Here is a 56243-nt window from a genome sequence, read left to right on the forward strand (position 1 = left end):
ATCGGGTGGATCGGGGGCAGGTAGAGCACGTCGAAGCCCATCGCGGCGACCGCGGGCAGGCGTTCGGCGGCGGTGCGGAAGGTGCCGGAGACCGGCGGCAGGTTGCCGTCCGGGTCGATCACCGCACCCTCCGACCTCGGGAAGAACTCGTACCAGGAGCCGAACAACGCCCGTTCCCGATGGACCGTCAGCTCCAGCGGCTCGACGGTGGAGAGCAGCTCCCGGAGCGGATGGTCGGCCAACCGGGCGGTGACCACCGGGTCGTGGGCCGCGGCCAGCCGTCGGACGGCCGGCAGGTCCGGGTCCAGCAGGGCGGCGGAGGCGGCCAGCACTGCGGTCCGGCCCGCTCCCCTGGGCCCGGCCAGGGCCGCCCGGCGCAGCAGCTCCGCGCCCTCCTCCAGGGTGACCTCGACGTCCTGACCGGCCGGGATCTTGATGTCGGCGCGGTGCAGCCAGCTGCTGACCGGGTCGCTCCAGGCTTCCACGGTGTACGTCCAGCGGCCGGGCGCGGTGGGCGTGACGTACGCGCCCCAGCGGTCGGTGCCCGGCGCCAGCTCGTGCATCGGGGTCCACGGGCCGCTGCGGCCGCGCGGGCCGCGCAGCACCACGTTGGCGCCGAGCGCCTCGTGGCCCTCCCGGAAGACCGTGGCGCTGACCAGGAAGCGTTCACCGGTCACCGCCCGGGCCGGGCGGCTGCCCGCGTCCACCGCCGGCGCGACGTCCAGCACGGGTATCCGGCCGATCGGGGTGGGCCGGCCGGGCGCCCCTGCCTTGATGGTGCTCATCTCGCCGATGTCCTCTCATGGTTGGGCGGTCGTGGTCGGGCGGTCACCCGCCGCCGGTCAGACCACGTCTCCGAGCCGGCGCCTGGTCCGGGCGGTGAGCTGGTCGATGATGGTGCGGGCGAAGACGTGGCAGTGGTTGCCGGTCCGGGCGGTGACCAGGTCCTCGTCGACGACGACGTCCTGGTCCACGTAGACGCCGCCCATGTTGCGCAGGTCGCCGAGCAGGTTGTTGTGCACGACCGCCCGGCGGCCCGCGATCACCGACGGGATCGGCGCGGCCAGCCACATGCCGTGGCAGATGATGCCCTTGACGATCGCGGGGTCCGCGAAGGCCCGGCGCAGGAAGGACACCGCCGGGGGGAGCGCCTGCACGTCCTCGGTGTACCTGAGCCGGTCGGCGACGATGCCGGAGGGCACGATGACGGCGGCGAACTCCCGGAGCCCGTACTCGTCCAGGTCCTCGAAGGACTCGGTCACCTCGAACGGCATCCGGTGCTCGTGCCCCCGGAAGACCAGCCGGTCGTTGCCCCAGAGCCGGGTCAGGAAGTGCACCTCGGCCCCCTCCTCGGCGAACCGGCGCTGGTAGTAGAGGATTTCGGGCTCGTAGAAGTCGCTCTCCATCAGGACCGCGATCTTCTGTCCGGTCAGCCGCACGGCGGCCCCGCCCTCCCGGTCAGTCACGGCCGATCACCAGGTCGATCAGGAACGGCCCCGGGTGCGCCAGCGCCCGGGCGATCGCCGGGGCGACCTCCTCCGGCTTCTCCACCCGCACCGCCGGGACGCCGAGCGACTCGGAGAGCGCCGCGAAGTCGATCTCGGGCCGGGAGAGGTCGAACAGGTCGGGGAAGTCGTGGTGCGCGATGTCCTGGCTGCGCCAGTACTGCTCGATGTTGTCGTCGAGCAGCTTGTAGCGGCCGTTGTTGCAGATCACGAACTTGGCCGCGATGTCGTACCGGGCCGCCGTCCAGAGGCCCTGGATGGTGTACATGCTGCCGCCGTCACCGGTGAAGCCGACCACGGTCCGCTCGGGGTGGGCGAGCTTGGCGCCGATCGCCCCGGGGATGCCGACCCCGAGCGAGCCGCCCCGGGTCTGGTGCCAGTGGCCGGGCTGGTTCGGCGGGTTGTACCGGAAGAGGCCGGGCGAGGAGGTCAGCGCCTCGTCGAACAGCACGGCGTCGGAGGGGAGTTGACGGGACAGCTCGCGGCCGAAGTACGCGGCGGTGAGCGGGCCGCCGTCGTCCGCCGCCAGGTCGTGGGCGACCGCTTCGGCGTACGCGGCGGCCTTCCGGTCGGCGAACCGCTGGATCCGGCCGGCCACCGCCGCCCGCCGCTCGGCGGACTGACGCTGCGTCAGCGCGTCGGCCAGCCTGCCCAGGGAGAGCTTGGGGTCGGCCACCAGCCCCAGGTCGACCGGGAAGTTCTTGGCGATCGCCCCGCTGTCCAGGTCGATGTGGACCACCGGAGCGCCTTCGGCGAAGACGCCGCCGAGCAGCGGGTAGACCTCCGGCAGGGCGTAGGTGCCGACGATCAGCACCGCGTCCGCCGCTGCGGTCACCCGGCTGCTGTTCTCGCCGAACATGTGGCCCAACTGGCCCTGGTAGAGCGGGTGGTCGGCGGGCAGGTTGACCTCGGCCCAGTCCGCTCCCCAGACCTCGGCGCCCCACACCTCGGCGAACCGGGCGAGCTCCGCCTGGGCTCCGGCGAAGTGCACCCCGTCCCCCGCGATGATCAGCGGCCGCTCGGCGTCCGCGAGCAGGGTGGCAGCCAGGCCGACCGTCCCGTCGTCCGGGGCCACGGCGGTGTGCAGGTAGGAGGTGGGCACGGCCGGCTCGCTGGTCGGCAGGTCCAGCACGTCGGCGGGCAGCACCACCAGCACCGGTCCGTACGGCGGGGTGGCGGCGACCTTGAAGGCCCGCCGCAGCACCCGCAGGGTGGACTCCGGATCGACCACCCTGGTGGCCCACTTGGTGACCGGCTTGGCCATCCCGACCAGGTCGGCGGCCATCTGGGCGTCCATGCTGTCGTACGCCAGGCCGGACTCCCCCACCACCACGACCAGCGGCGCGTGGCCCCGCATCGCCTGGTAGAGCATGCCGATCCCGTTGCCCAGCCCGACCCCGGAGTGCAACTGCAGCAGGGTGGGGGTCCGGGTGGCCCGGGCGTAGCCGTCGGCGATGCCGACCACCACGGCCTCCTGGAGGGCGAGCACGTACTCGATCTCGGGGAAACCCCGCAGCTCGTCCAGGAAGCCCTGCTCCACGGTGCCGGGATTGCCGAACATGTACTTCACGCCGTCGGCTTTGAACTGCTCGAGCATCGCCACCCGGGCGGGCCTGCTGGCCATGGCTTGCGTACCTCTCGATCGGTGGACTGTACGGAGGGGCCGGGCACGGGCGGCCGGCCGGTGTGCGCCGAGGCGCGGCCGCCCGTCGCCGCGGGTCAGGCCTTGAAGCCCCACTGGCGCAGGCCCTGCTCCAGCACCTCGACGACCTTCTGGCCGGTGAGGTAGGAGTCGGGGGTCGAACGCCCGGTGATGAACGGGTAGTCGACGATCACCGAGGTCTCCTTGCCGAAGTTGCCGTGGTAGGCACCGTTCGGAGCTGTGGCGTCGCGCAGGATGTACTCCAGCGGGTACGGCGGCGGGCCGATCACGAAGTCGGTACCCATGAAGCCGGTGCCGTCCTTGTAGTCGTACTCGATGCAGTGCCCGGTGACGTGCTTGTTCCGGAGGATGCTGACCCGGTCGTCCTGCTCGCGGGCGAAGGCCAGCGCGGCCACGCCGTAGCACTCGGCGGCGATCGGCAGACCGAGGTTGTAGAAGGCCAGCACCAGGTCGTGCACCCGCCAGTTGTTGGCCAGGTCGACGATCGGACCACTGCCGCCGACGATCAGCAGCGCGTCGTACCGGTCGGCGATCTGCTCCTGGACGTGCTCGCGGCGGTGGTTGTAGCCCTCCCACGCGCGCAGGAAGTCGTTGCGGCTGCGGTACGGCCGGTCCGGCAGCCAGGACGACAGGTCGAGCGGGTTGTCCAGCCGGTCCGAGCCGTCGAAGGCACGGACCTTCTCCGCCATGTCGGTGCTGGTCACCGAGCGGCCGAGCGGCGGGTCGATGTACTCCGGGTCGTAGCTCGGCGGCAGGGCCACCGCGCGCTTGCCGGTCGGGGTCGCGAAGGTGATCTCGTAGCCGGCCTTGTCGAAGGTCTCCAGCGGGCCGATCAGCTCCTCTCCCCAATAGCCGTACTCGGAGAGGACGATGAGAATGCGCTTCTTCGCCATGGGCGATGGTCTCCTTCGGATGGAGGTGCGATGGGGGTCGGCGGCCGGCCGGGAAGGCGAAGCTGTCCGGCCGGCGCCGACCGCCCTGCGGCGGTCACCGCTGCGACTGCCGCAGGCGTGGGCCCGGTGGGGGCGGCCGGTCCGGCCACCCGAGCGCGTCCCGGGAGGGGGCTCCGGAGCGGTGCTCCACGGGCCCTGGTCCTGTCTATCAAGTGCCCGGCACCGGACGTCGTCGCGGTGCGCGGCCACTGGCGCCGCGTCAGGTCAGCGGTCGCACTTCGCCAGGTCAGCGGGGATCGGGACCGATGATCCAGGACTCGGTGGCAGCCAGCGAGAACACGTACTTCGGGTCGACCAGGCCGTCCTGAGCCGCCTTCAGCTCGGCGAACCAGGGGGAGGAGAGGGCGGCCCGCAGCGACTGCTCGTCGTCGAACCAGAGCTGCTCGACGCTGTCGAAACTCGCCTCGCCGAACACGTAGTAGCCGTCCCGGGTGTGGGCGTGCAGGTAACGGCGCAGGCCGGGGGCCTCGGCGACCACCCCGGCGTAGGCGCCGAGGGTCCGCTCGCGGTAGTCGGCCAGCTCGACCCCGGGCGCCCGCTTGAGCAGGACGGTGAGCTTCACCCGGCCCGGGTTCTGCTCGTCCAGGGCGGGGCCGGGGACGATCTCGTACGCGGTGGTGTCGATCACCATGCTCTGCCAGAAGGCGGCCCAGTTGGGCTCGTCGAGCCGGGCGCCCTGGAGGAACTCCTCGGTCTGCAGCGAGGCGAGCTGCTCCTCCTCGTTCTCCAGCCAGATCTCGGCGATGCCCTGGTGCGGCAGGGCCGGCGAGCCGAGGTCGGCGTCGAACGGTATCCGGCTGTCGATCAGGTACTTCCGGATCTGCGGGATCCGCCCGGCGAACTTCACCGCGTGGACGTTCACCCAGTAGTCCTGGAACTCGAGCGCGGTCATGCCGGGCTTCGGTGCGGCCAGGATGAACTGATGGATCATCATGTCTCCTTGGTAACGGGTGGGGCGGGGGTGGCGTCAGCGCCAGAACGCGTCGCTGCCGGTGGCGCCGTCGCCGAAGAAGGCCTCCTGGCCGGAGACGACCTTGCCGTTCTCCCAGTGCAGCAACTGGACGACGTCCGCCGCGAGGGCGCAGGAGCACTCCGTGTCGGAGCGGATGGCCGACTCCCGGCAGAGGTAGGCGGTGAGGTGACCGTCGATCATGATCTGCTCCTCCTCCGACCGGAAGGAGCCGCCGGACAGCTCCCGGCGGGCCGCCACGTACTTGAGGAAGGCTTCGAGCCCCTGGTAGCGGCCGGACAGCGCGTTGCTGCCGGGGACGGACCAGGTCAGGTCCTTGTCCCAGTACTGCACGATGGTGGCGAGGTCACCGCTGTCGAGGGCCGCGTAGGCGTCCTTGACCCGGCGCGGAGTGACCTTGACGGCGAGCTCCTGCTCGGAGCTGACGATGCCGCCACGCATCATCTCCTCGGTCAGCAGGTTGCCGCCGACCGAGGTGGCCCCGGGCTTCATGTCGTCCACCGTGACGTAGACGAAGGGCCTGGCCACCTCGCCCATGACCGCGACCAGCGCGTCGGTCATCTCGATGGTGATCTGCGCCTTCTCCGCCATGCTGGCGAAGCCTTCGATGAGACTGACCCTGATGATGGGCATGGATGGTTCCTCATTCCTGACGGGATGTGCGCTCCTCCGGGAGCGGGCGGCGGTCAGACGACCTGCAGGACGACCTTGCCCCTGGCCTGGCCGGTCTCGATCAACTCATGGGCCTTGTCGGCACGTTCGAGCGGCAGCACGTCGCCGATCACCGGGCGCAGGGCGCCCGCGTCGATCAGCGCGGTGATGTCCTCCAGGTCCTTCCGGTCGCCCTCGACGGTCAGCGACACGGCACGCAGCCCGCGCCGGGCGGCCTCGGCGACCGTCTCGGGGTCCGGCGGCACCGGGAGCGACACCAGCACGCCGCCGGTCCGCATCACCTTCAGCGAGCGCAGCCCGTTCTCCCCGGCCACCGTGTCGACCACGACGTCGATGTCGTGCGCGAGTTCCTCGAAGCGCACCTTGGTGTAGTCGTACGCCTCGTCGATGCCCAGGCTCTTCACCAGCTCCAACTGCTGGGTGCCGGCCGTGCCGCAGACGTAGGCCCCCCGGGCGCGGGCGATCTGCACCGCGAGGTGGCCCAGGCCGCCGGCCGCGCCGTGCACCAGGACCCGGGTGCCCGGGCCGGTCCGGCCGACGCTGACCAGGCTCTGCCAGGCGGTCAGCGCGACCAGCGGCACACCGGCCGCCTCCACATGGGTCAGCGCGGCCGGCTTGAAGGCCAGCTGACGGGAGTCGACCGTCACGTACTCCGCGTACGTGCCGCCGATCCGGGGGAAGTTGACCATCCCGTACACCTCGTCGCCCGGCACGAACCGGGTGACGCCCGAGCCGACCGACTCGACCACACCGGAGACGTCCCAGCCGATGGTGATCGGAAGCTCACCCTGGGACGGCGAAATGCCGCTGCCCGCACGGGTCTTGCAGTCGACCGGGTTGACGCCGGCCGCGTGCACCCGGACCAGCACCTCGGTCCAGAGCGGCTCGGGGCGCGGGATCCCCTCGTCGAGCCGCAACACCTCGGGGCCGCCGAAACTGTGCTGGCGGACGGCGCGCATGGTCTCCGGCATGTCAGGACTCCTTGTTCGCGATGGTGGTGAACGCGCCCGGCCCGGGCGGCCCGACGGGCTGCGGTGCCTCGGCGGACTGCGCCACCTCGGCGGGCTTCGGGCTGACGTCGATGAAGTAGGACAGCAGCAGGACGACGTAGAAGCAGATGCTGACCGTCGCGCTGACCCAGGAGAGCAGCACCGCGACCAGGTAGAGGAACGGCCCGACCCCGAACCTGGCCCGGATCCGCCGGGCCTGGGTCGGGGAGATGTGCTCCCCCAGGTGCTGGTGGCTGCGCGAGGCGTAGATCCAGATGGCGTTGAAGAAGACCCCGCCCATGATCAGCACGATGCCGTAGAACGCCGCCGCGACCTTCTCGCCCTCGCCCTCGGTGACCGCGTCCGCCAGGACCGCGGTCGGGAACGGCAGGAAGGAGACCGAGAGCAGCAGCAGCAGGTTCAGGATCATCAGGGTGCGGTTGATCCTGATGATGTAGTGGAACATCAGGTGGTGGTTGAGCCAGATCATCCCGATCAGCAGGAAGGTGATCGAGTACGCCAGGTAGGACGGCCACAGGTGCGCCAGCGCCAGCCCGAGGCCGTCCCGGAAGGTCGCCGGGTCCGGTACGTGGATCTCCAGGATCAGCAGCGTGATGGCGATCGCGAACACGCCGTCGCTGAACGCCTCCAGGCGTGCGGTGGACATCACCGGGGCGGCGAGGATGCTCTCGTCGTCCTCCGGTGGAACGGTCTCCGTCACCATGCGATCACTCTCCGGTCCTGGAAGAACTTGCCGGTGGGCCCGTGCTCGGTCAGGGTGGCCAACCACACTGCGGTGTCGGCCCCCTGATCGGGCGTCAGCGGCGCCCCGCGGCCGCCCATGTCGGTGCGCACCCACCCGGGGCACATGGCGTTGACCTTGACGTGGTCCGGCACGGAGTTCGCGACCACCAGCGTCAGCGCGTTCAGGGCCGCCTTGGCGATGCCGTACGCCGGCGGGTTGGGTCCGCCCCGGGTCAGCTGGCCGCCGGTGGACGAGACGTTGACGACCCGTCCGTACCCGCGTTCGACCATCCCCGGCACGAAGGCCTGGCAGGTGCGGAACGCGCCGAGCAGGTTGACCTGGAGCGAATCGGCCAGGACCTGCTCGGAGACCGCGAAGAACGGCTCGGTCGGGTAGATCCCGGCGTTGTTGACCAGGACGTCGACCACGGTCCCGGCCTCGGTCAGCCGGTCGGCACAGGCCCGGACGCTGTCCGGGTCCGCGACGTCCAGCTGCTCGGCCCGGACCGGGCCTCCGATGCCCGCGGCCGCCCGGCGCCCTCGTTCGAGGTCGCGCGAGCCGAGGACCACGTCCAGCCCGGAGTCCGCGAGCAGGCGGCAGACCGCCAGCCCGATCCCCCGGTTGGCTCCGGTGACGAGTGCGGTGTGCGTTGACGACACCAGTGCCTCCCTTCTCCAGGACCCGAGGGGTCAGCGCCCGCCGGTGACCTGGACGAACTCGAGCAGGTTGTCCTCCAGGTCCCGGACGAAGGCCACGCTGATGCCCAGCGGGGCGACCTCGACCGGTCCGACCGTGACGGGGACGGCGCGCAGCTCCAGCAGGGCCAGCACCGCGGTCAGGTCGTCGACGTAGAAGGCGACGTGGCTGGGCCCCTGGACGTAACCGTGCTCGGGCGGGTCGGCCCGCCGCAGCCCGGCCGAACCGGCCCGCTCGGCCAGTTCCAGGCGCAGCCCGTCGGCGCCGAGGAACGCGACCCGTTCGCCGCGTTCGGGCAGGTCGAGCCGGTTGACCAGCTCCAGTCCGAGCACCCTGCGATACCAGTCGACGGCGCGGTCGATGTCGGCCACCACCAGGCAGCTCGACACTCCCGTGACGTGCTGGGTGACCCGACTCGCCGGGACGGTGGTCATAGATCCTCCGTGGTGCGTCCGATGCTTCCAGTGACAGCCGCAGCCTAGGCGATTGACTGTGCGATTGACAAGAATTGACTAAGGGAGTTTTCTGTTGGAGCGCAGATTTTCCCGGCGCCTCCCCCGTCCCGACCGACCGACACATCCGAGGAGTCAGACACGTCATGACGACCATCGATCGCCCATCGACCGACGCGGGGGAAATCTCCGCGCGCAGGAAGCAGCTCTCCCTGCTGATCCTGTGCGGCGCCGTCTTCCTGGACGCGCTCGACATCTCCCTGCTCGGCGTCTCGCTGCCGAGCATCAAGACCGGCCTCGGCCTGTCGGACGGGGCCCTGCAGTGGCTGGTCTCCGGCTACACCGTGGGCTACGGCGGCTTCCTGCTGCTCGGCGGCCGGGTCGCGGACGTCTGGGGCCGGCGGCGCACCTTCATCGCCGCGACGGTGCTGTTCATCATCGCCAGCCTGCTGGGCGGGATCCTGACCTCCGGCGCGCTGCTGATCGCCACCCGGGTGCTCAAGGGCCTGGCGGCAGGCTTCACCGCACCCGCCGCGATGTCGCTGATCACCACCACCTTCCGGGAGGGCGAGGAGCGCAACCGCGCGCTCGGCGTCTTCGCGATGACCGGAGCCGGCGGCTACAGCTTCGGCCTGGTGCTCTCCGGCGTGCTGACCGAGATCGACTGGCGCCTGGTGTTCTTCGCGCCCGGCGCGATCGCGATCGCGGTCCTGCTCGCCGCCCCGCTGATCAAGGCCGACGCGCCGCGCACCGACGGGCCGCGGCAGAGCTTCGACCTGGGCGGCGCGATCACCGCGACGCTGGGCATCATGGCGCTGGTCTACGGCCTGGTGCAGGCGCCCGGCTGGGGCTGGGGCTCGATCGAGACCATCGGCGTGCTAGGCGGCGCGGTGCTGCTGCTGGTCGCCTTCGTCGCCATCGAGCGTCGGCACAGCTCGCCGCTGGTGCCGCTGTCGCTGTTCCGTTCCCGCTCCCTGAGCAGCGCCAACCTGGTCAGCGTGGTGTGGGCCGGCTCCACCATCGGCTGGCAGTTCATCGCCACCCTGTACCTCCAGGAGGCGCTGCACTGGAGCGCCCTGAAGACCGCCTTCGCGTTCCTGCCGCTGGGCATCGTGATCGTCGGCGTGGCCAAGTTCGCGGCGGGTCCGCTGGTCAGCCGCTGGGGCGTCCGCGCGGTCGTCACGATCGGCATGCTGATCCAGGCCGCAGGCGTCCTGCTCTACCTGGGCGTCGGCAGCGACAGCAGCTACGCGCTGGCCATCCTGCCCGGCATCATCCTGCACGGCATCGGCAACGGCCTGGTCTACCCGACCGTCAACATCGCCGGGGTGAGCGGCGTCGCGGACGAGCGCCAGGGCGTCGCGGCGGGCCTGATCACCGCCTCGTACCAGGTCGGCGCCGGCGTCGGCGTCGCGGTGCTGGCCGCCGTGCTGACCGCCACCGCCGGTGGCGGCGCGGGCGACGTGAGCAGCTACCGGTGGGCGTTCCTGGTCGCCGGCCTGTTCTCGCTGACCGGTCTGGCGATCGGCTTCCAGGGCCTGCGGCAGCCGCGCCCGGCGGCGGCCGCACCGGCCGCGACCGGCGCGGGCGCCGAGCGCGCCAAGGTCACCGCCGAGCACTGAACGCATCACCTCCTGGCGGCCGCTCCACCCCCCACGACCGGGCGGCCGTCAGGGCTGTATTTACTTGCTGATTGACAAATAATGACAGAGTTGATTGACTATGCTCCGAGCCGGGAGGGCACCCATGGCGCACCAGGACGAGCTCAGCACGGTCCGCGCGTTCGTCGCGGCCGCGAACCGGGGTGACCTGGCCGGCCTCACGGCGGCGCTCGCCCCCGACGTCCGGATCGACATGGCCGGAGCGGTCCAGTACGGCCGCGACCAGGTGCTCCGCTCGTTCTTCCTGCCCTGGGTGGTCCGGGTCTCCGGGCAGTACCGGGAGACCGGGATCGCCCACGGCGAGGACGGGCCGACAGTCTTCTACCGGTTCGAGACCCCCGCCGGGCTGGTCGAGGACCTCGCCTACACCTACCGCGTCCGGGCCGGTGCGGTCGTGGAGATCGTCGGCCGGTTCGCGTGACCCCGGCGGGCCGGCATCGGACCGGCCCGCCCCCATGACATCCACCGGAGCCAGCGGCCCGGTGACACGTCGAAGGAGAAGTCTGTGGACAACCCGGTAGCGGTGATCGGTGGCGCCGGCTCGGTCGGACGCCTGGTGGTGGCCGGCCTGGTGAGCCGCGGCGAGCAGGTCCGGGTGGTGAGCCGACGGGCCCACCCGGGCGGCTCGGTGACGGCCTTCCGGGCCGACGTCCGGGACCGGGCGTCGCTCGGCGCCCCGCTGGCCGGCTGCTCCGCCGTGGTCGTCAGCGTGGAGCCCGGCACCTCCGACAGCGGGCCCAACAGCCCGAAGGCGACCATGTACGACGGCGTGCTCAACGTGCTGGACGCCGCCACCGCCGGCGGCGAGAAGCCGCACATCGTACTGGTCAGCCAGATCTACGTGACCCGCAGCAACCACCCGATCAACTCCACCGGGCGGATGCTCGACTGGCGGCTGGCCGGCGAGGACGCCGTCCGCTCCTCGGGCCTGCCCTACACCGTGGTCCGCCCCAGCTGGCTGACCGGCGGCGGCACCGGCGGCGTCCGGCTGGAGCAGGGCGACACCGGGGACGGCCAGATCTCCCGTCAGGCCGTCGCCGACGCCTGTGTGCAGGCGCTCTACCTGCCGTCCGCCCGCTCGCTGACCTTCGAGATGTACGGCGCGCCCGGCAGCGCCCCGGCCGACTGGGACGACCTGTTCCAGGCCCTGGCGCCGGACTCCGCGACCGCCCGCTGACGCCGGTTCAGCTCATCCACCGACTCGTCTGATTGGAACCGTTCCCGATGGACAGCACCCGTACGCACGAGGTCATCTCCCAGTGGTTCGACGCACTCGGCCGGGGAGACCTGGACACCGTCATCGCCACCCTGGCCGAGGACATCGAGTTCGAACTGCCGATGGACACCTGGAACCGGGTCATCCCCTACCTGGGCAAGCACATCGGCCCGGCGGCGGTCGCGGTGGCCTTCGGCATCCGCGCGGAGACCACCGAGGTGCTCGAGTACGAGGTCAGGGACCTGCGGGCGGAGGGCGACACCGCCTTCGCCGTGGTGTACACCAAGGGCCGGCACACCCGGACCCTGCAGGAGTTCGAGATCGAGGACGCCCACCGCTTCGTGGTCGGCGAGGACGGCACCATCGTCCGTTGGAAGGTCTACTTCGACCCGAACGGCGAGGTCGCGGCGTTCACGGCGGACCGTCAGGAGCGGCTGTTCCAGGCCGTCCGCGCCGGTGACGCCGAGACCGCGGGCCACCTGATCGAGGTCGAGCGGGCCGACGTCAACCAGGCCGACCCTGACAGCGGCCTGACCCCGCTGCTGGTCGCGGCCGGCCGCGGCGACGAGGCACTGGTCCGGCTGCTGCTGGCGGCCGGCGCCGACCCCCGGACGGCGGACGCCCGGGCCGGGGCCACCGCCCTGCACAAGGCGTGCCAGAGCGGCAGCGTGCCGGTGGCCCGGCTGCTGGTCGAGGCCGGGGCGTTCGTCGACGCGGTGGTCCCCACCACCGGGCACACCCCGCTGATGGACGCGCTCTGGTTCAAGTACCCGGACCTGGTGGAGTACCTGCTGGAGCAGGGCGCCGGGCTGGAGCTGTACACCCACTACGGCTTCTCGCTGCGCCAGCACTTCGAGTACGAGCTCAACGTCAACACCCGGGGCAAGGACCTGCTGCTGCGGGCCGAGCAGCTGCTGGCGGACCGCCGCAACCAGGACGCCGAGCGCGTCGCCGAACAGCGGCTGATGGCCGCCGTGGTGGCCGACGACGTCGAGCAGGTCCGGGCGCTGCTGGCGGCCGGTGCCGAGGTCGACACCAGGGCCCCCCGGCTGAACGGCTTCAACGACGGCCACACCCCGCTGCACGTCGCCACCCGGGACGGCCACCGGGAGATCGCCCGGCTGCTGCTGGCCGCCGGGGCCGACGTGAACGCGGTGGAGCCGTGCTTCGGCGCGGTCCCGCTGCACAAGGCGGTCTACAACGGCCACGCCCCGATCACCGCCGACCTGGTCCGCCAGGACGGCATCGACCTGGACTTCCAGGGCGCGACCAACGGCTACACCCCGCTGCACGACGCGCTCTGGCACGGCTGGGAGGAGTGCGCCGCCATCCTCGTCGAGGCCGGCGCCCGCACCGATCTGACCGGCCACGACGGCAAGACCCCGTACGACCTGGCGGCCGAGGTCCTCGGCGCCGAGCACGAACTGACGGTCCGTCTGAACTCGGCGGCCTGATCCCGTCCATCCCCCCAGGAGAACTCATGCTGTTCTACGTCCAGATGAAGTGGAAGCACGAAGGCCGGATCACGCTCGAGGAGCTGTGGGAGGTCGAGCAGGAGGAGGCCGAGCACGCCAAGGAGACCATGGACTCCGGCTTCTGCGTCGGGATCTGGAAGGTCGCGGCGCAGAAGCGGGTGATCGCGATCATCGAGTCCCCCGACGCCGAGGAGCTCGACCGCACCGCCCTCGGCCGGCTGCCGATGCGCGAGTACCTGGAGTTCGAGCAGGTCTGGCCGCTGCGCGACTACCTCGGCTTCGCCGAGGACGTGAAGCTCCGCTACAAGGTCTGACCCCCCAGAAGGCCCCGGGCACCCGCCCGGGGCCTTCTCGCGTCCGTCGCCCACCACCTCCAGGAGGAGGCCCCACCATGCGTTACGCAGTCATCGGCACCGGAACCGTCGGCCGGACCCTCGCGGCCCGGCTGGCCGATCTCGGGCACGAGGTCAGGATCGGTACCAGGGACGTCGAACGGACCCTGGCCGGCACCGAGCCCGACGGGTACGGCAACCCGCCCTTCGCCCACTGGCTCGTCGACCACCCCGAGCTCCGCCTCACCACCTTCGCGGCGGCCGCGGAGTTCGCCGAGGTGGTGGTCAACGCCTCGATGGGAACGGCCAGTCTGGCCGCACTGACCGCCGCCGGGGCGGAGAACCTGGCCGGCAAGCTGCTGATCGACGTCGCCAACCCGCTGGACTTCTCCCGGGGCCTGCCGCCCACCCTGGACCCGGTCAACACCGACAGCCTCGGCGAACAGATCCAGCGGGCCTTCCCCGCCGCCCGGGTGGTGAAGACCCTGAACACCATGAACGCCGGGGTGATGGTCGACCCGCAGCGGGTGCCTGGTCCGCACGACGTCTTCCTCTGCGGCGAGGACGAGATCGCCAAGAAAGAGACGGTCGGGCTGCTGACCGCCTTCGGCTGGCCACCGGACCGGGTGATCGACCTGGGCGGGATCGGCAGCGCCCGGGGCCTGGAGCAGGTGCTGCCGCTCTGGCTCAGCCTCTGGGGCACGCTCGGCCACTGGGACTTCAACTTCCATGTGCGGAGCGCCCGGTGAACGCCCGCCGGGCAGCCGCCGCGCTGCTGACCGTCGCCGCCCTCGCCACCGCCTGCGGCAGCACCGGGCGAACCGCCGCCGGACCGGCACCGGTGGCCTCGGCCTCCGCCACCGCGGGCACCACCGCGGCGGGTACCGGCACCGAGCCGACCGCCACCGGCACCCCGGCCCGCCCGCAGGACCTGACGGTGATCCGGGCGTTCACCGATGCCGCCAACCGGGGCGACCTGGCCCGGGTCAGCTCCAGCTACGCCCCCGACGCGCACTTCGACCGGGCCGGCGCGCAGTTCGCCGGCCGGGACCGGATCGTCAACTCCTTCCTCCGCCCCGACGTGCTGGAGGACGGCGGCCACTACCGGGAGATCTCGGTGACGGCGGCGGGCGACCGCACCGTCGTGGAGTACGTCTTCACCGCCAGGGGCGGTGCCGTCACCGAGCACTTCACCTACGCGTACCTGATCCGGGACGGCGTGATCACCCACGTGATCGGACGCTACGTCTGACGCCCCGTCCGGACACGACGGAGCCCGGGTGCCGGACCAGTGGTCCGGCACCCGGGCTCCGTGCTGCGCGGCCCAGCTCAGCCCACCTCGGACCGGAGTTCCGGCCGCCGGGCGAACTCCAGCTCCCGGAGGGTGTGGAAGCCCAGCGCGGCGGAGGCCAGGGTGACGTGGTGGTGCCAGCCCCGGAACGACCGGCCCTCGAAGTCGGCCAGCCCGTAGTGCCGTTGCAGCCGTTCGCAGCCGGTGCCCGAGCTGTGCCGCAGGGCGGCGAGCGCGGCCACCTCGGGCAGCCGGTCCGAGGTCAGGTTGGTGACCCACTGGGTCCGCGGCTGCGGCCGGCCGAACGGCCACTCCACCACCAGGTTGCGGGGCGCCCGGCCCCGGATGCCGGACAGCCGGGTGGGCGGCACGACCGGGCCGCCGACCAGCGCCGTCGCCATGAACCGGGAGTGCCTGACCCGGCCGGTGCCCTCCTGCCAGCCGAGCACCGTCCCCGGGCTGCGGTTGCCGAGCGCCCGGGCCAGCTCACCGGCCGGCATCCGGCCGACCGGGGTCCGGCCGGGCGGGGTGGGCACGGTCAGCTGCGTGCCGACGCCCACCGCGATCAGGTAGGACAGGCCGCGCTGCTCCAGGCCGGCCAGCAGCGGTTCGATGTCCTGCCCGTGCGACCAGTCGGCGAGCACCGGCGCCCGGGGCACGTCCCATTCCAGGATCTGGTCCAACGACTCCAGCAGGTAGTCGTCGCGGGACTGGTGGCGCTGCTCCTCCGGCAGGTGCGCCTGGGCCCGCAGGTCCTGGTCGGTGTCCCACTCCCGGGGCAGCAGCAACCGCCAGTTCACCGGCAGGCTGCCCTCCGCGTGGACCAGTGAAGTGGCCAGCGCCAGCTGGCAGTTCATCGTGCGGCCGGCCGACGGGACGAACTGCCGGGCCACCCCGACCGAGCGGGTGCCGTTCTTCTGGAAGGCGACCTCGTCGAACGCCCAGGCCTGCGGCGCCGACAGCGCGCTGACCCGCTCGGCCAGGTGCCTGCGCACCCCGTCGCAGTCCCAGGTGGACTGGCTGACGAACTGTTGGATCGGCTGCACCACCCGTCGGCCGAGCACCTGCTCGGTGATGTTGGCCGGGGTCCGGCGGCCGGAGGCGTGGAGCAGTCCGCGCAGGTAGACCTCGCCCCAGCGCCGCTGGTCGGTCCTGGCGAAACAGGCGAACAGCTCCCGGCAGTAGTCGGAGAGCCCGTCGTGCCGCTCCCTGGCGGGTGCTTCGCGGAGGTGTGCGATCGTGGCCACAACAGTCCTTAGGAGTCTCGGAAAAGGGGCCGGTCCTCCCCCGCGCCGTGGTCAGCAGGGGAGGACCGGGGCTACGGGGTCACGCGTGCTGCGGGCAGCTGTGCTCCGGGTCGAGCACGAAGGCGTCGGTGGCGACCAGGGCCTGGGTGACCTCGTCCAGCGCCGAACCGACGATCACGAAGTCCACGTCCAGGCCGACCTTGGTGCGCTGGAACAGCAGCTCGTTGATGGCCGGACGGGCGATCGCGGTCACCTTGCACAGGTGGAACTCCACCCGCTCGGGCCCGACCGACAGGGCCTCGGTCATCCCCCGGCGGAACTTCTCCAGCTCCTCCAGGTCGACCACGCCCTCCAGGAAGATGTGCGTGGTCCGGCCGTCGAAGTCGCTCCTGATCCGCAACCGCATGTCGGCCGGCTCGACCACCACCCGGACCCGCAGCGGCTGGTCGGAGGCCGGCAGGTTGACCGTCAGCTGCTTCGGGTCGAAGTCCTTGTACGGCCGGTCGTCGATCCACACCCGGTCGATCTGCACCGACCCCTCCGGCAGCAGGTCCGGCGAGACCCGCAGCACCCGGCCGGGGAACGAGTCCGGCAGCGGCCGGAAGTGCAGGGTCAGCGGCGAGGAGGTGATCAGCAGGTTGGTGTACGCGGCGGCCAGGTAGCACAGCTCCAGCGCGTGGTAACCGGCCATCGAGTGGCTGCCCTTGAGCCGCTCGGTGCCGAGCAGGTACGGGATGCCGTTGGCCAGCACGTTGAAGTAGACGCCGCCGTCGTCGTAGTCCAGGAAGAAGGCGTTGTAGAACGCGGCCGCCTCCCGGCCCAGCCGCTTGTGCTCCGGGTCGCCGGAGACCCCGGCCAGGATCAGGTACGCCAGGATCGACTGCTCCTGCTGCCACCAGGCCTTGCGGTCGTGCCAGACCAACCGGTGCGCACCGCTGTCCGGGTCCGCCCGGCGCTCGACCACGTCGTACCAGCCGCCGCGCTGCTGGTCGCTGCCGACCGGCGGCATGATCTCGGCGATCCGCTCCGCGAGGGCGGTGTACTCGGGCTTGTCGCGCAGCGACCGGATCCGGGTCAGGTTCCAGGCGATCTTCAGGTTGTGGCCGACCACGGCCCGGTCCTGCTGCCAGCCCCAGGTCCGGTCCGGGGTCCAGTCCTCGTGGAACCGCTCCTGGACGAACGGGCTGGCCGGCTCGTCCGGGAAGTGCCGGGCGATGTCGTCGGCGGTCTGCTCCAGCAGTGCGGCGAAGTCCTCCCGGCCGGTGGCCAGGTAGGCGTTGATCAGGTACGCCGGGGCGTGGTCGCCGACCGAGTTCCAGTTCTTCCGGGCCCGGTTGCGGCCGAGCGCGTCGGAGCGCGGGTCCATCGTGATCGGGTCGAGGTGGGAGAAGAAGCCACCGCGCTCGTCGTCCTTGAAGTACCGGTGGAACAGCTCGACGGTGCGGTCGATGTCGTTCAGGATCCGCGGGTCACCGGTGATCCGGTAGGTCTGGGTCGGCCCGGCCAGCGCGTAGATCTGCTCGTACATCGGGATCGCGTCGAAGTCGTCGCCGAACTCGGAGGCGAACACCTTGCGCTGGCCGGCCGGCGTGATGTCGATGCCGTGGTACCAGTAGGCGATGCCCTCCCGGTCGTCGCTCACCCGCATGTGCTCGCGCAGGTAGTCGGTGCCGGACTCGGCCGCGTCCAGGAAGCGCTGCTCCCCGGTGAGCATGAAGGCGGTGGCCAGCCCGTAGACCAGCCGGGAGATGGTGTCGGTCTCCTGGCGCACGTCCTGGCCCGCCGAGTCCGGCAGGTGGGTGCCGCTCAGCGTCAGCTTGGTCCGGAAGTTGCGCCAGTCGTACACCCCGTCGGGGAAGTGCCCGCGCAGGTAGAAGTCCGCTATCTCGGAAGCCTGTTGGACCCACCAGTCGGGCTTCTCGAAGACGTAGGCGCCCCGGGTCTCCTCCGGGAAGGTGATCTGCCGGGCCTCGATCCGCTCGCCTCCGTCCCACTGGTGGAACAGGCCGTGGACGAAGACGTAGCGGCCCTCCGCGAGCATGTCGCGGGTGGCGCCGGAGGTGTCGCGCGACTCGTCGCCCAGGTTGCGGACGATCTGCGAGCCGAGGAAGCCCTCCAGGTGGATGGTGAACTCGCCTCCGTCGGAGGTGCGCAGGCCGAAGCGGTCGCGGGTGGGATCGTACGACGTCACGTAGCCGGCGATGCTGTCGGAGTACGTGCGGCGGGTCTCGGGTGCGCTCATCGGTGGAAGCCTCCGTCGTGGGGCAGCGAGGTCAGGACGACCACGCTGCGACCGTGGGCGTGGTAGGTGTGGCCGGCCACCGGCTCCTCCGAGCCGGCTGTCAGGACGTCCGCGGGTGCCTCCAGCGCCGTGTCGACGGTGCGGGCCCAGCGGTGGCCGCCGATCCGCGGCAGCTCGAAGTCGAGGCCGAGGTGGAACATGTTGAGGATCACGTGCAGGTCCGGCTCCCCGCCGAAGCCGGCCAGCGTGAACGCCAGCACCCGGGCGTCGGTGTCCTCCCAGCCCGGCTGCTCCAACTTGGTGCCGTGCCAGGTGACGTCCGGCAGGTCCCGGTCGTTGCGGCGGCCGGAGAAGAAGTGCGGCTCGCGGACCGCGGCGGTGCGCTTGCGGAAGGCGATCATCTCCTGGAAGAACCGCCGGGTCTCGGTGTTCTTCTCGGCCTGTTCCCAGTCCAGCCAGGCGATCGGATTGCCCTGGCAGTAGGCGTTGTTGTTGCCGTCCTGCGAGTTCCGGAACTCGTCGCCGGCCAGGATCATCGGCACCCCGCGGCTCAGCATCAGCAGCGCGACGTGGTTCTTGATCTGACGGACCCTCAGCCGCTCGATGTCCTGGGCGTCGGTCGGGCCCTCGACCCCGCCGTTCCAGCTGAAGTTCTCGTGCGAGCCGTCCGCGTTGGACTCGCCGTTGGCGTGGTTGTGCTTCTCGTTGTAGCTGACCAGGTCGTTCAGCGTGAAACCGTCGTGGCAGGTGATGAAGTTGACGCTGTTGGTGGGCAGTTCCCCGCTCTTGCTGAACAGGTCGCGGGAGCCGCCGATCCGGGTGGCGACCGCGCCGACCAGGCCGCCGTCGCCCCGCACGAACCGCCGGATGTCGTCCCGGTAGGGCCCGTTCCACTGCGACCAGCGCTTCCCCGGGAAGCGGCCGACCTGGTAGAGGCCGCCGCCGTCCCAGGGCTCCGCGATGATCTTCGTCTCGGAGAGGATGCCGGACAGCTCGATGCCCCAGAGCACCGGCGGCACGTCCATCTCGTACCCCTCGGCGCCGCGCGACAGCTCGGAGGCGAGGTCGAAGCGGAAACCGTCCACGTGGTGCTCGGTCACCCAGTACTCGAGGCACTCGATGATGAACTTGGCCACCGCCGGGTGGTTGGCGTTGATCGCGTTGCCGCAGCCGGTGAAGTCCATGTAGTGCCGGCGGTCCTGCGGCCACAGGTGGTAGTAGGTCTCGTTCGCCTGGCCACGGAAGCTGATGGTCGGGCCGTGCTCGTTGCCCTCGGAGGTGTGGTTGAAGACCACGTCGAGGATGACCTCGATCCCCGCCCGGTGCAGCGCCTTGACCATGTCCCGGAACTCGGTGATGTGCGTGCACTCGCAGGCGTCCGAGCAGTACCCGGTGTGCGGGGCGAAGAACCCGAACGGGTCGTAGCCCCAGTAGTTGTGCAGCGGCGTCCCGTTCGGGCCGGTCCGCAGCACCTGGCGCTCGTCGAAGTCGAAGACCGGCAGCAACTCCACGGCGGTGACGCCGAGTTCCTTCAGGTACGGGATCTTCTCCACCACACCGGCGAAGGTGCCGGGGTGGGTGACGCCCGCCGTCGGGGAGGCGGTCAGGCCGCCGACGTGCACCTCGTAGATGACCGATTCGGCCAGCGGCGTGCGCAGCGGCTCGTCGCCCTCCCAGTCGTAGCCGTCCAGGTCCACGACCATGCTGCGCATCGAGTACGCGCAGTTGTCCTCCGGGCCGATCGCCCTGACCCGCTCCCAGAGGGAGTTGACGTTGGCCCGGGCGTACGGGTCGAGCAGTACCTTGCGCGGGTTGAAGCGGCTGCCGGAGTCCTTCGTGTGGTGCGGGCCGTCCATCCGGTAGGCGTAGGTCTGACCGACCGTCAGGCCCTCGACCCGGCAGTGCCAGAAGTGGTAGCTGCGGTGCCGGTCCGGGTCGAGTTCGATCACCCGGCTGGGCGCCAGCGCGTCGTACCGGTCGAAGAGCAGGAGCTCGACCTTGGTGGCGTGCTCGGAGTACACCGAGAAGTTGACCCCGGTGGCATCGAGGGTGGCGCCCAGCGGCTGGGCGCGACCGGGGCCGATCACGGCCTCGGTCAACCCCGGGGGCGCACCCATGGGCGTGTGACTCTTTGTCATTTCCTCTGTCATTTCTGTCGCTGCGACGGGGGAAGATCGAGCGGCGGAGCGGGCCGGCCGAGCTCGCCGGCCGGCCCGTTTCAGGCCGGGTTCGGACCCGGTACAGGTCCGGTTCAGGCCACGGGGGCGCGGTCCAGTTCGAGCGAGGCGAACGCCCGCTCCCAGTCCGTGAGCCGCGCGCCGGGCTCATTGAAGAGCTCGAAGGTGAGGCCGCGCGCCGGGGTGGAGTAGAGGGCGTGCACGACCGCGTCCGCGACGTCCTGCCGGTCGACCTGACCGAAGCCCCGGTCGCCCTGCTCCAGCCGGACCCGCTCGCCCACCGCGTGATCGTCGATCAGCCAGCCGGGCCGGACCACCGTGTACGGCAGCCCCGACTCGCGCAGCAGCTCCTCACCGGCCCGACGCCACTCCAGCAGCCGCCCGTACGCGTTCAACGGGTGCCCCTGGTGGGTCGCGTGCAACTGGCTCACCAGCACCACGTGCGGGCGGGCCCCGGCGGCGGTGGCCGCCTCCAGCACGTTCCGCACGCCCAGGTACATGGTCGCCTCGGGCCGGTTCGGCCCCTGGTCGTCGGTGCCCGGCTCGACCGAGATCACCACCGCCGACGACCAGGCCAGCGGCCCGGCCAGGGTCTCCGGCAGGCGGACGTCGCCCTGGACGAACACCGCGCCGGGCGGCAGGTGACGTCTCGCCAGTTGCACCGTGCGGCCGATGGCACGCACGCTCTCACCTCGGTCCAGCAGGCGCTGCACGATCAGTCGGCCGAGTCGGCCGGCACCGCCGACCACCACTACCGGGCTGTCCATCGGTTCCTCCTCGTTGCGCTCGAAGGCTTGCCCCGTCCGTTCACCGGCCGCAGGAGGTGCCTGCGGCCGGACCTGTCGCACCGGTCGGGCCTTCGGTGTCGCGCCGCCCGGATGTCGGGTGGTCGCTCCGCCGGGCTCGTCGGGTGGTCGTTCTCCCGGGCTCGTCGGGTGGCTGCCCGCCCGGGCTCGTCGGGTGATTGCCCGCCCGGGCTTCCGGGCGGTGGTTCGCCCGGCCCTGTTCAGACCCAGCGCAGGATGTCGTCCGAGCTGGTCAGCGCCGTCCCGGAGGGCAGGTTGGCCATCGCCGGGACCTTCAGCCGGGGGTAGACGCTCACCCCCGACAGCCGCGTCCCCGGCCACAGGAACGCGCCGTCGCCCACAGCCGAGAAACCGTCCAGCCGCACCGGCTGCGCGCGCTCCGAGCGGATCTCCACCATCGGTCCGACATAGCTGTCCTTGATCTCCGCGTACGGGCCGATCACCGCCGAGTCGCCGCAGGACGCGCCGACCAGGCTGGCGCCCTCGCGGACCTCCGCGCCGTCCCCGATGTCCGAGTACTCGAGCCGGACGTCGGCGCCGATGGTGACGTGGCGGCCGATCCGGACACCCGCGCCGATCTGCACCGTGCCGTTGGCGAGCTTGTCGGCCAGCGTGGTGCCGGTGACGTCGTCCCGGGTGTCGAGCGAACTCTTGTGCACCCAGAACCGCGGGCGCTCGCTGTGCGGCGTCGTCATCAGCTGGTTCATCTGCGGGTAGTCGCCGGCCAGCACGTTCCGCAGCGTGACCAGGTAGTCCTCGACGTTGCCGAGGTCGCCGAGCCGGGCGATGTGATGCGCCGCCACCGGGTGGCCGTTGCGGACCAGCCAGGGCAGCAACTCACCGCCCCAGTCAAGCCGTTGCTGCGCCTGCCGCATCAGCTTCGGCTCCCGGGCGGCGGCCCGCAGCCGCCCGCAGTCGATCAGGTACATCCCGGCGTTGGTCGGGATGAGCCCGCAGCTGTCACCGCTGATGCCGGGGAAGAACTCGTGCACCTGGGCCAGGTTCGGCTTCTCCACGAAACCGGAGACCCGGCCGTCCGAGTCGGTCTGCACGGCCCCGTACTTGCCGGCCACCTCGAGCGGGCTGCGGGCGACGGCCGCCACCGTCACCAGCGCGTTGTTGGCGTGATGGGTGGCCCGCAGCTCGGCCAGCGAGAAGTCGAAGATCGAGTCGACCGGCAGGACCAGCGCCTCACCCGTGAGGTCCCACTGCTCCAGGTTGTGCAGGGTCGCCGCACCGGAGCCGACGTTGTACCGGTCGAAGCTGGAGCGCGAGTACCGGACCTCGACGCCGTACCGCTCGCCGTGCCCGAGCAGGAGCTTGACCTGGCTGCGGTTCTCCAGCCCCTGCGCGACCACGTAGAACCGGCGGATGCCCTGCTCACGGCAGGCGTCGATCACCCACTCGATGAGTCGGCGCCCGGCGAACGGGATCAGCGCCTTACTGCGGATGTAGTCAGTGGCTTCCAAGGTGATCGGTTTGGCCCGCTCACCCCTGCCTCCGGCCAGGATGATCCCGACCGTGTCACTGTCTCCCCCGGCCATCGCGTTCCTTCGCCTCGCATCGGCAACGTTGTCCTTCGAGATTCAACAGGCGTTGTCAAATCTTGTCAATCCCCGAGTTGATAGAGGCGCCGAGGGTACCGTCCCGGTCGGCCGAGGAGTCCCGCCAGTGTCGGATCAGGGCCCGTTTCGACCGTCGCGCCCCCATTTGATCCGGCCTCCGGTGAATGCTCCCAATGGTCGTGATCACGACCCGCTGGGAGCATTTCCAGGCAATCGGACGTGTTTCTCCTCCCGGCGGGCCCGGCAAATATTGGTCATCCACCGTGGCTGACCGATCACCCAATGCGCTATTTTCGGGAGAGACCATTGGCCGTCAGCCAATGGAACGAGCGGCGGGGGCCACGGCGTGACAGGCGGGACCGGCAAAGGAACATTGGCAGTGCCGCCAAGTCGAAGGGCTGCATTCTTCGATCTCAGAGGCGGCGCGGGCGATTCGGTCGATCCGGCCAGGGCAGCCATGCAGAGACACCGGGCCGAGGGCGACCTGGTCGTGCTTCTACTACCCATTTTTGACGGAGCGTCGCAGGACGGCTACAGAGGGGCAGCGGCCGACGTCGTCCTCTATTACTCCCCCACGGCCAATGCCTCGAACAGCCGACTTGCCATTGTTGTCGGGCTCATGGCAACAATGGAACTCTCGGCCTCCCGCTGCTTCGGCTACGGTGATCACCCGGAGAGCGCGGGAATGCTCTGCGCGGTCGGCAATCCACGGGTACTGGGTGACGATCCGGAAATTCGCCGGGTCGCCAAGGAGCGCGGCTGGCCCACAATCGAAGCCCCGTCTTCCGCGAATTCTTGACGGAGCACGTCAGATAGCGACATTTGTCGGCCCGGGGGTCGGATCCGGTCGGCCCGTTGACCGGCGGCGTCCTGCTGGAGTGACTCCTCGCGTGACCTCCGCGAGCGCGTCCTGGCCCGGCGGGTCCGACAGGTCCGACGGGTCCGGCCTGCTCCGCCGCGGAGCGCATCGACCGGCTCTCCCCTCGCCTCCCTGACATCCCTGACATCCGAACGCCGGCGAGCTGAGATCATGGACCGATGCGACCTCTGTACTCCGTCCCGCTCGGAATCGCCGCCGCCGGCGCCGCCTGCCTCGCCTACTCCGCCGGGTACGAGGTCCGCTCGTTCCGGCTCCGCCGGGTCGAGGTACCGATCCTGCCGAAGGGTGCCCGACCGGTACGAGTGCTCCAGGTCTCCGACATCCACATGGTCAACGGCCAGACCAAGAAGCAGCGCTGGCTGCAGAGCCTGGCCGGCCTCCGCCCCGACCTGGTGGTGAACACCGGCGACAACCTGTCCGACCCGCTCGGCATCCCGGCCACCCTCGACGCGCTCGGCCCGCTGCTCGACTTCCCCGGCGTGTACGTCTTCGGCTCGAACGACTACTACGGCCCGAGCCCGAAGAGCCCCACCCGCTACCTCAAGGCCCTGAAGAGCGGCGTGCACGGCCTGAACAACCCCGACGGCTCCGGCCGGCGCGGCATCACCGGCGCCGTCCACAACCCGTGGGAGGACCTCCGCGACGGCTTCGACGCGGCCGGCTGGCTCGACCTCACCAACACCCGCGGCCGCCTCAAGCTGGCCGGCCTGGACGTCGAGTTCACCGGGCTGGACGATCCGCACATCCGCCGTGACCGCTACAGCGCCGTCACCGGCGGCCCGTCCCCCGAGGCCGACCTCTCCATCGCCGTGGTGCACGCCCCCTACCTTCGGGTGCTGGACGCCTTCACCGCCGACCGCTACCCCCTGATCCTGGCCGGGCACACCCACGGCGGCCAGCTCTGCGTCCCCTTCTACGGCGCCCTGGTCACCAACTGCGACCTCGACGCCCGCCGGGTCAAGGGCCTCTCCGCCCACCGGGCCGGCGGCCACCAGTCCTACCTGCACGTCTCGGCCGGCTGCGGCACCAACCGCTACACCCCCGTCCGCTTCGCCTGCCCCCCGGAAGCCACCCTGCTCACCCTCACCCCCCGCCGCTGACCCCCAGCTCAGCGCCCCGGCAAACCGGATTTCGCGTCTCGGCACCCGTCCGGTAGAGTTCTTCTCGTTGCACCGGGAACGGAGAGCAACGAAGCAGGACCGGGGTGTGGCGCAGCTTGGTAGCGCGCTTCGTTCGGGACGAAGAGGCCGTGGGTTCAAATCCCGCCACCCCGACCCAGTAGTACGAGGTCAGGGCCCTATCGGAGAGATTCGGTAGGGCCCTGCTTCGTTGTGCGTGTCTAACTGAGTGACTGAGCCTCAGAACAGGTCGTCCATCACCACGGCGCCGGTCCGGATCAGCGACCGGTACACCCCTCGGTGACAGCGGAGCTGGAGTGTCTGACCTGGCGTGAGATCTCCTCCAGCGACACGCCGATGGAGCTGTGCCGCGGCCGTGTGGCATCCACCCTGCGGGGGCCTGGCCCTTCAGCCGAGGCTGAAGGGCCAGGCCCCCCCCGGGACATGCACGGGAGGGGTGCCCCCCCCCGCGGGCCCAGCGCCCGACCCCCCGCGGGCGGGGGGGCCGGCCGGCCCTCCCCCCCCCCCCCCCCCCCCCCCGTGCTCGCGCCGCCGGCGGGGCCCGCACCCCCCCCCGGGGGCCCCGCCCCCCCCCCCCGCCGGGCGGGCCCCCCCCCCCCGCAGGGACTTCCAGGTCTGCGGTCCCCGCCGACGCGGACCGAGCGCCGGACCCGCAGCGTGCGGCGGGACAGGCGGGTACGCACCCGGGCCCACCCCACTGTCCGCGGCAGCTTCAGAGGTGGAAGCGATGGCGGGCGCGGAGCACACGGGCGCACTCAAGTACCGGCAGGTCGCTCAGCAGCAGTTCGACGGACGAAACGAGGGACCGGACGAAGGTCTGGGCGTGCTGTGCGGACCATGCTTCGGCCTCGTACTGGAGCAGGACGGAGGTTGCGGCGGGTTCGACCGTGACGCCGATCGCCACGCCCGGGCGGAGGGCCGGGGTGAGGTCGGCCTCCGTCGCGGACACCCGCGCGCCGGCCAGGCTGAGCGACGAGCCGCCCGGATGCTCCGAGACGTCGAGGTAGAGCCAGGGGCGCCAGAGCTGCTCGGTGTCGCGGCCCGGCTGCAGTTCGTTGACCAGCAGCGGCAGTGGCATGGCATGGGCCATACCGCTGAGCACCGAGGTACGGGCCGAGCGGAGCACCGCGGAGGTGGGCAGCTCGGAGTTGACCCGGAAGCGGAAGATCGACGAGGTGGAGAACCAGGCCACCTCGCCGTCCCATCCTGCCGGGCGGACCGAGGTGGGGCTGACCACGCCGATCACGCTGCGCCCCGAGTGCGCGAGCGAGCTGAGCGCGAGGGCGCTCAGAAACCCGCCGTACAGTGTGCAGCCGTGTGCGGCGCACCATTCCCGCAGGCGTTCGACGAGGTCACTGCTGATCACCTCACGTGCCTGCTCAGCCGTGGTCGGGTGTGCGGTGGGCTCGTGCATGCCCGGCAGTCGCATCTCGGGAAGGGCCTCCAGCGGGTCGAGGTTGCCCCGCCAGTAAGCCAGGTTCGTGGCCAGGCGCTCGGTGTGGATGTGGTGTTCGGTCTCGCCCCAACTGAGGCTGCCGGTGGGGGCGGCGCCGAGATCCGGGGCCCGACCGTCGAGGCGTGCGCGATAGGCGTCGGCCAGCGAGGCCAGCAGGATGCTGAACGACTCGCCATCGGACACCAGGTGCTCGACGGTGACGACGAGGCGCATGGTCGAGTCCGGCAGTCGGAGCACGGTCACCCTCAGCTTGACCTCCCGGTCGAGCTGGAACAGGCGGGTCGCGTCCTCGTTGACGACCCGGTCGGCGGCGTCGGCGCTGTCCACGGCCACGACCCGGAAGAGCCGGTCCGTGTCCAGTTCGTCCGGCCGACCGAGGCTCGCGTGGTGCCCGGCGTGGTCGGAGGCGAAGAGGGTGCGCAGCGAGGGGTGGCGGTCCACCACGTCGTGGCAGGCCAGACCCAGGGCATCGGCGTCCAGCTCGCCGGACACCTCGAACACCTCGGTGATGTGGTGCGGTATGCGGGCACCGGTGGACGTGGCGTCCCGTTCCCGGCGGCGCTCCTGACTGTACGTCAGGGGGATGGGCTGCCCTGCGAGCACCGGACCGGCCACCCGCTCGCCGGCGAGGTCACCGCTCGCTGTCCGCCCGGCCGCTCCGACGGCGCCGGCCTGGGGAACGGCGTTTCCCCCTGCATCAGGTACGGGGGCGGTCGGCGCCGCGGACGCGACCCGCTCCCGCAGTCGCTCGGCCAGGTCCCCGAGGACCGGGGCCTCGAAGATGTCGTCGAGCGAGACCTCCACACCGCCCAGGCCGCTGCCGAGCTGGGTCGCCAGCCGGGCGGCCATCAGTGATGACCCGCCCTGCGCGAAGAAATTGTCGGTGAGGAGGACGGGTGCTCCCAGCAACGCGGCTGCGGAGTCCAGCACGATGGCGCCGACCGCGGCAGCTGTGGGCGCTTGGGCCGGCTCGGTCAACGTGCTCTCGGTCATCGTCGTGTCCTTGTCGTTCGTTCGGTTGCGGGCGGCTGGGTGATGGCAGGGGTGACGGGTGCTGTCACTCGGCGGGCCAGACCGCCTCGCGCAGGCCGCGCTGTGCCGAGGCCACGAGCAGTGGCGCGGTGAGCAGTGCGCAGACGATAAGGACGGCGGTCTGCGGGGAGAAGGCGTCCAGCAGGAGGCCGGCGATCAGACTGCCCAGCGGGGTGCCCACCGAGAAGGCCATGAAAGTACCGGCGATGACCCGTCCGCGCACCTCGTCCGGCACTGCTCGGAAGACCAGGATGTCGATCATGACCATGAGGGCGGGCATCCCCGTGGCCACGGCGAGGAGCAACGCGAAGACCCAGACCGGGCCGGCCGGCACCGCCAGCCCGGCGAGCAGCGGCACGCACAGCCAGCAGGCGGTCAGCAGGAGCTTCCCCGGCTGCATCAGGTTGTGGAGCCGACTGATCAGGGTGGCGCCGATGATCCCGCCGACGGCCTCACCCGCGAGCGCGAAGCCGACCGCAGTGCTGGAGTGGTGCTGCTGGAGCGTCACCACGGTGATCAAGATGGTGGCGGCGCCCGCGAGGTTCACCGCAGCGGCGACCGCGGTGACGGCCCGCAGGGTGCGGTTCTGCCACAGCACCCGTAGCCCGAGGAAGGCGCCACCGCGAGACTTGCCCGTCCCAGCGGCCGGGCGGTCGTCGAACCGGACCGCAGAAGCGGTGCAGAGCGAGACCAGGAAGCCCATCAGTGCCACCACGAAGGGGGCGGTCCTGGCCACGGCGAACAGCGCGCCCGCGAGCAGCGGACCGAGCAGTCCGGCGACGCTCACCCGTGCCTCGTCCTGGCTGAGGGCCTGGGTCAGATGTTCCTTGGGGACGATGGAGCGTAGGACCAGCGCTCGGGAGGGCGCGCCGAGGGCCTGTGCGGCACCCAGGCCGACGGCCACCGCGAACAGGTGCGCCATGGTGGGCGTGCCCAGGCTCAGCGCGACGGCGACGGTCGCGATCATGCCGAAGCGGAGGGCCTCGGCCGTGATCAGCAGCGTCCGGCGGTTGAACCGGTCGGCCAGCGCGCCGGAGGGCATGCCGAGCGCCATCTGGGTCCCGACCTGGAGCGCGCTGAAGACGGCCGCCTGGCCCGGGGACCCGGTCATCGCCAGGATCAGCAGCGGGAACGCGAGGTTGCTGATGCCCATTCCGACGGCGCCGGCCGTGGCGCCCGCCCAGTAGGCCTGGAACTTCAGGTTTCGACGCAGCGGCGGGAGGGCCACGGCGGGACCGTCCGGGTCGGATAGCGGTGTTTCGGTCGTCATGGCTGCACCTTGTGGGGGGTCCTGGGTGAGGGCGGGTGTGGGATCAGCCACGGGAGAGCTCGGTGAGGTGCTGGGCCAGCGCCTCCAGGCGCGGGTGGGCGAAGACCGCGTCGATCGGCACCACCAGTTGGTGCTGCCGGAAGAGCGCGGCCACCAGCCGGGCTGCCGCGAGCGAGGTGCCGCCGGCCTCGAAGAAGTCCGCCGTGCCGTCGAGTTCGGGACGGCCGAGCAGGTCGCGGCAGATGCCGAGCAGGGCTTCGAGGCCCAAGGTGGGCTCGTCGGCGGAGGTCGGCGCAGCCGCTTCGGCCTGCCTGGTTGCTTCCGCCCGTGCCCGCAGCGCCGCTTCGGCCTGCGCACGGAGGGCGGTCTGGTCGACCTTCCCACTGGTGGTCATCGGGAAGCTCTCCAACGCGAGGAAGGCGGTGGGCAGCATGTAGGAGGGCAGGCGCTCGGCGAGCGCGTCGCAGAGTGCGCCCTGCAGCAGGCCGGTCGGCCCCAGCGTGCAGGCGGTCAGTTCGCCGTCGATCCGGAGCACCCGGGCGTCCTGGGCGGCGGACACCTCGACGATCGCGGCGGCGATCTCGCCGGGCTCGATCCGGTGGCCACCGATCTTCAGCTGCTCGTCCTTCCGGCCGACGAAGACCAGGGCGCCGTCCCGGTACCGGACGAGATCGCCCGTCCGGTACCAGGGTGTCCCGTCCTCGGTGGTGGAGAACCGCGCACCGGTCAGCGCGGGGTCACCCTGGTAGCCGTCGGCGACACCGGGCCCACCGATCAGCAACTCACCGACCTCCCCGGCCCCGGCGTCTGCGCCGTTCTCGGCGAGGACGCGGATGGTGACCTCCGGCAGCGGCACGCCGATCGGTGCGGTGCCACCCTCACCGAGGACGTCCTCGGTGAGCCGTCCGGCGATCGAGGTGACGGTCGCCTCGGAGACCCCGTAGGCGTTGAACAGGTCGATGTGCCGTGTCGAACCCTGCAGCCACGTGCGCGCGGTCTCCAGCTGCACGGCCTCGCTGCCGGCCACCACGAGCCGCAGTCCCGGCGGTGGTGCGGGCCGGGCGGCCAACTGGCGGGCCCAGCCCGCGACATAGGAGGCCGGGAGGTTGGCGACCGTCACCTCCGTCTCGGCCAGGAAGCGGGTGAACCGGTCGTAGTCGTACTCGCCGAGGGCGCTCGCCAGGACCACCACGGTCGCGCCGCGGGCGAGCGTCGGCCACAGCTCCTCGGCCGCGACGTCGAAGGTCAGCGAGGTCGAGTGGAGCACGCGGTCCTCGGGGTCCAGGGCATAGCCGGTGCCGACCGCGCGGGAGTGCCAGGCCAGTGAGTCGTGCGAGACGCGGACGCCCTTCGGCTCGCCGGTACTCCCCGAGGTGAACACCAGGTACGCCGCCGGGCGCGGGGTGACCCCGTCGGCCGCGGTCGGCCCGGGGGCGAAGGCGCCGGGGGTCGAGGTCCACTGCGCGCAGCCGTCCGACGGGTGCAGCTCCAGCACGGGGCGGGCGGTGCGCAGGATCCGCTCGCGGCGGACCTGCGGCAGGTTCGGGTCGACGATCACGTAGCCGGCCTCGACGGACAGCACCGCCAACATGGCGACCACGGCCCCGTAGCCGCGCCGGGCGTGGAGGGCGATCAGGTCGCCGCGTCCGGATCCTGCCGCGATGAGCCGGGCGGACAGCGCCTGGGCGTCGGCGCGCAGCCGCCCATAGCTGTACGAGTGGGCCCCGTCGACGACGGCGATCCGCTCCGCCTCCACTTGGTTGATCAGGGTGACCGGGTGACCGGTGGCGTACACGTTTCCTCCAGTACTGACATGCATGTTCGGCACCTGTCTCAGCCCGCCGCCGCGGCCAGCCAGGCCGCGGGCTTGGGCTCTTCGTCCAGCCGCAGCGGCTGGTCCACCGCGCCGAGAGCGGCCAGGTAGTCGTCCCGGTCGACCGGCCGGGCCCCCAGGCCCTCGGCCAGCGGGCCCGGCATCTGCGCGTCCAGGAGCGCCACCCCGCTCCCCGCGAGCCGGCCCTGCAAATCGGCGATGGCCACCTTGCTGCCCTCGGGGCGGCGGTGGAACGTCGAGTCCATGCTGAACACTCCGCCGAAGCCGATCCCGAAAACGCCGGCGATCAGTTCCTCGCCCTCCCAGACCTCGACGCTGTGCGCCCAGCCCTGGCGGTGCAGGTCCGCCAGCGACTGCGCGAACGTCGCCGAGAGCCACTGGCGTTCGTGCGCCCGGTTCTCGGCGCACTCGGCGACCACCCGCTCGAAGGCCGTGTTGCAGGTGGTGGTCCAGCCCAGGCGATTGCGGAGCCTGCGGCGGAGATTGGTGGACAGGTGCACGTCGCCGGGGCGGAAGACGGGGCGGCGGGCAGGGTTCCACCACACGGTGGCGAACCGGCCGAGCGGGTTCCGGGTGGGCAACTCCTGCACGGTGCCCAGCTCGACATGGACGGCGAACATGATCTCGTTGATCTCCACACCGTCCGCGTGCTCGGTGGGGAGCGGGAAGAAGCCGTGCCGGAACGCCGCCAGCAGGGTGTCAGGGGCAAGGTCGGCGCCCACGGCGCACGGCAGTCCGTCGGGTACCCGGCTGGTGTCGATCGACTGCCAGGCGACATCGGCCTCGGTCTTCGGCATCAGGCCACCGCCTCCGGCAGCGCTCCGAGGTGAGCAGCCGTCAGGACCGCTACGGCCTCCTCGGCTGCCGTCCGGACCGCGTCGGCGGTGAACAGCTCCGCCTGCGGCAGTGGAAGCATCTCGACCCTGGCACCCGCCCAGGGCGGCGAGCAGGCGATGCCCTCGCTGAGGAAGACCCGAGTGGGTTGCCGTACCCGGGTTTCGTGCGCCGAAGCCGCCAACCCGTAAGAGAACCACGCGAGTTGCTTTCCGACGAGGCTCTCCGCGATCGGCGCCGGCAGGTCCGGGGCCACGGCCGTCAGGACCTCGACCAGAAAGCTCCGCGCCGCGTCGAAGGCAGCAGCCTCGGTCCGACCGCGCAGCTCGGGCAGGTTCGCGAGGTCGACTCCACCGTCCAGCTTCCGGGCCAGTTCGACGAGGAGGGCCTGCGGGTCGTCGGGCCCGAGGTCCGCCGGATCCAGGAGCAGCACGGAGGACTGGCCGGGCCACGCCTCGGCGAGAGCCTGAGCGAGCACCGCACCGGAGCAGTAGGCGACCACCAGGAGCGGTCCCTCCGACAGCGCCGACTCCCCGAGCCAGTGGGCGGCTTGCTCGGCCACGGGGTGCGGCCCGACGAGCAGTGCCGGGTTGGCAAGCGGGTCGATCCGATGCCGGACGACGGACGGGCCCTCGGGGAGCACCGCCTCCAGCGACCGGCGCGGGATCTCGTTGGCGAACTCCAGCACGAGCACGGCGCACCCGGCCTCGTGCCGCTCGCCCGACGGAGCCTCGGGGGTGGGAAGGGTCGTGTTCACGGTGCCACCAGGTGAGAGGGGGTAGGTTCGCGATCGGAGGAGGCGGGGCAGGGCGCCGCCCCGGTGCCCAGGGGCTCGGTCAGCGGCTCGTAGAGGCACCAGACCATGGTCGGCTTGAAGATCTCGTGGACCAGCAGGTTCGGCGCCTTCGAGACCACGTCCAGTGACCCGACGCAGGCGTCCACCACGCCTTCGTTCGCCTGGTCCACCGCGATGGGCTTGGCGTTGACGTAGTGGATCTCGGCCTGCGGGGTGTACTTCCGCGCGAAGAAGGCTGTGGCCGGGTGGATCGCGATCCGGCGGACGCCCTCCAGGGTCCGCGAGCGCTGCGCGTTGGTGGCGATGCACATGTCCTTGGTCTGCCGCTCCCAGACGGCCGCGAGGGACATCCGCCCGTACGCCCTGAAATGCAGATCGACCCAGCTGTCCACGACCTCCGTGCCACCGCGTTCGATGAAGCCCGCAGCCACCAGGGCGTAGGTGCCGTGCTCCTCCCCGTACGCGACCGCATCGGCGAAGGAGTCCGCCAGCACCACCTCGGGGAAGAGCCGGGTGGCCTCCGCGTGCGCATCCGTCCCGGCCGGGCCGAGTGTTGCGACCCTCATCCCCGGTTTGCTCGTCCACGTGCCGGTGTGCCCCGGCAGTACCTCGGTCACGACAAGTCCCCCTCATGTGTTCCAACGGGCGCGTGACGGTGTCGGTCGGCGCCCGCCTGTCGGCCAGGACCCGGGGGTGTCCCGGGGGCTGGCCTCTGTGCTTCGGGCTACGCCAGCGGGATCGTGCCCCGGATGACGAAGGTGTCCCGGATCTCGTACAGCCGACGCACCGTCACATTCCGGCCGCCGATCAGCTGGGACGGCGTGCGGGCCGCCAGGGAGCGGACCCCCTGACGCTCGTATGCGTCGACGTCCAGGGTGGCGAGGCCGTGCGAGCGGGCGTCCCCGACCGAGTAGTCGGTCCACAGCAGCATGGGCAACTCCTGCTCTGGGGGCAGAGGTTCGGCCACGATGAGCTCATCCGTCCGGGGCCGCAGGTCGACCTCGAGCCCGGGCGCCGTGAGGATGCCCGGGTCGGTGGCCCTGGGTGCGAAGAGCTTGTTGAAGCCCAGCAGGTAGCCGCGGATCAGCGAGTACGGGTGGTCGACGTAGGTGACGACCGGAAAGAGGAAGTCCCTGCCGTTCAGCCGGACCGGGACCTTGAACAGGGTCTCGACGAAGTCGATGGACTGTTCGCCGGACACCTGGGAGGCGACCCGCGCGGTCGTCACGAGGAAGCGCCGGGCCTGCAGCTGCTCCACCAGGGCCACCGGTAGGCCGTGTTGGGCGAAGGGCCGGAAGTCGACGGCCTCCGGCTCGTCGAACACGGCCGTGGTGGCCGAGACGACAAAGCTGTTCGGGAGGTTGATGGACACGCTCACTGGCTCCGATCGTCGGCGGGGGTAGGACGGGCCGTCAGGCACGAGAGTTCGAACGGGAGGCCCTGGTTCTCCAGGAAGGCTCGGTCCCGGACAGCGCGGAACGTCGCCTCCCCGGTGGCCCCCTCGGCGGCGCGCGCCAGGAACTCGGCCGATGAGGGCAGCAGTCGGACGCCGTGGTCCGCGGCCAGGGTTCCCAACGCCGCGGTACAGACCTGGTACAGCGTGGTCAGGTCGGACGGCGGAACGTCCCTGGTCGGGTCGTCGGCCGGCGCACCGATGGTGCGGGTCAGCTCGGGTTCCGCCAGCAGCCGCCGGAGCGCGCCCACGGCCTTCCCGACGTTCTCCTCAGGGCCTGCGAAACCGGACTTGGCCAAGTAGTACGCGACCGGCTGGGCCAGCCACGGCAGCACGCTCTCCGACGCCCGCTCCGGCAGGCCGTCCAGGTGGGCCTGGAGGCCGAGCGGGTCGCTGATGAACGGCCGGGTGGCCATGCTGGTCACGTAGGCTGCGTGCCGGACCCGGAAGAAGTTGTCCGCGAGCGTGATCGCCGCACTGACCGTCAGACCGGATTCGGCGGCCAGCGACCTGAGCACCGGGGCGAGTTGGGCCCGCACCGGACCGGCGTCCGCCTCGGACCGGATCACCGGGATGAGGTCCAGGTCGGAGACCACCTGACCGTCCCGGGTGCGGAAGTCGCCGCGGGAGAGCGAACCGGACAGCGCGACCGAGGCCCCTGTCACCGGGGCGAGCGCGGAGGCCAACCGGCCCCTGAGCTCGTCGACGTCGGTGGACCTCATGCTCGCACCGCCGGTCCGGTCACCGCGGTGAAGTCCGCCGCGCCACCGTAGGCGTCCTCGGCCGCCCGGAACGAGCGGTAGACCAGGTCCAGCAACTCGTTGGAGTCACCCAGTACGTCGTGGGCGTAGCGCAGGTCCTTCACCAGGTGCCGCAGGGCGAAGTCGGGGTCCGAGTAGTCCTGCGCGACCGTCCGGTCCAGCTTGCTCGCGCAGACCGGAGCCATCCAGCCTTCGACGCCCAGGATCTGCCGGGCGACGTCGAAGTCCTGGCCCAGAGCCTCCTGCAGGGCGGGCACGTACGCGGCCACGGAGTGCATGATCGAGGCCCCCCAGGCGTTGTAGACGAGCTTGAAACGGGCCGGGTTGCCCGGCGCCGCGAAGTCGTAGCGGTTGCGGACGAACGTGCCGAGCACCAGCTCCGCACGCGCGTCGTCGGCACTCCCGTGCACGAAGGCCGCTAGGGTGCCGTCCGTCGCGCCGGCCCGGCTCCCGGTCACCGGCGACTCGAAACTCACACCGCCGGCCCGCGCGATCCGGGCGTGCCACTCGACCGCCCAGTCCACGCTGAGCGTCGACATCTCGATGCAGGCGGTGCGCAGTCCGGAGAGTGCGCCGACCACGCGCGGATCCGTCCAGAACTCGCGGCTGCGCTCGTCGTCCGCGAAACAGCCGAGGACGACGTCGAACGGCGCGTCCGCCAGGTCGTCCGGCGAGGCGATCTCCACCCCCTCGCACGGAGGCGTGAGTTGATGCCTGCTCAGGAGGGAGACGGTCATGTCAGCTCGCCTGGCGAGGTGGGGAACGACCCCGCGGGTCATCACCCCGTACCCCGCCACCAGCACCCGGATCACTGCTGTCCCACCCCTGTTCGTTCTGCTGATTCGACGTGTGCGGGCGGCGGCAGCCGGCGCCGGTCCGCAACCGCTCCGGCCATCGCGGCCAGAGCCCGTTCCAACTGGTCCGGCGGGAGCGCGAAGTTGAGGCGCGCGAAGCCCGGACTGCCGAACTCCTCGCCGTCGCACAGGGCCACACCCGCGTGCTCGCGGAAGTACGCCGCCACGTCGGTCACCCCGAGGCTCCGGCAGTCCAGCCAGGCCAGATAGGTCGACTCCGGTGGCGTACACCGCACACCGGGCATGTCTGCCGCGACGGCCTCCGCCACGGTCCGGCTGTTCTCCCGCAGGCGCCCGAGGGTGGCCGCCAGCCAGTCCAGCGAGCCCTGTTCCCCATAGGCGGCGCAGAGGGCGGCGACACCCAGCCGGGACACCGACCGGATGTAGAAGTCAGCTACCCCGGACCAGAGTTGAGCGTCCTGTTCGGCCGAGAAGACCAGTTGCGCGCACTTGAGCCCCGATATGTTCCAAGCCTTGGACGCGGAGGTCGCGGTGATCGTGTGCCCGGCGGTCCGCTCGTCCAAGGACGCGTACGGCACGTGGGGCCGACCCGCCAGGTTGAGGGGCGCGTGGATCTCGTCACTGAACACTCGGGCCTGGTGGGAGTCGACGATCCCGGCCAGTGCCGACAGTTCCCCGCGGGTGAATGCCCGGCCGGTCGGATTGTGCGGATGGCAGAGCACCACCAGGCGTCCGCCCGCGGCGAGCGCCCGGTCGACACCGGCCAGGTCCATCCGATGACCGGACGGCCCGTCGATCCCGGGAACCCGCAGCACCGGATGGCCGAACTGCTCCGGCACGGTCAGGAACGGCGCATAGGCCGGCGTGGGCACCACCACGGGCGCCCCCGGCGGAAGGAAATGCCGCACTACCGCCTGGAATCCGCTCACCACGTCGCTGACAAATCCGATGGTGGCCGGATCGACCCGCCAGCCGTAGGAGTTCCCCAGCCATGAAGTCAGGGATTCACGAGCCCGTCCGACGCTCCCGGGGTCGTTGTATCCCAAGGTGTCGAAGCGCACCTCCCGGGAAACTGCCTCGCGGATCGGATCAGCAGTGCCGTAGGCCATTTCGGCCACCCATGCCCCAATGGAACCGGGGTACTTGGTGGCCAACAGGGACCTCGGGAGAATCATATTCATCCCATTCTGTCTTATCGGTAAGTCGCAGTCCGGATTGGATCCCAGACGGTATCCCAGGCTGTTCACCCCGTCGCCTTAATTCTTCCGTCCCCCTGGCGCACCGGCTGCAGCGGTGGTCGATGTTACTGACCGGTTCGAGCATTGGCAATGCCCTGACCTTGGTGTTTTCAAAGTCGCCCCTTCTGCGCGCTTGCGACTCTGATCGCCCCGAAATGTCCGAATAATCCAAGCGTCGACGTGAATCGAGTGATGCGACGGGGAATGCGAGCGCCATACCCTCCGGACCAGGACGTTGATTACGCGTCAACTTGCTGGCAGCACGGCAAAGTTGGGGCGGTCGCACGCGACCCCAATTGGATCGTATTGATATTCGGCACTCCCTTATCCGAACCCCGACAGACGGGTCGGCCACCGGGAAGTCACCCTGATCGAGAGAGATTTCCACCTGCCCGCTATCCTTCTCGGTATCCGATCTACAGACGGGGCCACGGCCTGTCGTGGGGGCGACGTCGGCACTCACCGCTGTGGCCACCCGCGCCCCGAGGTCCGCTCGATCGGTCACCGACAACAGGGCCCAGTGCATGGGCACACAGAAGGGTTGGTCCGACCTATGAAGGTTCTGATCTCCGGGGGTGCCGGGTACATCGGCTCCACCGTTGCCTCGGCCTGTCTGGATGCCGGGATCACTCCGGTCGTCCTGGACAACCTGGTGACCGGTCGGCGGGAGTTCGTCACGGGCCGCGCCTTCTACGAGGGGGACATCGCCGACGGCGCCCTGGTGGACCGGATCTTCGCCGAGCACCCGGAGATCGAGGCCGTGGTGCACTGCGCCGCGCTCATCGTGGTGCCGGACTCGGTCGGTGACCCGATCGGCTACTACCGGGCGAACGTCGCCAAGAGCCTGGATTTCGTCGGCCACCTGATCCGGAACGGCTGCGAGAAGATGATCTTCTCCTCCTCGGGGTCGATCTACCTCCCCGGTGCCGACTTCAGCGTCGACGAGCACTCCGGCATCTCGCCGCAGAGCCCGTACGCCCGGACCAAGGCGGTCTGCGAGGGCATGTTCGCCGACATCGCCGCCACCCAGCCGATCCGCATCCTCTCCTTGCGTTACTTCAACCCGATCGGCGCCGACCCCCAGCTGAGGACCGGCCTGCAGCTGCGTCGGCCCAGCCACGCGCTCGGCAAGCTGATCGAGGCCCAGGAGGCCGGCGTGCCGTTCCAGATCACCGGCACCGACTGGCCGACCCGGGACGGCTCCGGCATCCGTGACTACGTCCACGTCTGGGACCTGGCCACCGCGCACGTGGCCGCACTGCAGCACTTCGACCGCGCGCTGGAGGAGCAGCAGTCCTCGGTGATCAACCTGGGCACGGGCACCGGCACCACCGTCACCGAGTTGGCCGCGGCCTTCAACGACGTCGTCGACCAGCCGGTCTCCCTGGTCGAGACCGGCCCCCGGCCGGGCGACGTGGCGGGTGCGTTCACCCGTAGCGACCGGTCGAAGCGGCTGCTCGACTGGGAGCCGCGCTTCTCCATCGAAGAAGGCATCCGGGACTCCCTTCGCTGGGCCGAGGTCCGCGACGAGCGCCTCGGGCTCACCGACCTCGACTGACCTGCTGCGGGCCCACCGGCCGGAAAAGTAGTACGAGCAGGGCCCTGTCGGAGAGATCCGGCGGGGCCCTGCTCCGTTGTGCGGTGCCGGTCGGTGATCGGGCGCCCGATCCGAGGCGGCGCTGTGCGTGCTATTTTGTGAGCAGTCGTTCAACTAATTCGGAAGGTGACCGTGGGACGTAGGCAACTCTGGGACCGGGCCGAGGTGTTGGCCGCCGCCATGCGGCTGTTCCGCCGTCAGGGGTACCAGGGGGCTTCGCTGCGGGACATCGAGGAGGCGACCGGGCTGCACCCGGGCAGCCTGTATCGGACCTTCCGGAACAAGGACGGCCTGTTCCAGGCGGCCCTGGAGGCGTACCACGAGCAGGTGGTGCAAGGGCGGGTCCGGACCCACCTGTCGGAGCCGGCCGATCCGGTGGCGGGCATCCGGTCGTTCTTCACCTCGGCCTACGGGACGGGGCTCGACCCCGATCCCGGCTGCCTGCTCACCAACACGGCGGTGGAGTCGTTCACCGTCCCCCAGGCCGCCGCCGGCGTACGGCAGGGCCTGGCCACCATCGAGGCGGGGTTCGCCGACGCCCTGACCCGGGCCCGGGCACTCGGACGCGTACCGGCGGAGCTGGACGTCGAGATGACGGCCGCTCAGCTGCTGGCGCTCTACCAGGGCCTGTTGGTGCTGGTCAGGGCCGGCCTGCCGATCACCAAACTGCACACCGTCACCGATGGCGCGCTCGCGTCGATCGGCCCCGCGAACGAGGGACAGCGATGAGTGACACACAGCAGCTCTGGACGGACTACGCGGCCTGCTGGTCGGCCGAACCGGGCGAGCGGCTCGCCGCGCTCGGGGCGGTCGCGGTGGACGAGGTCGGGTACCGCGACCCGGGTACGGAGGTCAGCGGCCTGGCCGAACTGGCCGACTACATGGCCGGGTTCGCCGGTGCGTTCCCCGGTCACCGGTTCCGCATCGACGAGGTGCTCGAGCACCACGACCGCTCGCTCGCCCGGTGGACCCAGCTCAGCGAGCAGGGTGAGCCAGCGATGGCGGGCGTCAGCACCGCGCTGCACCGCGACGGCCGGCTCGCCGACGTGACCGGGTTCTTCCTCCCGGCCTGAACCGTCCCCGGCGGGACCGAACGAGCGCGCGCCCGCACCGGCCCGCTCGTTCAGTCCCGCCGTCCCGTACCACCGCGCCGGTACCGGCCCGGGGCCAGGCCGTACTCCCGCTTGAAGGCGTTGGCGAAGGCGAACTCCGAGCCGTAGCCGACCCGTTCGGCCACCGAGCTGAGCGGGCTGTCCGTCTCCCGGAGCAGGCGGGCGGCCGTGGTCATCCGCCACCAGGTCAGGTAGCCGAGCGGCGGTCGGCCGACCGTCGCGGCGAACCGCTTGGCGAAGGCCGCCCGGGACAGCCCGCCCCTGGCGGCGAGGCTCTCGACCGTCCACGGGGCGTCGGGTGCGCGGTGGACGGCGTCCAGCGCGGCGCTGACGGCCCGGTCACCGAGCGCGGCGGCCCAGCCGTGGGCCGGGCCCTGCTCCCCGGCCGGAGGCCGAGGCTGGTCGAACCAGGCGCGGAGGATGAAGAGCAGCAGCATGTCCAGCAAGGCCGGGACGACGGTGTCCGCACCGAGCCGAGGGCGCTCCAGCTCACCGCCGAGGAGTTCGACCGCGGCCCGGATCTCGGGGTGGCGCCCGAGCCGGGCGGGCAGGTGCAGGACGTCCGGCACGTCCCGGAGCAGCGGGTGCGCCCGGGACGGGTCGAGCTGGTACGCGCCGCAGAGGGTGACCGTGGCGGGCCCGGTGACCGTGGCGGGCCCGGTGCCGTCCGGCGGCAGGCCCACCGAGGCGGCGGCGTACCGCTGTGCGCTCCAGGTGCCGTCCTGCGGGTCACAGGCGGCTTCGGCCAGCGGAGTTGACGGATGGTCGGCCAGCGCGTGGTCGTGACCGCGCGGCATGAAGACCACGTCGCCGACGCCCAGTGCGACCGGCTCGCCCTCCCGGGGGATCAGCCAGCACGAGCCCTGCAGGATCACCTGGAACCCGCCGCCGGGGGCGGGCAGGAACCGCTGCCCCCAGGGGCCGTACCACTCCACCCGGGCCGAGCGGGGCTCACCGGTGCGCATGGCCGCCACCACGTCGCTGAGGACATCCATCCGCAGAAGATATCGGCCCGGCGAAGACGATCGCGTATGAATCGGAGATCTGAGCGCATGGGAAGTCTTCTTCAGGCGACCTACGGTCGACCCAACGGCACCACAACGGGTGAGGTGCCGTCAGGGAGAGGCAGTCCGGTCATGGTTGAGCAGTCACCGAAGGTCCTGGTCGTCGGAGCGAACGGCACGGTGGGCCGGCACGTCACCCCGGGTCTGCTGCGGAGCGGGGCGGAGGTGCTGGCGCTGACCCGTGAACCGGAGCGCGCAACCCAACTGCCGCGCGGGGCAACGCCCGTACGCGGTGACCTGACCGATCCGGAGAGCCTGGCGGCGGCCGCGCGGGAGGCCGACGCCGTGTTCCTCGCCTGGCCCCTGCACTCGGCCGAGGGCGCCGCCGAGGCCGTGGCGGCGCTGACCGGGAACGCCCGCCGGGTGGTGTACCTGTCCTCGGCCGCCGTCCGGGACGTCCCCGGCGGGGAGCCCGAGTCGCCCGGTCGGCCGGACGCCGAGGTCGAGGCGCTGATCGCCCGCTCCGGCGTGCGGTACACCTTCCTGCGACCGCACGGTTTCATGGCCAACGCCCTGCGCTGGGCTGCGGAGATCCGGGCCACGGGCATGGTGCGCGGCTACGGCGGCGCAGCCGGGCTGACCCTGGTCGACGAACGGGACATCGCCGCCGTGGCGGTCCGGGCCCTGACCGAGGACGGGCACCACGGGGCCCGGTACGCGCTGACCGGGCCCGCGTCGCCGACCCAGGCGGAGCAGGTGCGGATCATCGGTGCGGCCGTCGGCCGGCCGGCCCGGTGGGAGGAGATCTCCCGGGCGGCGGCCCGTCGACAGCTGGTCGACAGTGGCTGGCCGCTCGGGATCGTCGACGGCGCGCTCGACTTCGTCGCTGCCCGGATCGACGCACCGGAACCGGTCACCGGTACGGTCCTGCACGTCACCGGCGCCCCCGCCCGCTCCCTGCACGACTGGGCCGTCGAGCACGCCGACCGGTTCCGCTGAGCTCGACCGGCGGGCCACGACTCCGCCGGCCGAGCAGGCAGCAGTCCGGCAGCGCGCTGGATCAGCCCGCCCGGTACGCCCGTACGAAGGCCAGTACGCCCGCCTCGATCAGCCGATCGGTCTGCTCCTTGGGCAGCGGGAGGACGCCGTAGTGCGAGAGCTGCACGATCGAGTGCGAGGTGAGCGCCATGAAGTGGGCCGCCGCCATGGCCGCGTCCCCGTGCAGGTCGAGCAGCCCGGCCGCCGCCAGGCCGGCCATCGTCTCGGCGAGGGCCCGGCCGACCGGGCCGGGGCCCGCGTCCTTCCAGGCCGCCAGCACCTCCGGCGGCACGTGGTCCGCCTCGGCGTGGATGTGGCGGACCAGCGCGAAGTGGTTCGGATGGTCGGCCATCAGGCCGACGAACGCGCGGGCCAGCGCGATCAGGTCGCGCTCCAGCTCCTCCGGGCGGGGCGGCCGCCCCGGGTCCACCAGGGCGCGCAGAAGGGCGAGTTGGGCGTCCCGCACCTCACCGGAGGTCCAGATGACGACGGTCCGGAAGAGATCGGCCTTGCCGCCGGGGAAGTGGTTGTAGAGGGTGCGGGTCGACACGCCGGCCGCCGCGGCGAGGGCGTCGACCGAGGCCCTCGCGTAGCCCTCCCGGCCGAAGACCGAGCAGGCCGCGCTCGCGAGAGCGATCTGCTTCTCCAGCTTCCGGGGCGACAGCTCGCGCTGCGCCTCCGCCAACCAGGTCTCGTTGCCGCTGCTCACAGATGCCTCCCGAGAAATTACAACGACCGTTGCACTTTCGACAACGCTCGTTGTACTTTACCGGAGGGGAGGCCGCGACGGGCGGTCGCCCAGGAGGAGGGGACACCACCATGCCTGCCAGCGAAGCCACAGCCGCCGCCGTCAGCACCACCGCCAGCACCGTCGACCGGGACGCGCCGCTGCGGGTGGCCGTCATCATCGGCAGCGTCCGGGAGGGCCGCCAGGGGCCGGCCGTCGCCGACTGGTTCGTCGGGGCCGCCGCCGCCCAGGCCGGCCTGGAGTTCGACGTCATCGACCTGGCCGAGGTCAACCTGCCGCTGGTGATGCCCGGTTGGGGCAGCACGCCGAGCCCCGAGACCGCCGCCGCCCTCGCGGACGTGACCCCCCGGCTGGCCGACGCCGACGCGTTCGTGGTGATCACGCCCGAGTACAACCACAGCTTCCCGGCCGCCCTGAAGAACCTGATCGACTGGCACCACCAGCAGTGGCACGCCAAGCCGGTCGGCTTCGTCTCGTACGGCGGGCTCGGCGGCGGGCTGCGCGCCGTCGAGCAACTCCGGCTGATCTTCGCCGAGTTGCACGCCGTGACGGTCCGCGACTCGGTCAGCCTGCACGGGCCGTGGTCGGGCCTCGGTCCGGACGGGGCGCCGCGCGACACCGATGTGCCCGCAGGTGCGGTCAAGGGCATGCTCGGCCAACTCGCCTGGTGGGGACGGGTCCTGCGGGACGCCCGGAGCACCCACCCGTACCAGGGCTGAAGGCGCGGGAGATGACCACGGCCCGGCTCACCGAGGCACCACGGCACCTCCGCCGGCCCTCGGCCACGGTCCTGAACCGCACCCTCGTCGTGGTGGTGACCGGCTCGATGATGTCGGTGCTGGACACCACGATCGTCAACGTCGCGCTGCGCAGCCTGGCCGAGACCTTCCACGCCCCACTGGCCACCATCCAGTGGGCCACCACCGCCTACACACTCGCACTGGCCGCCGTGATCCCGACCGCCGCCTGGGCGATGGGGCGGATCGGCGCCAAGCGCAGCTACCTGACCGCCCTCACCCTGTTCACGCTCGGCTCCGTGCTGGCCGCCTTCGCCTGGGACGCGGGCAGCCTGAGCGCCGCCCGCGCCGTGCAGGGGCTCGGCGGCGGGCTGCTGATGCCGGTCGGCATGACGATGGTGATGCGCGCCGCCGACAGCGAGCGGCTCGGGCGGGCGATGGCGGTCGGCGGGCTGCCCATCCTGATCGGGCCGGTGTTCGGTCCGGTGCTCGGCGGCCGGCTGCTCGACGTCGCCTCCTGGCACTGGATCTTCCTGGTCAACCTCCCGGTGGGCGCGGCCGCGCTGCTGCTCGCCGGGAAGCTGCTGCGGTCGGACCGGCCCGCCGACCCGGCCGCCGCGCCCGGGCTGGACGTCGCCGGGCTGCTGACGCTCTCGCCCGGCCTGGCGCTGCTGCTGTTCGGCCTGGCCAGGGGCGGCGAGCGGGGCGACTTCGGCGCCGCCGGGGCGCTGCTCCCGACCCTGGCCGGAGCATTGCTGGTGGCCGCCTTCGGGTGGCGCGCGCTGACCGCCCGTCAGCCGCTGCTCGACCTGCGGCTGCTGCGCGACCGCAGGCTGGCCGCCGGGGCCGGCACGCTCGCGCTGTTCACCGCCGGCTACTTCGGCTCGATGCTGCTCGGCCCGCTGTACTGGCAGCTGGCCCGGGGTGTGAGGGCCACCGAGGTCGGGCTGCTGGGCGCGCCGGTCGGACTGACCGTCGGCCTGTCCTTGCAGGTCGCCGCGCGACGGATCGACCGGGTCTCGCCCCGGCGGCTGATCACCACCGGCGTCGCCCTGGGCGCGCTGGGGATGGTCCTGACCGGACTCCAGGTCGGCGTGCCGGAGGTGCCGGCCTGGCGGGTGGTCGGCTCGGCGATGGTGATGGGCGTCGGCGCCGGGACGGTGCTGATGCCGACCATGACGACCGCGAGCCGCGACCTGCCGAAGGAGCAGTTGGCTGCCGCCAGCACGGTCCTGAGCATCAACTCCCAGGTCTGGGCCTCGACCGGCACCGCGCTGATCTCGGTGGTGCTGGGTGCGGCCGGCCCGGATCCGGCGGGGTTCCGGCTCACCTACCTGGTCGCGGGTGGCGTGCTGGCGCTGGGGCTGCTGCCCGCCGCGCTGCTCCCGGGACGGCGCTCCTGAGCGGGCGCGGCACCAAGCGGAACCGCACGACCGAGGGCCCCGCCGGATCACTCCGGCGGGGCCCTCGGTCGTGCCCGGCCCGAGGTCACGCCGGTCAGGGGATCGGTCCGGCGAGCCGGTCGGTCCACCGAGAACTCGATCGCCGGGACCACCGCGCCCCGTCCGGCCTGGGCAGATCCGGCGGCCGGGTGGGCAGATCGGCTCTGCCGGCCGCTTGAAGCGCGGCTGCATACCGGGTATACATACTCGGTATGCAGGCGCGTCAGGGTGGTTCGACTGACCGGGTCTGACAGGACAGTGACCGGGGTGCCGCCCCGGGTGAGGCCGCCTTCCGGCCCCGCCGACGGACGGCAGCTGTGCTGCGCCCGGTGCCTCGGGTGACGGCCGACGAGAAGGAGCCGACGAGTGACAGCCACAGAGATCAGGGAAAGCGAAGGGGCGGTCCTCCGCCTGCGCGGGGTGTCCCGGGTACACGGTCAGGGCGCGACCCAGGTGCACGCCCTGCGCGGGATCGACCTGTCGGTCCGTCCCGGGGAGTTCGTCGCGGTGATGGGCCCCAGCGGGTCCGGCAAGTCCACCCTGCTCACGCTGGCCGGCGGGCTGGACACCGCCAGCTCCGGCCAGGTCCGGGTGGAGGGGCAGGACCTGGGCAGGCTGTCCAGGACCGCGCTGTCCGCCGTCCGCCGCCGGGCGATCGGCTACGTCTTCCAGGACTTCAACCTGATCCCCGTGCTGACCGCCGCCGAGAACGTCTCGCTGCCGCGCGAACTGGACGGGGTGACCAGCCGCCGGGCCCGGGCCGAGGCGCTGACCGCGCTCGCCGAGACCGGCGTGGCCGAGTACGCCGACCGCTTCCCCGACCAGCTGTCCGGCGGACAGCAGCAGCGGGTCGCGATCGCCCGGGCGCTGGTCGGCGAACGCCGGCTGGTGCTCGCCGACGAGCCCACCGGCGCGCTCGACTCGGCCGCCGGGGACACCGTACTGTCCGTGCTGCGGGCCCGCTGCAACGCGGGCGCGGCCGCGGTCATGGTGACCCACGAACCCGCCCACGCGCAGTGGGCGGACCGGGTGGTGGTGCTCACCGACGGGCAGGTAGTGGAGGAGCGCCAGGGCGGCGCCGCCAACAGGACGGACCAGAACCGATGAGCCTCTCCGCCTGGCGGGCCGCGCTCCGGATCGCCCGCCGCGACGCGCTGCGGGCCAAGGGGCGCAGCGCTCTGATCATCGCCATGATCGCGCTGCCGGTGGTGGGTGTCACCGGCGCGGACATCGTGGCCCGCAGCACCCAGCTCACCACGCAGGAGCACAGCACCCGCCTGATGGGCACCGCCGACGCGTACGTCAGCACCAGTGCCCAGCCCGGCTGGCGGCTGGTGCAGGGTGCGGAGCCCAGCAGCGAGAACACCTTGATCCTGTCCCAGAAGGGGGAGAAGCCCACCCCCACGCCCGAGGAGGCGGCCCGCAGCGCCCAGCCGCTGCAACGGCTGCTGGAGCAGGCGCTGCCGGCCGACGCCAAGCTGCTGCCGGTCGAGGCCACCACCGGCTACCACCTGACCAGCACCACGTACGGTCAGGGCCAGGTGCAGGTCTGGGGGATGGACCTGGCGGACCCGCTGGCCGCCGGGATCACCACGCTCCGGCAGGGGGCGTGGCCCGCCGCGCCGTTCGAGATCGCGGCGACCACCGCCTTCCTGACCGAGTCCGGGCTCCAGGTCGGCCAGAGCACCACGCTCAAGGGCACCACCCAGCCGCTCCGGATCAGCGCCGCCGTCGAGTACCCGGGTGAGCTGCGGGCGAACCGGCTGGTCGGCCGGCCGGGCGAGCTGAGCGGACTGCTCAACGCCCTGCCGGAGAAGACCGGTCTGGCCACCGCCGTCGGCGCCCGCGACTACCTGGTCGCGCTGCCCGGGCACGCCGCCTTCAGCTGGGAGGCGGTGCAGCAGGCCAACGCCTTCGGCTTCACCGTGGCCTCCCGGGCCGTGCTCGCCGACCCGCCGCCGGCCACCGAGGTCAGCTCCAGGGCCAGCGCCCTGGACACCGAGGCGCTGCGCAAGACCGAGACCATCGCCGCCACCGCGGCCGGGCTGGCCCTGCTGGAGATCGTGCTGCTGGCCGGTCCGGCGTTCGCGGTCGGTGCCCGACGCTCCCGGCGGCAGCTCGGGCTGCTCGCGGCCTGCGGCGGCAACCGGGCGCACATCCGCCGGGTCGTGCTCGGCGGCGGCATCGTGCTCGGCGGCGCGGGTGCGCTGGCCGGCGTGGTGCTCGGCGGGGTGACCGCCCTGGTCGCCCGGTCCTACCTGGAGGGCAGGTCGGGGGCCCGGTTCGGGCACTTCGCGCTGAACCCCACCGACCTTTCGGGCATCGTGGCGCTCGGTGTGGTCACCGGCCTGCTGGCCGCGTTCGTCCCGGCGGTGCAGGCCGCCCGGCAGCCCGTGGTGGCGGCCCTCACCGGACGGGTCACCGCCCGGCCGCCGGCCAAGTGGCTGGCCGTCGTCGGCGCACTGACCGCCCTGGCGGGTGCCGCCCTCGCGCTGACCGGCGAACTCTCCGACTCGGGCTCGCGCTCGGTCCTGGCGGGCTCGGTGCTCGCCGAGCTCGGACTGATCGCCTGCACCCCGCTGCTGATCAGCCTGTTCGGCCGGCTCGGCCGGTTCCTCCCGCTCTCGCCCCGGCTCGCACTGCGCGACTCGGCCCGCAACCGCGGCCGGACCGCCCCGGCGGTCGCCGCCGTGATGGCCGCCGTCGCCGGTGCCGTCGCGGTGCTGACCTTCCAGGCCGGCAGCGAGTCGGCCGCCCGGTCCGGGTACGTGGCCTCGGCCCCGTCCGGTGCCGTGGTGCTGAAGGCCGAGTCCGTCCGGGGCCCCGACAGCCTGGCGGTCTCCACCGCGAAGAACGCCGCCGCGCTGCGGACCGCCGTGGAGGCCACCGTGCCCGACCTCGGGCAGCGCGCGGACCTGAGCGTACTCAGCTACGGGGCCTGCGACAGTACGCCCGGCTCGTTCTGCGGCCGGGTACAGGTCGCCCCGGCGCCCGGGAACACCTGTCTGGCCCCGCCCGGTCCCGGCGGCATCGACCTCCGCTGCGCGCGCAGCGCCGCCGCCGAGCCCGAGGACATCCGGGACGTGATCAGCGGTGATCCGGCCGTGCTGCACAACCTGCTCGGCGTGGACTCGCCCGCCGCCACCAAGGCGCTGGCGGACGGTCAGGTGGTCGTGCTGAACCCCGGCTACCTCCAGGACGGCAAGGTCACCCTGCAGCTCACCCGGTTCGGTGCCACCGGCCCCGAGGGCAACCAGACCAGTACCGTCAGCCTGCCGGGCGTGGCCGTGACCGGCACCGCCCAGGCCGCCCGCGCGGTGATGTCACCGGCGGCCGCCCGAGCGGCCGGGCTGCTCTCGGTCGACCAGCAGTCGGTGTGGCGGCCCGCCCGGACCCTCACCTCGGCCGAGGTGCAGCGCGTCACCTCCGCCGTGGTGCAGACCGGCCCCGGCAAGCTCGCGGTGGAGCGCGGCTACCAGGAGGGCTCCGGCAACGCCCTCGTCCTGGGTCTCGCCGCCGCCGCCTCCGCGGTGGCCATCGCCGCCGCCGCCATCGCCACCGGCCTGGCCGCCACCGACAGCCGGGGGGACCTGGCCACCCTGGCCGCCGTGGGTGCCACCCCGGGCATCCGCCGCCGGCTGTCCGCCTTCCAGTGCGCCGTGGTGGCCGCGATGGGCGCCTCGATCGGGGCACTGGCCGGGCTGGTGCCCGCCGCCGCCCTGCAGCGGGTGCAGAACCTCGGCATCGAGGCCAAGCTCGGCTCCGGCTCGTTCCGGATCGGCAGCAACCCGCTGGTGATCCCGTGGCCCGAGCTCGCCGCACTGGTGATCGGGCTGCCGCTGCTGGCCTGGGTGCTCGCCGCCGCCTTCACCCGCTCCCGGGTGGCCCTGGCGCGGCGGACGGAGTGAACCGGCAGTACTGAGGGGAGTGCGGCGGCCCTACCGGGGAGACCTGGTGGGGCCGCCGCACTTCTTCGCAAGGAGGAGATCTGTCGCGCGGCTCACGGCGAAAGTGCCTGGCCGTTTACGGACGGATCACCTTGCAAGGGTGGGCGTCGCAGTCCCCCGAGCCCCTGATGACTGGTGCCGTTCGCCGGATCCGGGTGCTTCCAGAGGTCGGCCATCAGGTCGGCGATCCGCGCGGCGGTGAGCGGCCCGGTGGCCAGGGCGGCGGCGAGGGCGGGCAGCAGGTTGGGCGGGAGGGTGCGGGGGTCGCCGATCAGGACCGACTCGTCGGGGAAGGTGAGCAGCACCAGCGGAGCGCCGTCGTCGAGTTCGGCGTGGTACCAGGTGACCCTGTTCATGTGCCCCTCCCGGTGACGGCGGATGCGTGCGACTCCCGATGGAATCGAACGTACACCCGATTACGGGAGTAGACGAGGACGGCGCACGGGCCCGGCAGTCAGTACTCCGCCGCGCCTTCGGAGTCGCCGCGAGCCGCCACCAGGGCCTCGATCACGACCCGCACCCGGGGCAGGTCGGCCGGGTCGAGCTCGGCCAGGTGCGCCACGATCGCCCGGGCGTCGGCGGGCAGACCGGTGAGCTCGGTGGTGACGTAGTCCAGGTACTGGGCCGCGGCGGCGCGCTGGACCTGGAGCACCGGCAGGCCGAGCCCGGCCGCGAGCGCACGGAGCACCTGCGGCTCGGGCGCGCGGACCACCTCGTTGCGGACCAGCTTGTGCAGCCAGGTGGTGCCGGGGCGGTAGCCGGTGGCCGGGTCGACGGTGCTCTCGGTGAGCCGCCGGAAGGTCACCCCGGGACGGTCCAGCGCCTCGCGCACCAACCGGGAGAGCGCGTCGCCGGTGTCGCCGGGCACGGTCGCGGGCATCTCGTCGTCTCCCCTCACGGCAGTCGGCCCCTCGCTCCGGCCCGGGCGAGGGCGCGGGCGGTCGGCGGACGACGGCCGCGTTCGCGAACGAGGCTGACAGCGCCAACCCGCCGATGCTGCCACCACCCGGCGCCGGTGACCAGTCGGTTCGGTGACCTGCCCAGGAAATCGACAGTAAATCGAATACGTGTTCGCGTTCGCGAACGCATCTAGGTAAGGTCCTGTCCGCGAGCAACGACCGGCGGTTCAGCGCAGCAGATCAGAGCAGCAGCAGGAGGCAGTCCGTGACCACGCCGACCGAGTTCTTCGGGGTCCCGATCCAGCGGAGCCGCCAGCCCGTCGCCTGCCGGGTGCAGCAGCGGCCGCTCTCCGCCCTCCGGCCGCTGTTCGAGTCGGTGCTCCGGGATCCGGTCATCACGGCCTTCGGCTGGTCCCAGACCGGCCCGGTCCCGGTGGAGCCCGACGGTGCCCGGCTCCGGGTCGGGCCGCCCTGGTTCCGCACCACGGCCGACCGGGGCGAGCACGACCTGTACGCGCTCTCGCTCGCCCTCCCGCACCCCAGCCTCGGCGGCCACCGTTACGGGCCGGGCGCCTCCCCGGCGCACTGGCGCAGACTGCCCTACCAGGGGCCCGACCAGGCCCGCTTCGACCGGGCCCGACGGCTGTCCGAGGCACTGGAGTCCGGTGCCTTCGACCGGGTGCTGGCCGAGTCGTTCGGCGGCCCGGCCGGCGGCGCCACGGCGGTGACGGTCTGGCGGGACCGGATCAGGGTGGTGCAGTGCGCCTTCGTCTGACCGGCGGGGCCGCACCGTTCCGCCGGGCCGCGGGGATCGGGTTTGATGGGGGGATGAGCAACGAGAAGAGCCCCGTACCGGAGTGGGAACAGCGGTTCCGGGCGGCACGGGTCTCCCTGCCCGACTGGGCGGAGCAGGCCCCCGACCGCGCCCTCTACGTCTCCAACTCCACCGGCACGTACGAGATCTACGCCTGGGACCGGTCGGCCGACACCCATCGCCGGGTGACCTCCCGCCCGAACGGCACCACCGACGCCGAGCTCAGCCCGGACGGCGCGTGGATCTGGTGGTTCGACGACACCGACGGCGACGAACTGGGCGTCTGGCGCCGCCAGCCGTTCGCCGGCGGCCCCGACGAGCACGCCGTGCCCGGGGTGCCGGCCGCGTACGACGCGGGTCTGGCGCTCGGCCTGGACGGCACCGTGGTGGTCGGCACCTCGGACGACGAGCACGGCACCACCCTCTACCTGCGCCGCCCGGGCGCCGCCGAGGTCGAGCGGATCTACCGGCACGAGGAGTACGGCGGCGTCGGCGACCTCAGCCACGACTCCACCCTGCTGGCGATCGACCACACCGAGCACGGCGACGCGATGCACTCGGCGATCCGGGTGCTCCGGCTCGCCGACGGCGCCACCGTGGCCGAGCTGGACGAGGTGACGGGTCGTCAACACCCCAGTGGGGTGGCCTGCCTGGGCTTCGCCCCGGCCGACGGCGACACCCGGCTGCTGATCGCCCACCAGCGCACCGGCCGCTGGGAGCCCGCCCTCTGGGACGTGGCCACCGGCACCGAGACGGCACTGGTCCTCCGCGACGACCAGGGCCGGGAGTTCCCCGGCGACCTGTCCGCGCAGTGGTTCCCCGACGCCCGCGCCCTGCTGGTCGAGCACGAGTACGAGGCCCGCAGCGAGCTGTTCTGCTACGACCTGGCCACCGGCGGGCTGACCCGGCTGGACACCCCGCGCGGCACCGTCTCCGGCGCGACCGCCCGGCCGGACGGGACGGTGGAGTTCCTCTGGTCCTCGGCGGCCGAACCCTCGGCGGTCCGCTCCACGGCGGGCACCGTGGTGCTGCGGGCCCCCGGCCCGGTGCCGCCGGGCTCGGTGCCGGTCGAGGACGTCTGGGTGGACGGGCCGGGCGGCCGGGTGCACGCCCTGGTCCAACGCCCGCCCGGGACCGGCCCGTTCCCCACCCTGTTCGAGGTGCACGGCGGCCCGACCCACCACGACAGCGACTCCTTCGCGGCCGGGCCCGCCGCCTGGCTGGACCACGGCTTCGCGGTGGTCCGGGTCAACTACCGCGGCTCCACCGGCTACGGCCAGGCCTGGACCGACGCGCTGCACGGCCGGGTCGGCCTGATCGAGCTGGAGGACATCGGCGCGGTCCGGGACTGGGCGGTCGACTCCGGCCTGGCCGACCCGTCCCAGCTGGTGCTCTCCGGCGGCTCCTGGGGCGGCTACCTCACCCTGCTCGGCCTCGGCACCCAGCCGGACAGCTGGACCCTCGGCCTGGCCGCCGTACCGGTCGCCGACTACCTCGCCTCGTACCAGGACGAGATGGAGGCGCTCAAGTCGCTGGACCGCACCCTGTTCGGCGGCTCGCCCGAAGAGGTGCCCGAACTCTGGCACGCCTCCTCGCCGTTGAGCTACGTGGAGCAGGTGAAGGTGCCGGTCTACCTGAGCGCCGGGGTGAACGACCCGCGCTGCCCGATCCGGCAGATCGACAACTACGTGGCCCGGCTCGAGGAGCTCGGCAAGGAGCACGAGGTCTACCGCTACGATGCCGGGCACGGCTCACTGGTGGTCGAGGAGCGGATCAAGCAGCTCCGACTGGAGATCGACTTCACACTGCGGCACCTGGGGAGAGCGCGTTGAGCATCAGACGTGGGGTGGTGGCCTCCGGCGCCGTACTGGCACTGCTGCTGACCGCAGCGGGCTGTTCGTCCGGCTCGGACGACTGCGACGACCGGTCGGCCGGCACCGTGGCCGGGACGGTCTCACCGGTCCAGGCCCAGCTGCTGGCCAAGTCCGGCAAGGGCTCGAAGAGTTCGAAGAGCGCGAAGAAGTCCAAGGGCCACAAGAGCACCGGTCACAAGGGCGCGGACAACGACGACTGCGACGACTGACGGTCAGTCGGTGACCGGGTCCAGTCCGAGGGCCCGGTCACCGGCGTTCTCCGCCTCGCGGCGGGCCAGCCGGAACCACATGAAGACCACGAAGCCGCCGAAGACGAACCACTCCAGGGTGTAGCCCAGGTTCTGGAACGCCCGCAGGCTCAGACCGTTGCCGCCCTGCGGCTGCACCGTCGGCACCACGGTCAGGCCGTCCGCCACCGTGTCGGCGGCCACCCAGCCGTCGTACCCGACGTCCGGCAGCACGTTCACCAGCGCCGCCGGGCTGATCGTGCCCAACTGCCCCTCGGGCAGGCCCCCGGCCACCGCACCGTTGCTGCCGCTGTTCTCCGGCGCCTGGAGCCGCCCGGTGACGGTCACCGGGCCGGAGTCGACCTCCGGCGCGGTCCGCCCTGCGGCCGGGCCCGCCGCCCAGCCGCGGACCACGGCCACGCAGGCGCCTCCGCTCTCCCGGCCGTCCGGGCAGAGCGGGGTGAGCACGTAGTAGCCCTGCTTGCCGTCCACCGTGCGGTTGGGGACGAGCAGTTGGTGCGCCGCGTCGTACCGGCCGGTCAGGGTGACCGCGCGGCCGACCGTCTCGGTGGTGACCCGGGCCCGCGCGTCCGGCAGCAGCTCGGCGAACGGGACCGCCGCACCGCCGGTCGCCGCGTCGGCGGAGCGGACCGCGTCCTGGTGCCGCTTCACCTGGTCCTCGAACCGGCTGAGCTGCCAGGAACCGAGGAACAGGCAGACCACGACCGCCAGGACGGCGACCACGGTGCCGCCGAGCCAGCGCGAAGTCAGGAGAAACCGGTACACACACACCACGGTAACGACCCCTACACCCACCCCCGACACCAGGGCCTCACGCTGCCGACTTTTGTGCAGGTGCTTCGGGTCTACGGTCCAGGGGCTCGGGGCTCTGCTGATGTGCGGCTCCGCCGCGTGGGCGACGCCGACTTTTGGCAGGTGCTCAGCCCGCTACGGAGTCAGGGGCTCGGGGAACTGCGACGCCGGCCTCGGAACAGGTGATCCGTTCAGGGGTGGTCAGGGACTTTCGTCTGTGACCCGAACGCCAGATCTCCTCGCAGTTCCCCGAGCCCCTGGATAGTGCAACGGAACGCCCTGCCAAAAGGCACAGCCCCCAGCCCCTGGATAGTGCAACGGACTCGCCTGCCCACGGCACAGCCCCGAGCCCCTGGACCGTAGATGCTCAGGCGCCTGCCAAAAGTGCAGCCCCGAGAACCTGGACGGTGGCGGCAGCCAGGCCCGCCGGGCTACGGCCCCGTGGAGGGGGAGGTGCCCGGGATGCGTTCCGGTCCGTTGCGGTAGACGGTGCCCGTGCAGGCGTTGGCCAAGGTGGCGACCACCTGGGGGCCGCCCGGCTCCGGGGTGTGGGTGAGGGTGAGGGTGGGCCGGCCCGGGGTCGGGCTGGCCGTCGGAGCGGGTGACTCGCCCGCCGACGGCGAGGTTTCGGGGCCCGGGGCCTCACTCGCGCCCGCCGTCCCGGCCGATCCCGGACCGGCCGCCAGTGCCCGGGAGTTGACGACCTCGGCACCGGGGCAGGGCCCGTCCGGCACCCAGCCGAACCGGACCTGGTAGCCCGCCATCGGCGGGAGCAGCACCGGCCCGCCCCCCACCGGCTCGGCCAGCCCGGCGGCCGGCCCGCCGGCCGTGTGCGGGGCCACCTTGACCGTGGCAGAGTCGGTCACCAGCCGGCCACCGCCGACCAGTTCGCAGGCCCGCCCGGAGGTGTTGACCACCCGGAACCACCCGTACACCCGGCCCTCCGGATCGGCCGCCGCCAGGTGCGAGCTGCCCTGCCCGAGGTCGGCCGGCCCGCAGCCGGGTACCGGCGTCGTGCCCGCCGTCGGCGAGCCGGGGACACCGGCCAGCGACCCGCTGGTGGTCACCTCGGGCAGCGGCCCGGTCGGGGAGCCGACGGGCGAGGCGGTGACGACCGGCATCGGCAGCGAGGTGGACCGCCCGGTGCCGCCGCTCCTCGACGGCCCCGGCGTGACGGCCGGGCCGGACGGCCCGGTCGCGAGCGGGCCGTCCACCGGCCCGCCGGAGAGGTCGAGTTGCTGCACCCCGTGGATGGTCGGCAGGGCGGCGGCGGCGAGCAGCGCGGCTGCCACCACGCCCGTCCACCTGGTCCGGTGTCTGGCGCGGCGCCGGGGCACCTGGTCGTGCAGCCGGGGCAGCGCGGTCGGGTCGGGCTCGACCTCGGCCACCGCCCGGTGCAGCCGGTCGCGCAGTTCCCGCACCAACGGGTCCTCCCCCGAGGGCCGCCGGCCGTCAGTCATCGCTGCTCTCCATCAGCACCCGCAGCGCGGCCAGACCGCGCGAGCCGTACGCCTTCACCGAGCCGACCGAGATCCCGAGCGCGTCGGCCACCTGGGCCTCCGTCAGATCGGCGTAGTAGCGCAGCACCAGCACCTCCCGCTGACGGCGTTGCAAGCCTCGGAGCGCGGCCTTCAACTGGTCGCGCTCCAGCGCATCGTAGGCGCCTTCTTCTGCACTGGCCATGTCAGGCATCGGCTTGGGCAGCAGCCGCAGGCCCAGGATCCGCCGGCGCAGGGTGGAGCGGGACAGGTTGACCACGGTCTGCCGCAGGTAGGCCAGGGTCTTCTCGGGTTCGCGGACCCGGCGCCGGGCCGCGTGCACCCGGACGAAAGCCTCCTGCACCACGTCCTCGCAGGAGGCGACGTCGTCCAGCAGCAGGGCCGCCAGCCGGAGCAGGGAGCGGTAGTGCGCCTGGTAGGTGGCGGTCAGATGGTCGACGCTGGCTCCCGCCGCGTCCGCCGCGGCGGTGCCCATCCGGCTACCGACCGGCCGCGCCGCCACGCGCACCGTGCCCACCCGCACTGCCCCCACCACGTTCGCCACGCATGTTGGACACTTGATCCCCTGTCATGGTTGCCCCCGACTGCGGGCTCATTCTCCCGCACCTGCCGAGGTGCCTCCAGTGCCCTTGCGGGGGAATCTGACGGATCGTCTGCCGTTCACCCGGACTCAACCTCCACCGGACGACCACACCCGGGGGCTCAGCCCAGCCGGGAGAACTCCGCCGCCACCAGCTCGGCGATCTGCACCGCGTTCAGGGCGGCACCCTTGCGCAGGTTGTCGCCGCAGACGAAGAGGTCGAGCGCGGTGGGGTCGTCGAGCGCGACCCTGACCCGGCCGACCCAGACCGGATCCGTCCCGACCGCGTCGTTCGGGGTGGGGAACTCCCCCGCCGCCGGGTCGTCGTAGAGCACCACGCCCGGGGCGTTCTGCAGGATCTCCTGCGCGGCGGCCAGGCTCACCTCGCGTTCGAAGACCGCGTGCACGGCCAGCGAGTGGGTGGTGACCACCGGGATCCGGACGCAGGTGGCGGAGACCTTCAGGCCCGGCAGGCCGAGGATCTTCCGCGACTCGTTGCGGACCTTGAGCTCCTCGGAGGACCAGCCGCCGTCCTCCACCGTGCCGGACCACGGCACCGCGTTCAGGGCCAGCGGCGCGGCGAACGGGCCGTTGTCGCCGACCACGGCCCGCAGGTCACCGGTCTGCTCACCGACCGAGGTGCCGGCCACCTCGGCGATCTGGGTCCGCAGGGCGTCCACCCCGCTCTGCCCGGCGCCGGAGGCGGCCTGGTACGCGGCGACCACCAGCTCGCTCAGCCCGTACTCGGAGTGCAGCGCGGCCAGCCCGCCGATCAGGGTGAGCACGGTGCAGTTGGGGTTGGCGATGATCCCGCGCGGGCGGATCAGCGCCGCCGGGGCGTTCACCTCGGGGACCACCAGCGGGACGTCCTGGTCCATCCGGAACGCGCCGGAGTTGTCGACCACCACCACGCCCTTGGCGGCGGCGATCGGGGCCCAGCGGGCGGCGATGTCGTCCGGTACGTCGAAGATCGCCACGTCGATCCCGGCGAACGCCTCCTCGTCGAGCCCGACCACCTCGGTCTCCACCCCGCGGACCGTCAGCCGACGGCCCGCCGAACGGGACGAGGCGATCAGCCGGATCTCCCCCCAGACGTCCCGCCGGATGGAGAGGAGACCGAGCAGTACGGCTCCGACGGCGCCCGTGGCGCCGACCACCGCGAGGCTCGGCCTCCTCTCCGGGGTCATCGGCCGGTACCGCCGTAGACGACCGCCTCGTCCGTCTCGGTGTCCAGACCGAAAGCGCTGTGCACGGCCCGGACCGCCTCGTTGACGTCGTCCGCGCGGGTGACCACCGAGATCCGGATCTCCGAGGTGGAGATCAGCTCGATGTTCACGCCGGCCTCGGAGAGCGCCTCGAAGAAGGTCGCGGTCACGCCGGGGTTGGAGCGCATGCCCGCACCGACCAGCGAGATCTTGCCGATCGCGTCGTCGTAGCGGAGCGACTCGAAGCCGATGCCCTCCTTGACCCGGCCGAGTGCGTCGATGGCCTTCTGGCCTTCGGTCTTCGGGCAGGTGAAGGAGATGTCGGTGAGACCGGTGGACGCCGCCGAGACGTTCTGCACCACCATGTCGATGTTGACCTCGGCGTCCGCGATGGCGCGGAAGATCCGGGCGGCCTCGCCCGGCTTGTCGGGCACGCCAACGACCGTGACCTTGGCCTCGGACGTGTCGTGGGCGACTCCGGAGATGATCGCCTGCTCCATCTCGCCCCCTTCGGGCTTGGTCGGGTTGATGCTGCTGACAAT

The 56243-nt window shown here is 72.0% G+C and carries 54 protein-coding genes and 1 tRNA gene (1 of these 55 running past the window's edge); 21 read left to right on the forward strand and 34 right to left on the reverse strand.

The features are described 5' to 3' along the window. The 10 genes from ACIRPK_RS27405 to ACIRPK_RS27450 form a co-directional block, all read right to left on the reverse strand. The coding region (locus ACIRPK_RS27405) for a maltotransferase domain-containing protein (RefSeq protein WP_403042907.1) at positions 1–785 on the reverse strand (785 nt) is incomplete at its 3' end. Between the two features lie 57 nt (positions 786–842). Beyond that, positions 843–1439, reverse strand: coding sequence for a DJ-1/PfpI family protein (locus ACIRPK_RS27410; RefSeq protein ID WP_403043089.1), 597 nt, complete (start codon positions 1437–1439; stop codon positions 843–845). 19 nt (positions 1440–1458) lie between these two features. Continuing rightward, positions 1459–3129, reverse strand: a complete 1671-nt coding sequence (locus ACIRPK_RS27415; protein ID WP_403042910.1) for a thiamine pyrophosphate-binding protein — start codon at positions 3127–3129, stop codon at positions 1459–1461. A 95-nt stretch (positions 3130–3224) separates the two neighbouring features. Next, a complete protein-coding gene (locus ACIRPK_RS27420) occupies positions 3225–4061 on the reverse strand; it encodes a type 1 glutamine amidotransferase domain-containing protein (protein WP_403042912.1) in 837 nt (278 codons plus the stop codon). 286 nt (positions 4062–4347) lie between these two features. After that, a complete protein-coding gene (locus ACIRPK_RS27425) occupies positions 4348–5055 on the reverse strand; it encodes an EthD domain-containing protein (RefSeq protein WP_403042914.1) in 708 nt (235 codons plus the stop codon). Positions 5056–5088: 33 nt separating this feature from the next. Beyond that, positions 5089–5724, reverse strand: a complete 636-nt coding sequence (locus ACIRPK_RS27430; protein WP_403042917.1) for a nuclear transport factor 2 family protein — start codon at positions 5722–5724, stop codon at positions 5089–5091. Between the two features lie 53 nt (positions 5725–5777). Continuing rightward, on the reverse strand, positions 5778–6734 hold the full coding sequence (locus tag ACIRPK_RS27435) for an NADP-dependent oxidoreductase (protein ID WP_403042920.1): 957 nt from the start codon (positions 6732–6734) through the stop codon (positions 5778–5780). 1 nt (position 6735) lies between these two features. Then, entirely contained in the window at positions 6736–7476 is a 741-nt protein-coding gene (locus tag ACIRPK_RS27440) for a TMEM175 family protein (RefSeq protein WP_403042922.1), read from the reverse strand. Continuing rightward, complete coding sequence (locus ACIRPK_RS27445; RefSeq protein WP_403042925.1) at positions 7470–8156, reverse strand: SDR family NAD(P)-dependent oxidoreductase; 687 nt, start codon at positions 8154–8156, stop codon at positions 7470–7472. Before ACIRPK_RS27445 ends, ACIRPK_RS27440 begins: the two co-directional genes overlap by 7 nt. Positions 8157–8186: 30 nt before the next feature. Next, positions 8187–8627 (reverse strand): VOC family protein, encoded by a 441-nt coding sequence (locus ACIRPK_RS27450; protein ID WP_403042927.1) that lies wholly within the window; start codon positions 8625–8627, stop codon positions 8187–8189. A gap of 164 nt (positions 8628–8791) precedes the next feature. Between ACIRPK_RS27450 and ACIRPK_RS27455 the strand changes: the two genes are divergently transcribed. The 7 genes from ACIRPK_RS27455 (at position 8792) to ACIRPK_RS27485 (ending at position 14581) form a co-directional block, all read left to right on the forward strand. After that, positions 8792–10267 carry an MFS transporter gene (locus ACIRPK_RS27455; protein ID WP_403042929.1) on the forward strand — a complete coding sequence of 492 codons (1476 nt, stop codon included), beginning with the start codon at positions 8792–8794 and terminating at the stop codon, positions 10265–10267. 124 nt (positions 10268–10391) lie between these two features. Further along, positions 10392–10727 carry a nuclear transport factor 2 family protein gene (locus ACIRPK_RS27460; protein ID WP_403042932.1) on the forward strand — a complete coding sequence of 112 codons (336 nt, stop codon included), beginning with the start codon at positions 10392–10394 and terminating at the stop codon, positions 10725–10727. Between the two features lie 84 nt (positions 10728–10811). Then, positions 10812–11483, forward strand: coding sequence for an NAD(P)H-binding protein (locus ACIRPK_RS27465; protein ID WP_403042935.1), 672 nt, complete (start codon positions 10812–10814; stop codon positions 11481–11483). A 47-nt stretch (positions 11484–11530) separates the two neighbouring features. Beyond that, positions 11531–12976: an ankyrin repeat domain-containing protein gene (locus ACIRPK_RS27470; RefSeq protein ID WP_403042938.1), complete on the forward strand. Its 1446-nt coding sequence runs from the start codon at positions 11531–11533 to the stop codon at positions 12974–12976. Positions 12977–13002: 26 nt separating this feature from the next. Beyond that, the gene (locus ACIRPK_RS27475) at positions 13003–13311 is read left to right on the forward strand and encodes a muconolactone Delta-isomerase family protein (protein ID WP_403042940.1); all 309 of its coding nucleotides are present in this window, start codon (positions 13003–13005) and stop codon (positions 13309–13311) included. 77 nt (positions 13312–13388) lie between these two features. Next, positions 13389–14078 carry an NADPH-dependent F420 reductase gene (locus ACIRPK_RS27480; protein WP_403042942.1) on the forward strand — a complete coding sequence of 230 codons (690 nt, stop codon included), beginning with the start codon at positions 13389–13391 and terminating at the stop codon, positions 14076–14078. After that, positions 14075–14581, forward strand: a complete 507-nt coding sequence (locus ACIRPK_RS27485) for a nuclear transport factor 2 family protein (protein WP_403042945.1) — start codon at positions 14075–14077, stop codon at positions 14579–14581. Before ACIRPK_RS27480 ends, ACIRPK_RS27485 begins: the two co-directional genes overlap by 4 nt. A gap of 77 nt (positions 14582–14658) precedes the next feature. On the opposite strand, the gene ACIRPK_RS27490 is transcribed toward ACIRPK_RS27485, so the two are convergent. The 5 genes from ACIRPK_RS27490 to ACIRPK_RS27510 form a co-directional block, all read right to left on the reverse strand. Next, positions 14659–15867, reverse strand: coding sequence for an IS701 family transposase (locus ACIRPK_RS27490; RefSeq protein WP_403042947.1), 1209 nt, complete (start codon positions 15865–15867; stop codon positions 14659–14661). Positions 15868–15946: 79 nt separating this feature from the next. Then, the gene (locus ACIRPK_RS27495) at positions 15947–18109 is read right to left on the reverse strand and encodes an AGE family epimerase/isomerase (protein ID WP_403042950.1); all 2163 of its coding nucleotides are present in this window, start codon (positions 18107–18109) and stop codon (positions 15947–15949) included. Beyond that, complete coding sequence (gene glgX / locus ACIRPK_RS27500) at positions 18106–20226, reverse strand: glycogen debranching protein GlgX (RefSeq protein WP_403042952.1); 2121 nt, start codon at positions 20224–20226, stop codon at positions 18106–18108. The genes ACIRPK_RS27495 and glgX overlap by 4 nt, the downstream gene beginning before the upstream one ends. A gap of 134 nt (positions 20227–20360) precedes the next feature. Next, positions 20361–21053: an SDR family oxidoreductase gene (locus tag ACIRPK_RS27505; RefSeq protein ID WP_403042954.1), complete on the reverse strand. Its 693-nt coding sequence runs from the start codon at positions 21051–21053 to the stop codon at positions 20361–20363. 239 nt (positions 21054–21292) lie between these two features. Continuing rightward, positions 21293–22636, reverse strand: coding sequence for a sugar phosphate nucleotidyltransferase (locus tag ACIRPK_RS27510; protein ID WP_403042956.1), 1344 nt, complete (start codon positions 22634–22636; stop codon positions 21293–21295). Between the two features lie 367 nt (positions 22637–23003). On the opposite strand from ACIRPK_RS27510, the gene ACIRPK_RS27515 reads away from it, so the two are divergent. The 3 genes from ACIRPK_RS27515 to ACIRPK_RS27525 all read left to right on the forward strand — a co-directional run bounded on the left by ACIRPK_RS27515 (position 23004) and on the right by ACIRPK_RS27525 (position 24811). Next, positions 23004–23456 carry a hypothetical protein gene (locus tag ACIRPK_RS27515; RefSeq protein ID WP_403042958.1) on the forward strand — a complete coding sequence of 151 codons (453 nt, stop codon included), beginning with the start codon at positions 23004–23006 and terminating at the stop codon, positions 23454–23456. A 239-nt stretch (positions 23457–23695) separates the two neighbouring features. Next, the gene (locus ACIRPK_RS27520) at positions 23696–24637 is read left to right on the forward strand and encodes a metallophosphoesterase (RefSeq protein ID WP_403042960.1); all 942 of its coding nucleotides are present in this window, start codon (positions 23696–23698) and stop codon (positions 24635–24637) included. A gap of 100 nt (positions 24638–24737) precedes the next feature. Beyond that, a tRNA-Pro gene (locus ACIRPK_RS27525) sits at positions 24738–24811 on the forward strand. Between the two features lie 577 nt (positions 24812–25388). Here ACIRPK_RS27525 and ACIRPK_RS27530 read toward each other — a convergent pair. The 10 genes from ACIRPK_RS27530 to ACIRPK_RS27575 form a co-directional block, all read right to left on the reverse strand. Next, positions 25389–27125, reverse strand: coding sequence for a condensation domain-containing protein (locus ACIRPK_RS27530; RefSeq protein ID WP_403042962.1), 1737 nt, complete (start codon positions 27123–27125; stop codon positions 25389–25391). Between the two features lie 64 nt (positions 27126–27189). Further along, on the reverse strand, positions 27190–28434 hold the full coding sequence (locus ACIRPK_RS27535) for an MFS transporter (RefSeq protein ID WP_403042965.1): 1245 nt from the start codon (positions 28432–28434) through the stop codon (positions 27190–27192). A gap of 43 nt (positions 28435–28477) precedes the next feature. Then, on the reverse strand, positions 28478–30253 hold the full coding sequence (locus tag ACIRPK_RS27540; RefSeq protein WP_403042967.1) for an amino acid adenylation domain-containing protein: 1776 nt from the start codon (positions 30251–30253) through the stop codon (positions 28478–28480). A 14-nt stretch (positions 30254–30267) separates the two neighbouring features. Further along, positions 30268–31065, reverse strand: a complete 798-nt coding sequence (locus ACIRPK_RS27545; protein WP_403042970.1) for a leucyl/phenylalanyl-tRNA--protein transferase — start codon at positions 31063–31065, stop codon at positions 30268–30270. Further along, positions 31065–31859, reverse strand: a complete 795-nt coding sequence (locus ACIRPK_RS27550; protein ID WP_403042972.1) for a hypothetical protein — start codon at positions 31857–31859, stop codon at positions 31065–31067. Before ACIRPK_RS27550 ends, ACIRPK_RS27545 begins: the two co-directional genes overlap by 1 nt. Beyond that, positions 31856–32464 (reverse strand): hypothetical protein, encoded by a 609-nt coding sequence (locus tag ACIRPK_RS27555; protein ID WP_403042974.1) that lies wholly within the window; start codon positions 32462–32464, stop codon positions 31856–31858. Before ACIRPK_RS27555 ends, ACIRPK_RS27550 begins: the two co-directional genes overlap by 4 nt. A gap of 158 nt (positions 32465–32622) precedes the next feature. Further along, a complete protein-coding gene (locus ACIRPK_RS27560; RefSeq protein ID WP_403042976.1) occupies positions 32623–33270 on the reverse strand; it encodes a hypothetical protein in 648 nt (215 codons plus the stop codon). A 2-nt stretch (positions 33271–33272) separates the two neighbouring features. Further along, positions 33273–34073, reverse strand: coding sequence for a hypothetical protein (locus ACIRPK_RS27565; RefSeq protein ID WP_403042978.1), 801 nt, complete (start codon positions 34071–34073; stop codon positions 33273–33275). Then, positions 34070–34924, reverse strand: coding sequence for an NAD(P)-binding domain-containing protein (locus tag ACIRPK_RS27570; RefSeq protein ID WP_403042980.1), 855 nt, complete (start codon positions 34922–34924; stop codon positions 34070–34072). The genes ACIRPK_RS27565 and ACIRPK_RS27570 overlap by 4 nt, the downstream gene beginning before the upstream one ends. After that, complete coding sequence (locus ACIRPK_RS27575; RefSeq protein WP_403042982.1) at positions 34921–36081, reverse strand: MalY/PatB family protein; 1161 nt, start codon at positions 36079–36081, stop codon at positions 34921–34923. Before ACIRPK_RS27575 ends, ACIRPK_RS27570 begins: the two co-directional genes overlap by 4 nt. A gap of 637 nt (positions 36082–36718) precedes the next feature. Between ACIRPK_RS27575 and galE the strand changes: the two genes are divergently transcribed. From galE to ACIRPK_RS27590, 3 genes are all read left to right on the forward strand, one after another. Then, positions 36719–37723 (forward strand): UDP-glucose 4-epimerase GalE, encoded by a 1005-nt coding sequence (galE, locus tag ACIRPK_RS27580; protein WP_403042984.1) that lies wholly within the window; start codon positions 36719–36721, stop codon positions 37721–37723. A gap of 171 nt (positions 37724–37894) precedes the next feature. Next, positions 37895–38491 (forward strand): TetR/AcrR family transcriptional regulator, encoded by a 597-nt coding sequence (locus ACIRPK_RS27585; RefSeq protein WP_403042986.1) that lies wholly within the window; start codon positions 37895–37897, stop codon positions 38489–38491. Then, complete coding sequence (locus ACIRPK_RS27590; protein ID WP_403042988.1) at positions 38488–38835, forward strand: nuclear transport factor 2 family protein; 348 nt, start codon at positions 38488–38490, stop codon at positions 38833–38835. Before ACIRPK_RS27585 ends, ACIRPK_RS27590 begins: the two co-directional genes overlap by 4 nt. Before the next feature lie 50 nt (positions 38836–38885). Here ACIRPK_RS27590 and ACIRPK_RS27595 read toward each other — a convergent pair whose 3' ends face one another. Then, on the reverse strand, positions 38886–39869 hold the full coding sequence (locus ACIRPK_RS27595; protein WP_403042990.1) for an AraC family transcriptional regulator: 984 nt from the start codon (positions 39867–39869) through the stop codon (positions 38886–38888). 141 nt (positions 39870–40010) lie between these two features. Between ACIRPK_RS27595 and ACIRPK_RS27600 the strand changes: the two genes are divergently transcribed. Continuing rightward, positions 40011–40877 (forward strand): NAD(P)H-binding protein, encoded by an 867-nt coding sequence (locus ACIRPK_RS27600; protein ID WP_403042992.1) that lies wholly within the window; start codon positions 40011–40013, stop codon positions 40875–40877. 61 nt (positions 40878–40938) lie between these two features. Here the strand turns inward: ACIRPK_RS27600 and ACIRPK_RS27605 are convergent, their stop codons facing one another. Beyond that, positions 40939–41625 carry a TetR/AcrR family transcriptional regulator gene (locus tag ACIRPK_RS27605; protein ID WP_403042994.1) on the reverse strand — a complete coding sequence of 229 codons (687 nt, stop codon included), beginning with the start codon at positions 41623–41625 and terminating at the stop codon, positions 40939–40941. Positions 41626–41735: 110 nt separating this feature from the next. Between ACIRPK_RS27605 and ACIRPK_RS27610 the strand changes: the two genes are divergently transcribed. The 4 genes from ACIRPK_RS27610 (at position 41736) to ACIRPK_RS27625 (ending at position 47751) form a co-directional block, all read left to right on the forward strand. Continuing rightward, positions 41736–42383 (forward strand): NADPH-dependent FMN reductase, encoded by a 648-nt coding sequence (locus tag ACIRPK_RS27610; protein WP_403042997.1) that lies wholly within the window; start codon positions 41736–41738, stop codon positions 42381–42383. A gap of 11 nt (positions 42384–42394) precedes the next feature. Then, positions 42395–43804 (forward strand): DHA2 family efflux MFS transporter permease subunit, encoded by a 1410-nt coding sequence (locus ACIRPK_RS27615; RefSeq protein ID WP_403042999.1) that lies wholly within the window; start codon positions 42395–42397, stop codon positions 43802–43804. 405 nt (positions 43805–44209) lie between these two features. Continuing rightward, a complete protein-coding gene (locus ACIRPK_RS27620; protein ID WP_403043001.1) occupies positions 44210–44950 on the forward strand; it encodes an ABC transporter ATP-binding protein in 741 nt (246 codons plus the stop codon). Then, a complete protein-coding gene (locus ACIRPK_RS27625) occupies positions 44947–47751 on the forward strand; it encodes an FtsX-like permease family protein (protein WP_403043004.1) in 2805 nt (934 codons plus the stop codon). The genes ACIRPK_RS27620 and ACIRPK_RS27625 overlap by 4 nt, the downstream gene beginning before the upstream one ends. 92 nt (positions 47752–47843) lie before the next feature. On the opposite strand, the gene ACIRPK_RS27630 is transcribed toward ACIRPK_RS27625, so the two are convergent. Together ACIRPK_RS27630 and ACIRPK_RS27635 are read right to left on the reverse strand one after the other, a co-directional pair. Continuing rightward, entirely contained in the window at positions 47844–48146 is a 303-nt protein-coding gene (locus ACIRPK_RS27630; RefSeq protein WP_403043006.1) for a hypothetical protein, read from the reverse strand. 98 nt (positions 48147–48244) lie between these two features. Then, the gene (locus tag ACIRPK_RS27635; protein WP_403043009.1) at positions 48245–48670 is read right to left on the reverse strand and encodes a hypothetical protein; all 426 of its coding nucleotides are present in this window, start codon (positions 48668–48670) and stop codon (positions 48245–48247) included. Positions 48671–48954: 284 nt separating this feature from the next. On the opposite strand from ACIRPK_RS27635, the gene ACIRPK_RS27640 reads away from it, so the two are divergent. From ACIRPK_RS27640 to ACIRPK_RS27650, 3 genes are read left to right on the forward strand one after another with little or no spacing between them, the layout of a single operon-like run. Then, positions 48955–49464, forward strand: a complete 510-nt coding sequence (locus ACIRPK_RS27640; RefSeq protein ID WP_403043012.1) for a hypothetical protein — start codon at positions 48955–48957, stop codon at positions 49462–49464. A 53-nt stretch (positions 49465–49517) separates the two neighbouring features. Then, positions 49518–51335, forward strand: a complete 1818-nt coding sequence (locus tag ACIRPK_RS27645) for a prolyl oligopeptidase family serine peptidase (RefSeq protein ID WP_403043015.1) — start codon at positions 49518–49520, stop codon at positions 51333–51335. Further along, positions 51332–51586, forward strand: coding sequence for a hypothetical protein (locus ACIRPK_RS27650; protein WP_403043017.1), 255 nt, complete (start codon positions 51332–51334; stop codon positions 51584–51586). Before ACIRPK_RS27645 ends, ACIRPK_RS27650 begins: the two co-directional genes overlap by 4 nt. Positions 51587–51589: 3 nt before the next feature. Here the strand turns inward: ACIRPK_RS27650 and ACIRPK_RS27655 are convergent, their stop codons facing one another. The 5 genes from ACIRPK_RS27655 to ACIRPK_RS27675 form a co-directional block, all read right to left on the reverse strand. Next, the gene (locus ACIRPK_RS27655; RefSeq protein ID WP_403043020.1) at positions 51590–52390 is read right to left on the reverse strand and encodes an SURF1 family protein; all 801 of its coding nucleotides are present in this window, start codon (positions 52388–52390) and stop codon (positions 51590–51592) included. A gap of 458 nt (positions 52391–52848) precedes the next feature. Further along, a complete protein-coding gene (locus ACIRPK_RS27660; RefSeq protein WP_403043022.1) occupies positions 52849–53877 on the reverse strand; it encodes a hypothetical protein in 1029 nt (342 codons plus the stop codon). Continuing rightward, positions 53870–54391, reverse strand: a complete 522-nt coding sequence (locus ACIRPK_RS27665) for a SigE family RNA polymerase sigma factor (RefSeq protein WP_403043025.1) — start codon at positions 54389–54391, stop codon at positions 53870–53872. The genes ACIRPK_RS27660 and ACIRPK_RS27665 overlap by 8 nt, the downstream gene beginning before the upstream one ends. A 227-nt stretch (positions 54392–54618) precedes the next feature. Continuing rightward, entirely contained in the window at positions 54619–55683 is a 1065-nt protein-coding gene (locus ACIRPK_RS27670; protein WP_403043028.1) for an aspartate-semialdehyde dehydrogenase, read from the reverse strand. After that, positions 55680–56243: the end of an aspartate kinase gene (locus ACIRPK_RS27675; protein WP_403043030.1), read on the reverse strand. 717 nt of this gene lie beyond the right edge of the window; only the last 564 of its 1281 coding nucleotides appear in the window; its start codon lies beyond the right edge, outside the window; the stop codon is at positions 55680–55682. The genes ACIRPK_RS27670 and ACIRPK_RS27675 overlap by 4 nt, the downstream gene beginning before the upstream one ends.

The sequence above is a fragment of the Kitasatospora sp. NPDC101801 genome (assembly GCF_044766665.1).
In the GTDB taxonomy this organism is placed as follows: domain Bacteria; phylum Actinomycetota; class Actinomycetes; order Streptomycetales; family Streptomycetaceae; genus Kitasatospora.

Coding starts and splice junctions, on each gene's coding strand:
- ACIRPK_RS27420 (WP_403042912.1), bottom strand. CDS start 4,061: ATGGCGAAGAAGCGCATTCTCATCGTCCTCTCCGAGTACGGCTATTGG.
- ACIRPK_RS27665 (WP_403043025.1), bottom strand. CDS start 54,391: ATGGGCACCGCCGCGGCGGACGCGGCGGGAGCCAGCGTCGACCATCTG.
- ACIRPK_RS27535 (WP_403042965.1), bottom strand. CDS start 28,434: ATGACGACCGAAACACCGCTATCCGACCCGGACGGTCCCGCCGTGGCC.
- ACIRPK_RS27615 (WP_403042999.1), top strand. CDS start 42,395: ATGACCACGGCCCGGCTCACCGAGGCACCACGGCACCTCCGCCGGCCC.
- galE (WP_403042984.1), top strand. CDS start 36,719: ATGAAGGTTCTGATCTCCGGGGGTGCCGGGTACATCGGCTCCACCGTT.
- ACIRPK_RS27635 (WP_403043009.1), bottom strand. CDS start 48,670: ATGCCCGCGACCGTGCCCGGCGACACCGGCGACGCGCTCTCCCGGTTG.
- ACIRPK_RS27460 (WP_403042932.1), top strand. CDS start 10,392: ATGGCGCACCAGGACGAGCTCAGCACGGTCCGCGCGTTCGTCGCGGCC.
- ACIRPK_RS27475 (WP_403042940.1), top strand. CDS start 13,003: ATGCTGTTCTACGTCCAGATGAAGTGGAAGCACGAAGGCCGGATCACG.
- ACIRPK_RS27470 (WP_403042938.1), top strand. CDS start 11,531: ATGGACAGCACCCGTACGCACGAGGTCATCTCCCAGTGGTTCGACGCA.
- ACIRPK_RS27480 (WP_403042942.1), top strand. CDS start 13,389: ATGCGTTACGCAGTCATCGGCACCGGAACCGTCGGCCGGACCCTCGCG.
- ACIRPK_RS27435 (WP_403042920.1), bottom strand. CDS start 6,734: ATGCCGGAGACCATGCGCGCCGTCCGCCAGCACAGTTTCGGCGGCCCC.
- ACIRPK_RS27645 (WP_403043015.1), top strand. CDS start 49,518: ATGAGCAACGAGAAGAGCCCCGTACCGGAGTGGGAACAGCGGTTCCGG.
- ACIRPK_RS27415 (WP_403042910.1), bottom strand. CDS start 3,129: ATGGCCAGCAGGCCCGCCCGGGTGGCGATGCTCGAGCAGTTCAAAGCC.
- ACIRPK_RS27545 (WP_403042970.1), bottom strand. CDS start 31,065: ATGCCGAAGACCGAGGCCGATGTCGCCTGGCAGTCGATCGACACCAGC.
- ACIRPK_RS27505 (WP_403042954.1), bottom strand. CDS start 21,053: ATGGACAGCCCGGTAGTGGTGGTCGGCGGTGCCGGCCGACTCGGCCGA.
- glgX (WP_403042952.1), bottom strand. CDS start 20,226: ATGGGTGCGCCCCCGGGGTTGACCGAGGCCGTGATCGGCCCCGGTCGC.
- ACIRPK_RS27520 (WP_403042960.1), top strand. CDS start 23,696: ATGCGACCTCTGTACTCCGTCCCGCTCGGAATCGCCGCCGCCGGCGCC.
- ACIRPK_RS27670 (WP_403043028.1), bottom strand. CDS start 55,683: ATGACCCCGGAGAGGAGGCCGAGCCTCGCGGTGGTCGGCGCCACGGGC.
- ACIRPK_RS27590 (WP_403042988.1), top strand. CDS start 38,488: ATGAGTGACACACAGCAGCTCTGGACGGACTACGCGGCCTGCTGGTCG.
- ACIRPK_RS27540 (WP_403042967.1), bottom strand. CDS start 30,253: ATGCATGTCAGTACTGGAGGAAACGTGTACGCCACCGGTCACCCGGTC.
- ACIRPK_RS27600 (WP_403042992.1), top strand. CDS start 40,011: ATGGTTGAGCAGTCACCGAAGGTCCTGGTCGTCGGAGCGAACGGCACG.
- ACIRPK_RS27440 (WP_403042922.1), bottom strand. CDS start 7,476: ATGGTGACGGAGACCGTTCCACCGGAGGACGACGAGAGCATCCTCGCC.
- ACIRPK_RS27610 (WP_403042997.1), top strand. CDS start 41,736: ATGCCTGCCAGCGAAGCCACAGCCGCCGCCGTCAGCACCACCGCCAGC.
- ACIRPK_RS27630 (WP_403043006.1), bottom strand. CDS start 48,146: ATGAACAGGGTCACCTGGTACCACGCCGAACTCGACGACGGCGCTCCG.
- ACIRPK_RS27430 (WP_403042917.1), bottom strand. CDS start 5,724: ATGCCCATCATCAGGGTCAGTCTCATCGAAGGCTTCGCCAGCATGGCG.
- ACIRPK_RS27510 (WP_403042956.1), bottom strand. CDS start 22,636: ATGGCCGGGGGAGACAGTGACACGGTCGGGATCATCCTGGCCGGAGGC.
- ACIRPK_RS27450 (WP_403042927.1), bottom strand. CDS start 8,627: ATGACCACCGTCCCGGCGAGTCGGGTCACCCAGCACGTCACGGGAGTG.
- ACIRPK_RS27530 (WP_403042962.1), bottom strand. CDS start 27,125: ATGACCGAGAGCACGTTGACCGAGCCGGCCCAAGCGCCCACAGCTGCC.
- ACIRPK_RS27595 (WP_403042990.1), bottom strand. CDS start 39,869: ATGGATGTCCTCAGCGACGTGGTGGCGGCCATGCGCACCGGTGAGCCC.
- ACIRPK_RS27555 (WP_403042974.1), bottom strand. CDS start 32,464: ATGAGGGTCGCAACACTCGGCCCGGCCGGGACGGATGCGCACGCGGAG.
- ACIRPK_RS27425 (WP_403042914.1), bottom strand. CDS start 5,055: ATGATGATCCATCAGTTCATCCTGGCCGCACCGAAGCCCGGCATGACC.
- ACIRPK_RS27660 (WP_403043022.1), bottom strand. CDS start 53,877: ATGACTGACGGCCGGCGGCCCTCGGGGGAGGACCCGTTGGTGCGGGAA.
- ACIRPK_RS27455 (WP_403042929.1), top strand. CDS start 8,792: ATGACGACCATCGATCGCCCATCGACCGACGCGGGGGAAATCTCCGCG.
- ACIRPK_RS27495 (WP_403042950.1), bottom strand. CDS start 18,109: ATGAGCGCACCCGAGACCCGCCGCACGTACTCCGACAGCATCGCCGGC.
- ACIRPK_RS27625 (WP_403043004.1), top strand. CDS start 44,947: ATGAGCCTCTCCGCCTGGCGGGCCGCGCTCCGGATCGCCCGCCGCGAC.
- ACIRPK_RS27565 (WP_403042978.1), bottom strand. CDS start 34,073: ATGAGGTCCACCGACGTCGACGAGCTCAGGGGCCGGTTGGCCTCCGCG.